The sequence below is a fragment of the Bradyrhizobium valentinum genome (genome assembly GCF_001440405.1).
GTDB lineage: Bacteria > Pseudomonadota > Alphaproteobacteria > Rhizobiales > Xanthobacteraceae > Bradyrhizobium > Bradyrhizobium valentinum.
In genome coordinates this window covers 121,965-172,043 of record NZ_LLXX01000153.1, presented here as the reverse complement: position 1 = coordinate 172,043, position 50,079 = coordinate 121,965, and the positions used below count along the sequence as shown (strand labels likewise).

At 58.9% G+C, this 50,079-nt stretch carries 40 protein-coding genes and 3 pseudogenes (1 of these 43 cut by a window edge); 13 read left to right on the top strand and 30 right to left on the bottom strand.

Annotated elements, in window-relative coordinates; genetic code table 11:
* The 3 genes and pseudogenes from CP49_RS42025 to CP49_RS27705 form a co-directional block, all read right to left on the bottom strand.
* Positions 1–776 (bottom strand): annotated as a pseudogene (locus tag CP49_RS42025) (IS701 family transposase); the annotation flags it as partial.
* 239 nt (positions 777–1,015) lie between these two features.
* On the bottom strand, positions 1,016–2,581 hold the full coding sequence (locus CP49_RS46365; RefSeq protein WP_057853313.1) for a PAS domain-containing sensor histidine kinase: 1,566 nt from the start codon (positions 2,579–2,581) through the stop codon (positions 1,016–1,018).
* A 563-nt stretch (positions 2,582–3,144) separates the two neighbouring features.
* Positions 3,145–4,404 (bottom strand): Glu/Leu/Phe/Val family dehydrogenase, encoded by a 1,260-nt coding sequence (locus CP49_RS27705; protein ID WP_057853312.1) that lies wholly within the window; start codon positions 4,402–4,404, stop codon positions 3,145–3,147.
* Positions 4,405–4,436: 32 nt separating this feature from the next.
* Here CP49_RS27705 and CP49_RS45255 point away from each other — a divergent pair, with 32 nt between their 5' ends.
* A complete protein-coding gene (locus CP49_RS45255) occupies positions 4,437–4,757 on the top strand; it encodes a hypothetical protein (protein WP_156438690.1) in 321 nt (106 codons plus the stop codon).
* Between the two features lie 454 nt (positions 4,758–5,211).
* On the opposite strand, the gene CP49_RS27700 is transcribed toward CP49_RS45255, so the two are convergent.
* The 26 genes from CP49_RS27700 to CP49_RS27575 all read right to left on the bottom strand — a co-directional run bounded on the left by CP49_RS27700 (position 5,212) and on the right by CP49_RS27575 (position 33,248).
* Positions 5,212–5,994: an SDR family NAD(P)-dependent oxidoreductase gene (locus tag CP49_RS27700; RefSeq protein ID WP_057853311.1), complete on the bottom strand. Its 783-nt coding sequence runs from the start codon at positions 5,992–5,994 to the stop codon at positions 5,212–5,214.
* A 266-nt stretch (positions 5,995–6,260) separates the two neighbouring features.
* Positions 6,261–7,316, bottom strand: a complete 1,056-nt coding sequence (locus CP49_RS27695) for an LLM class flavin-dependent oxidoreductase (protein ID WP_057853310.1) — start codon at positions 7,314–7,316, stop codon at positions 6,261–6,263.
* Between the two features lie 457 nt (positions 7,317–7,773).
* Positions 7,774–9,342 carry an ABC transporter substrate-binding protein gene (locus CP49_RS27690; RefSeq protein WP_197423253.1) on the bottom strand — a complete coding sequence of 523 codons (1,569 nt, stop codon included), beginning with the start codon at positions 9,340–9,342 and terminating at the stop codon, positions 7,774–7,776.
* A 258-nt stretch (positions 9,343–9,600) separates the two neighbouring features.
* A complete protein-coding gene (locus CP49_RS27685; RefSeq protein ID WP_057853308.1) occupies positions 9,601–10,284 on the bottom strand; it encodes a GntR family transcriptional regulator in 684 nt (227 codons plus the stop codon).
* Between the two features lie 797 nt (positions 10,285–11,081).
* Entirely contained in the window at positions 11,082–12,014 is a 933-nt protein-coding gene (gene kce / locus CP49_RS27680) for a 3,5-dioxohexanoate:acetyl-CoA acetone transferase (RefSeq protein WP_057853307.1), read from the bottom strand.
* 173 nt (positions 12,015–12,187) lie between these two features.
* Positions 12,188–13,066: an SMP-30/gluconolactonase/LRE family protein gene (locus tag CP49_RS27675; RefSeq protein WP_057853306.1), complete on the bottom strand. Its 879-nt coding sequence runs from the start codon at positions 13,064–13,066 to the stop codon at positions 12,188–12,190.
* A gap of 22 nt (positions 13,067–13,088) precedes the next feature.
* The gene (locus CP49_RS27670; RefSeq protein ID WP_057846021.1) at positions 13,089–13,877 is read right to left on the bottom strand and encodes an SDR family oxidoreductase; all 789 of its coding nucleotides are present in this window, start codon (positions 13,875–13,877) and stop codon (positions 13,089–13,091) included.
* Complete coding sequence (locus tag CP49_RS27665; RefSeq protein WP_197423252.1) at positions 13,874–14,614, bottom strand: GntR family transcriptional regulator; 741 nt, start codon at positions 14,612–14,614, stop codon at positions 13,874–13,876. Before CP49_RS27665 ends, CP49_RS27670 begins: the two co-directional genes overlap by 4 nt.
* A gap of 205 nt (positions 14,615–14,819) precedes the next feature.
* Complete coding sequence (locus CP49_RS27660) at positions 14,820–15,734, bottom strand: DUF1028 domain-containing protein (protein ID WP_057853304.1); 915 nt, start codon at positions 15,732–15,734, stop codon at positions 14,820–14,822.
* A gap of 2 nt (positions 15,735–15,736) precedes the next feature.
* Positions 15,737–16,432 carry an alpha/beta fold hydrolase gene (locus CP49_RS27655; RefSeq protein ID WP_245310903.1) on the bottom strand — a complete coding sequence of 232 codons (696 nt, stop codon included), beginning with the start codon at positions 16,430–16,432 and terminating at the stop codon, positions 15,737–15,739.
* Between the two features lie 321 nt (positions 16,433–16,753).
* Positions 16,754–17,263, bottom strand: a complete 510-nt coding sequence (locus CP49_RS27650; RefSeq protein ID WP_063791789.1) for a YybH family protein — start codon at positions 17,261–17,263, stop codon at positions 16,754–16,756.
* 581 nt (positions 17,264–17,844) lie between these two features.
* The gene (gene cofH / locus CP49_RS27645) at positions 17,845–20,307 is read right to left on the bottom strand and encodes a 5-amino-6-(D-ribitylamino)uracil--L-tyrosine 4-hydroxyphenyl transferase CofH (RefSeq protein WP_156438689.1); all 2,463 of its coding nucleotides are present in this window, start codon (positions 20,305–20,307) and stop codon (positions 17,845–17,847) included.
* Between the two features lie 12 nt (positions 20,308–20,319).
* The gene (cofC, locus tag CP49_RS27640; protein WP_156438688.1) at positions 20,320–21,084 is read right to left on the bottom strand and encodes a 2-phospho-L-lactate guanylyltransferase; all 765 of its coding nucleotides are present in this window, start codon (positions 21,082–21,084) and stop codon (positions 20,320–20,322) included.
* Positions 21,081–22,088, bottom strand: coding sequence for a 2-phospho-L-lactate transferase (gene cofD / locus CP49_RS27635; protein ID WP_057853301.1), 1,008 nt, complete (start codon positions 22,086–22,088; stop codon positions 21,081–21,083). The genes cofC and cofD overlap by 4 nt, the downstream gene beginning before the upstream one ends.
* Positions 22,085–22,849, bottom strand: coding sequence for a coenzyme F420-0:L-glutamate ligase (gene cofE, locus CP49_RS27630; protein ID WP_057853300.1), 765 nt, complete (start codon positions 22,847–22,849; stop codon positions 22,085–22,087). Before cofE ends, cofD begins: the two co-directional genes overlap by 4 nt.
* Positions 22,850–23,100: 251 nt before the next feature.
* Positions 23,101–23,610 carry an Lrp/AsnC family transcriptional regulator gene (locus CP49_RS27625; protein ID WP_057853299.1) on the bottom strand — a complete coding sequence of 170 codons (510 nt, stop codon included), beginning with the start codon at positions 23,608–23,610 and terminating at the stop codon, positions 23,101–23,103.
* A gap of 24 nt (positions 23,611–23,634) precedes the next feature.
* The gene (gene npdG / locus CP49_RS27620; protein WP_057853298.1) at positions 23,635–24,297 is read right to left on the bottom strand and encodes an NADPH-dependent F420 reductase; all 663 of its coding nucleotides are present in this window, start codon (positions 24,295–24,297) and stop codon (positions 23,635–23,637) included.
* A 198-nt stretch (positions 24,298–24,495) separates the two neighbouring features.
* Positions 24,496–24,729, bottom strand: a complete 234-nt coding sequence (locus tag CP49_RS27615; RefSeq protein ID WP_057853297.1) for a MoaD/ThiS family protein — start codon at positions 24,727–24,729, stop codon at positions 24,496–24,498.
* Positions 24,726–26,999 (bottom strand): xanthine dehydrogenase family protein molybdopterin-binding subunit, encoded by a 2,274-nt coding sequence (locus CP49_RS27610; protein ID WP_057853296.1) that lies wholly within the window; start codon positions 26,997–26,999, stop codon positions 24,726–24,728. Before CP49_RS27610 ends, CP49_RS27615 begins: the two co-directional genes overlap by 4 nt.
* The gene (locus CP49_RS27605) at positions 26,996–27,490 is read right to left on the bottom strand and encodes a (2Fe-2S)-binding protein (RefSeq protein ID WP_057846011.1); all 495 of its coding nucleotides are present in this window, start codon (positions 27,488–27,490) and stop codon (positions 26,996–26,998) included. Before CP49_RS27605 ends, CP49_RS27610 begins: the two co-directional genes overlap by 4 nt.
* Complete coding sequence (locus CP49_RS27600; RefSeq protein WP_057853295.1) at positions 27,487–28,362, bottom strand: FAD binding domain-containing protein; 876 nt, start codon at positions 28,360–28,362, stop codon at positions 27,487–27,489. Before CP49_RS27600 ends, CP49_RS27605 begins: the two co-directional genes overlap by 4 nt.
* The gene (locus tag CP49_RS27595) at positions 28,359–29,399 is read right to left on the bottom strand and encodes an LLM class flavin-dependent oxidoreductase (RefSeq protein WP_057853294.1); all 1,041 of its coding nucleotides are present in this window, start codon (positions 29,397–29,399) and stop codon (positions 28,359–28,361) included. Before CP49_RS27595 ends, CP49_RS27600 begins: the two co-directional genes overlap by 4 nt.
* Before the next feature lie 55 nt (positions 29,400–29,454).
* Positions 29,455–29,775: a hypothetical protein gene (locus tag CP49_RS27590; RefSeq protein WP_057853293.1), complete on the bottom strand. Its 321-nt coding sequence runs from the start codon at positions 29,773–29,775 to the stop codon at positions 29,455–29,457.
* Positions 29,757–31,340 carry a hydantoinase/oxoprolinase N-terminal domain-containing protein gene (locus tag CP49_RS27585; protein WP_057853292.1) on the bottom strand — a complete coding sequence of 528 codons (1,584 nt, stop codon included), beginning with the start codon at positions 31,338–31,340 and terminating at the stop codon, positions 29,757–29,759. Before CP49_RS27585 ends, CP49_RS27590 begins: the two co-directional genes overlap by 19 nt.
* Complete coding sequence (locus CP49_RS27580) at positions 31,337–32,410, bottom strand: DUF917 domain-containing protein (protein ID WP_057853291.1); 1,074 nt, start codon at positions 32,408–32,410, stop codon at positions 31,337–31,339. Before CP49_RS27580 ends, CP49_RS27585 begins: the two co-directional genes overlap by 4 nt.
* A 43-nt stretch (positions 32,411–32,453) precedes the next feature.
* The gene (locus CP49_RS27575; RefSeq protein WP_063791787.1) at positions 32,454–33,248 is read right to left on the bottom strand and encodes an IclR family transcriptional regulator; all 795 of its coding nucleotides are present in this window, start codon (positions 33,246–33,248) and stop codon (positions 32,454–32,456) included.
* A 135-nt stretch (positions 33,249–33,383) separates the two neighbouring features.
* On the opposite strand from CP49_RS27575, the gene CP49_RS27570 reads away from it, so the two are divergent.
* The 6 genes from CP49_RS27570 to CP49_RS27545 all read left to right on the top strand — a co-directional run bounded on the left by CP49_RS27570 (position 33,384) and on the right by CP49_RS27545 (position 39,324).
* Positions 33,384–35,009 (top strand): ABC transporter substrate-binding protein, encoded by a 1,626-nt coding sequence (locus tag CP49_RS27570; RefSeq protein ID WP_057853289.1) that lies wholly within the window; start codon positions 33,384–33,386, stop codon positions 35,007–35,009.
* Between the two features lie 37 nt (positions 35,010–35,046).
* Positions 35,047–36,063 carry an ABC transporter permease gene (locus tag CP49_RS27565; protein WP_057853288.1) on the top strand — a complete coding sequence of 339 codons (1,017 nt, stop codon included), beginning with the start codon at positions 35,047–35,049 and terminating at the stop codon, positions 36,061–36,063.
* Positions 36,063–36,950: an ABC transporter permease gene (locus tag CP49_RS27560; protein ID WP_063791786.1), complete on the top strand. Its 888-nt coding sequence runs from the start codon at positions 36,063–36,065 to the stop codon at positions 36,948–36,950. Before CP49_RS27565 ends, CP49_RS27560 begins: the two co-directional genes overlap by 1 nt.
* Complete coding sequence (locus CP49_RS27555) at positions 36,947–37,924, top strand: ABC transporter ATP-binding protein (RefSeq protein WP_057853286.1); 978 nt, start codon at positions 36,947–36,949, stop codon at positions 37,922–37,924. The genes CP49_RS27560 and CP49_RS27555 overlap by 4 nt, the downstream gene beginning before the upstream one ends.
* On the top strand, positions 37,911–38,900 hold the full coding sequence (locus tag CP49_RS27550) for an ABC transporter ATP-binding protein (protein WP_245310894.1): 990 nt from the start codon (positions 37,911–37,913) through the stop codon (positions 38,898–38,900). The genes CP49_RS27555 and CP49_RS27550 overlap by 14 nt, the downstream gene beginning before the upstream one ends.
* A 151-nt stretch (positions 38,901–39,051) precedes the next feature.
* Positions 39,052–39,324 (top strand): hypothetical protein, encoded by a 273-nt coding sequence (locus tag CP49_RS27545; protein WP_057853284.1) that lies wholly within the window; start codon positions 39,052–39,054, stop codon positions 39,322–39,324.
* A 32-nt stretch (positions 39,325–39,356) separates the two neighbouring features.
* Here the strand turns inward: CP49_RS27545 and glmS are convergent.
* Positions 39,357–41,184, bottom strand: a pseudogene (gene glmS / locus CP49_RS27540) (glutamine--fructose-6-phosphate transaminase (isomerizing)).
* 1,203 nt (positions 41,185–42,387) lie between these two features.
* On the opposite strand from glmS, the gene CP49_RS49435 reads away from it, so the two are divergent.
* The 6 genes and pseudogenes from CP49_RS49435 to CP49_RS27505 form a co-directional block, all read left to right on the top strand.
* Entirely contained in the window at positions 42,388–42,696 is a 309-nt protein-coding gene (locus tag CP49_RS49435) for an ABC transporter ATP-binding protein (RefSeq protein WP_420807657.1), read from the top strand.
* Positions 42,697–42,699: 3 nt separating this feature from the next.
* The gene (locus CP49_RS27530; RefSeq protein ID WP_057853282.1) at positions 42,700–43,023 is read left to right on the top strand and encodes a hypothetical protein; all 324 of its coding nucleotides are present in this window, start codon (positions 42,700–42,702) and stop codon (positions 43,021–43,023) included.
* Between the two features lie 1,011 nt (positions 43,024–44,034).
* A pseudogene (locus CP49_RS27520) lies at positions 44,035–44,789 on the top strand (MFS transporter); the annotation flags it as partial.
* 1,910 nt (positions 44,790–46,699) lie between these two features.
* A complete protein-coding gene (locus CP49_RS45250; protein WP_156438687.1) occupies positions 46,700–46,840 on the top strand; it encodes a hypothetical protein in 141 nt (46 codons plus the stop codon).
* A gap of 190 nt (positions 46,841–47,030) precedes the next feature.
* Positions 47,031–48,116: an HlyD family secretion protein gene (locus CP49_RS27510; RefSeq protein ID WP_057853279.1), complete on the top strand. Its 1,086-nt coding sequence runs from the start codon at positions 47,031–47,033 to the stop codon at positions 48,114–48,116.
* 32 nt (positions 48,117–48,148) lie between these two features.
* Positions 48,149–50,079 carry the 5' portion of a peptidase domain-containing ABC transporter gene (locus CP49_RS27505; protein WP_057853278.1) on the top strand. Its footprint extends 223 nt past the window's final position, so 1,931 of the gene's 2,154 nt are visible here — the first part of the coding sequence; it begins with the start codon at positions 48,149–48,151; the stop codon falls past the right edge of the window.

Here is a 50,079-nt window from a genome sequence, read left to right as displayed (position 1 = left end):
TGCGCGCTGCTGACCCCGAGGACATAGCCTTTGCCTGCGCGACGCAGTTGCTGTTCAATGTCACCGACACCGTAGACCGTATCGCCTGCAACCCACTTGAATGGGACAGGCGCGGCCATGGCGCGTGCGATCATTCTCGTCGCAAGCTTTGGTTTTTGTCAATCGGCGTTCAAATTTGACCCCTCGGGGGGTCAATATTGCAGGCCGAATGACATTGGTTTGGTCGCAAAGCCGGTATCGGCGGGCACGTATGCGGCTTTCAGGCGATCTGGATCGTCGGTCCATTCCTTCGGAAGATACAGCGCGCGGTCGATGAACGCATGACCGTGGCACGAAACGTAGGCCGCGAAGACGCCGATCTGGCAGTTCGTGATCTTGCCCGCCGAACCAGTGTATTGACGCGCTACGCCGCACGACGCCTTGCCCTGTTTGAGAAAGCCGGTCTCATCGATCACGAGGACCGCGTCATCGTCCGCCAAATGCTCGATGACATAATCGCGGACGATATCGCGCAAGGCATCCGCATCCCAATCCCTGCGACCCAGGATCGCCTGTTGCCGCCATGGGCCAGGATCGCCTGCGGCCTCAGCGCGCATCCAACCGGTCTTGCGTTGCTCGTCTCCAAGCAGACCTTCCAGGAACAGGCCTGCATTCTTCGCAACACGCTCTTGCCCGAACAATGGACGTATCCGCTTCTTGATCTCCCGAAGCGACGCCGCCCACAACGCAAGCGTCTCTTCAATCGACGCTGCCTGCGTCCACGATGTTCGAATCATGGTTGCCCATGGATTCAGAAGCCGAGAGAAAAGGCAACTGTAGTGCTAGAATCTTTGGATCTATTTACCCGAAATGCGAAGCCCATAGATCGATCGGAAGTGCAAGTGTTCTAAACCTGCATCAATGCCGCCCTCCTCGGTTGAGCCAGGGCAGCGCTAGTATTTTCGGTGCCTGAGAAGTTTGGCAATGCGCCTGTGATACCCTTCCGCCAGATCCAGCAGACTACTTGCATCGAGACTCATGCTGCCAAGACTTGGCGCGGTCCATCACCAGAAACGCCGTTTTGTTTTGCAGGCAGGCTAAACTGGAACACAGCCCCCCGAGGTTCATTCGCGGTGACCCATAACCGTCCCCCATGCGCCTCGATGATCGAACTAGAGATGACCAAGCCCATTCCCATCCCCTCAGGCTTGGTGGTGTAAAAGGCCTCGAAGAGGCGGTCCACGATATTCGGATCCACGCCCGGTCCGGTATCCCGCACAGACACGAGTACGCGGTCAGAGGCATCGCTCGAAGTGCTAATCCTGAGCTCCTCCGCGTCCGCGATACAAATCATCGCGTCCACGGCGTTCATGACAAGATTAAGAATCACCTGTTGCAGCTGGACGCGATCGCCTTGCACGAGCGGTAAACCGGTCGCGAGGTCTGTCCGCAGCGAAAGGCCGTGCTTTAGCACTTCGCTTCGGGTCAGAGCGACGACATCAAGGACAGCGTTGTTGATGTCGATGCTATCCTTCCGAGGCGGTGCCTTCTTCAGAAGTCCGCGAATCCCGCTCACGACTTGCCCGGCCCGTATCCCATCTTTAACGATCAGGTCTAGAGACTGACGGACCTGCTCAAGATTGGGCGGATCAACGCCGAGCCAGCGCAAAGCTGCCTGTGCGTTCATTACCACCGCACTAATTGGCTGGTTTACCTCGTGAGCAATTGAGGCCGTGAGTTGCCCCATGGTTGCGACGCGATTGGCGTGCGCGAGCTCAGCCTGCGCCGATCGCAAGGCGTCGGACGCCAATGAATGGTCTGTGAGGTCGTGAAAGATCGAAAGGATGGCTTCAACCCGCTCCGACTTGGAGTGCAAGGGCGAATGGCTTATCGAGATATAGCGTCGAGTGTCAGGGTAAGTAAACCAGTCCGCATATCTGACTTCTTCTCCCTCGAAACATCGGTCGTGCTTGGGTTTGACCGTCTGCTCAAAAACTGTAGTCCCTAAGACATCAGCCACGTGCATCCCGACGAGATCCTTCGCTGATCTTCCCGAAATGAGTTCGAAGACCGGATTAACACGTTGGTACCGATAGTCGCGCCCAATGATGCAGATTGCATCCGGTGAACGCTCAAAAACCAGCTGCGTCAGATGCTCCGCCCGTTTGAGATCGGTGACATCTTGGACCGCTCCGAACAGGCTGAGAGGTCGGCCAGACGCGTCCCTCGTCAGATCACCCTGACTGTGGACAAACCGCACCTCGCCGTCCGGCCTCACTATCCGATAATTAAAGTCGCAGCGAGAGCCGCCGCGTAGCGTGTGCGCTAGTGCTGAGCTCCAGATTGCACGATCCTCCGGATGTAACCGCTCGGTCACTTCCTCAGTCGTAATGGTGCCCTCACACGGCGCGAGCCCGAAGATGCGACATGCTTCGTCCGAAAAGGTGATCCGTTCTGTTCTGAGATCGCGTTCCCAGTAGCCGACGTGGGCGATGCGTTGCGCTTGTTCGAGCAGCTCCTCTCTCCGGCGCACTTCGTACGGCACCTCGCGCGGAGCAGCGGGACGGATTAATCGTTGCCACAACATGATTGTCCCCTCCATACCATCGCCGATTAAGAAGAGGATTTCTTATGGGTAGCCGATCATACGGCTCATCCCGTTACAGGATTTGTGATGCCCGGCTCAATCGCAGTCGAGTCGATCGCCAACCCTCAGGTACAATCACGCCTTCGAAGGTCGGCTAAATGCCGTCAATCTTGCACGTACTCCTGAACAGAACAGGGCCACAACATAGCTCACTAATTCAATAGGATCAACCGCGCGCCCATACCCGATGGACACGCTAGGATTTCGATGGAAGCGGTCGCTACGAGGCAGTTCTTCCTGAATCGGATCACAGGATCTTCGCAAATTTTAGTCTACGCCCAACGCCCTGCTTTCGATGGCCTGCCCAAAATTTATCTTTGCCGTCGGCTGCCAAGGCGAGAGAGAATTAGGAGGCAGTCCGATTTGCCAGCGGATCCTAAGTAGCTTCGAGCACACCAGGAAGACCTTCAAGGCGATCCGAACACAGAGTTGCTCAGACTTCGCAATTCAGAGTGGGCCGGCTCGTCCTAGCTGCGACACAGGACGTCGAACCAGACGCAAATATGGAAACGAACATGCTATGGGAACAGCCCACGTGTTTCCTTTGCACTTCGAACGCGATCCACACCTATGGCCATTGCCGCGGTGCGATTGAATATGTTCTCCCGCCTACTTCGTGCCAGTACGCGATCGAAGGCACGATCCAGAAGTTGATACTCCTGACGCATTACCTCCTCCTCCTCCCAGAATAACCGCTGCAGATCCTGCACCCATTCGAAGTAGCTGACCACCACACCTCCCGAATTGCACAGAATGTCGGGGATGAGGAAGATTTCCTCCTGACGGCCTTCCAAGATCCGATCGGCTTCCGGTGTTGTCGGGCCGTTGGCGCCCTCAGCAAGAATACGGCAGCGCAGCTTACCCGCTATTTCGGCGTCGATGACCCGTTCCACTGCGGCCGGAACAAGCACGTCACAGGGCATCGTCAGCATCTCTGCTGGGTCTAGAGCGAGCTCGTTGGAGTAGCCATCCAGGTTACCTTGCAAGGCCGCATGTCTGACCAGCTGTGGTATGTCGAGCCCCGTAGGCCGATAGAGCGCGCCCGTGTGATCGCTGACCGCGATCACCTTCACCCCCATATTATGCAGCTCGAGCGCGGCGACCGAACCGACATTTCCAAAGCCCTGAACGACGGCTGTTGCGCCATTGAGTCGGATCTTGAGCTCGTCCGCGGAGCGGCGAACCAAATGAGCCACACCCCGGCCTGTCGCTTCACGGCGACCGAGCGTTCCGCCGGCGCTGACAGGTTTGCCTGTCACGATCTCGGTGACGGTTTGGCCCTGATACATCGAGTATGTATCCATGAACCACGCCATGATCTGCTCGTTTGTCCCAAGGTCGGGAGCCATGACATCTGTGTGCGGCCCAACAAAGGGGATCATTTCCTGCATATACCGGCGCGACAGGGCTTCAAGCTCACGCTTTGACAAGCTGGAAGGGTCGACGTTAATTCCGCCCTTGGCGCCACCATATGGCAATCCGACCAGCGCACACTTCCAGCTCATCCAGATAGCAAGCGCTGCGACTTCGCCGAGGTCAACTGTTGGCGCGAACCTGGTACCCCCTTTTGTCGGGCCAAGCGTCAGGTGGTGCTGCACCCGGTAGCCCTCGAACACCGCCGTTGTGCCGTCATCACGATGAATTGGACACGACACCGTGACAGATCGCTTCGGCAGCAATAGGCGGGGTCTTGCGTCATCCGGTATGCCCAGATAATTCGCGATCACCTCGAATTGCTTTACGGCCATCTCAAACACTGGCCCACGGTATGCAGTCACGCTAGCTCCTGAGGCTGACTTTGAAACATCGGATGCTCATGCTACAGCGCACCAAGCTCCCTAGTTGCGGGTTGCGCGTTTCCGATGTTGATGAGACAATTTATTCAATCAGCAAGATCGCGCCTCGCGGTCACGCCAACAATACAACCAATGCGACGAAAGCGAGATTGACCAAGGCCGCCACGAATGCCCAACAGCGAATCGCCGCGGGCGAAAATTCAAGACTGTCCTGCGAAGTGTCGACCCAAAGTGGCGGCTTTCAAGTTAGCTCCAAGGAGCGGGTTAAGAGACAAACCTGCATAAGAGCAGAACCGCCCACGCCGCCAAAAACCGACCGCTTCGAGCGCGCTTAGAGCCCTTGCCGTTACGCCGACCGAACTTGCAAATGAGGAGCCCTCCTCCCGGCTCCGTCGCAGCTGACAACAGGTGCGTAGGCCGCATCAACATCACTTCTCGATCCGGCAAGTGGATCCGGCGGGTCGGCCGCTGTTGTACCCCTCACGTTCGATCTCCCATCCAGTGATGACAGAATAACATTCCTAACGCACGATACTCGGCGTTACGCGCGCCATTCCTCCACTATTTCGGTGAAATTCATCGCAGAAGCGGCGGCTTGCGAGGCTTTTCTCTAGGTCCGCCGAAAGGCCGATCGAATCGAGTTATGGCCGACAAATCTAGCAACTTTGGTTAAACGGCCGAGGGATCGTCCTCGAGCCGGCAAGAGGTAACGTCCCTTTGACGTATGCTGCAGCTGGTAGAGGCGAGGCCTTTTGCAAGGGAAAGCATCGGTCTTTCTCCTGCGTACAATTAGCCGGTCGTTGTGAGATTGAGTTTCAGCGTGCGCGGCAGCGATCGGCCACCGTCCATGATGATTGATTGTCCCGTCACAGCAGAAAACTCTGGAGTACAGAGAAGGGCTGACATTCGGGCAACCTCCTGTTCCGTCACGAGCCTTGCCAAGGGCGTTTCCGCGATCACGGAGCTCTTGTAGTCGACCATCGTGTCGGTGCGTTCGCTGGCGATCTGGCCGGGCACAATTGCATTTACGGTGACGAGTGGCGCAAATTCGAGCGCGAGGCATTCCGTCAAATGGATGAGAGCCTGTTTGGCAAGGCCATATACCGAATGCGACCGCGCGTAAGCCGAGGTTGCGCTCACATTGATGATCCGTCCCCAACCGGTTCGCTCCATGCCTGCGATCGCGCTTTGAGCGAGCTGGTACGGCGCCCTTACGTTGATCGCCATCACCGTCTCCCACTGCGAGATGGACAACGACCGAAACGGCGCATCCGCATAGGGACCTGCATTGTTGACTAGGATGTTGACGTCTCCGAGACGCTCCGCGATGCGCGAAACGAGTGCATACGGCGCCTCGGGATCGCTGAGGTGACCCAGAAAGACCGCTGCCTTTCCACCGATTGCAGCGATGCGAGCGCAAACGCTTTCGCCGTCACTTAATGCACGCCGGCAGTGCACTGCGACACGCGCCCCTCGCCTAGCGAGTTCGATGGCGATTGCAGCGCCCGCGCCGGACGAAGAACCTGTGACAAGGGCGACCTTGCCCTCAAGATCTTTTTCGCCCGCACTCATGGATCGATCCTCGTAGATCAGATGAACTTCAGTTTCGACTCGTCCAGATATTTATTGTGTATTAGTTCGATCAGATCCTTGGCGGATGTGGCCAGCTCCGCCTCCTAGGCGGCGCGATCGGTTACTTCGATCCGTTCTACTGTCGCGCTTGCCTTTTTTATTGAACAAGCTCATCATCTTGGATCTCCCGCTCGTGGCTGCACTACACTCTCAATGAAATACGCGTGCCCCGTCGAGCGGATTCCAATAAAACGAGTCCGTGAGACCTAAGCCGTCCCATTATCGGACTCTTTCGCAAAAGCCGTCTCGACAGCGGGCCAGACTTGCGTTCCGAAGCGCATAATAACGTCCTCATAGGTGGTGCCAGGAGCCGGAACAGGAAAAATGTTGAAGCCCGTGATGCCGGCGCGGCGAAGGTCAACCATGTGTTGGGTTATTTCCTGCACAGTCCCGCAGAGAGTGAGAGCGTCGACATGCATGTCGGTGACGAGAGGAAAAAGAGGCGCGAACGGGGCCACCCCGGCAGCATAGGCAACGGGACCAATGGTTTCGACGACATTCTTCGGCAGAGTCAATCCTTGTGCTTCCAGCGTGTAGAACCTCGAATTGGCTTGCGCGATGATCCGTGTCACCGAAGGCCGCAATATATCCCGCGCTTGCTTACCGTCGTTAGTGATACAACAATCGAGTCGCGCGACGAGCTTGACCTCGTTCGGAGAACGGCCGGCCTTCCGCGCACCTTCGGCGACCGTCGATGCGAAGGCCTTTGCTTCCTCGACGGAGCCACAGCCCTCCATCATCACGCCGTCGGCGATTGCACCGCCCATTTTCTGGCCCAGCGGTCCGTTGCTAGCGACACGAACAGGAACACGCGATCGCAGCGGCGCGAAATTCAACCGGCCGCGGTGACACTGAATGATCTCGCCCTGGTAGTCGACCTCCTGCCCGGCCATGAGCTGACGGATCAGATCAACGGCTTCGCGAATAGCGAGCGGGGGCTTGCGCGATTGGATCCCGAGCTCCGCAAAGCCGGAGACGCCGGCGCCGATGCCGAGGATGGCGCGCCCTTCCGAAACTTCATCGAGGGTGCCCAAAGCCATGGCGGTTAGAGCTGGATGGCGCGCGAATGGATCGGTGACGCAGGGACCGAGATTGACGCGCGCAGTTTGCCCCGCCAGAAGCGAGAGACACGAGTAGGTTTCCCGGAAAAAGCGCTCATCAGCGAGCCAGACGGTCTCGAATCCGCTCTCTTCGGCAAGCCTGGTGCGAGCCGCAAGGCCAGCCACGGGTTGGTCGCCAAGCATCAACAGTTCTATGGACATCAACTTCTCCGATTATTGTCTTCGGCGGCGCGGGGCAGCTGATCCGGCCGATAGGTGATGGTGGTCTTCAACTTTCGGCAAAGGGCATTACGACGTTAGAACATCTCGTCTGAAGGTCACGCCGATTTGAAGAAGATCTTTGAACTTAAGGACCAAGAACGGGGCTGCGCCGCTTGCATGGTGAGCAGGCGGCCGTGCGCGCAGTGGACGGTGGCTCGTTCTCGATCGGCGAGGGTGAGCCGCTGGGCCTTGTCGGCGAAACTGGCTGCGGCAACTCCATGCCGCACGATGACTGATACGCGTTGGAGGCCACGGGAGGTTGGGATTGCCGGGCAAGAGCTCGATCAGGGAAAAACAGATCACCCTGACGCCGAACAAGGTCGGCGCCAGCAGAGTTACTCTACGAGGCATGGAAGCTAAGCACGACATGACTTATTCAGCGCATCCGGGCTACGCTTCAAGCCAGCTTCATTTTGTTGAAGCGCTCAAAGGAATCCCAATATTTCGCAACGCCCGCGAGCTCGGAACGCGTCACTCTGGCCCAATTGTCGTACCAAAGCAGACCCCAGGCCGCATCATCCAAAAGGATCTTCTGCGCCTCCTTGACCCCGGCCATACGCTTGCCAGGATCAGCCTCGCGCATATTGTCGTCGATGATCTTATCGAGGACCTGATTGGCGTAGGCTCCCTTGTTGGTCGCCGTCGCCTTACTATGGAAGTTCCAATAGAGGTGATAAACTGGATCGTTGATCCAGGATTGCCAAGATTCAATCGACAGCTCGTGCCCGCCGCTCGATGACAGCTGGCGGAAGGTTGCGTCGGTCTCCTTCTCGATGCTGACTTGAAAGCCGATTTTCTCCAGCTCGCGCTGGATCCAAATCGCTGCCTGCTCGTGGGGCGCATAGCCCACACGAACCGCAAGCTTTACTGGAATTGGTCCTGAGCCGTGCCCGGCTTCGGCCATCAATGACTTGGCCTTGCCGACATCATATTTATACGGCGAGAGTGAACCGTCATAGCCGGGGGTCTGAGCTGCGATCGGGCTTTTCATCTGCTCGCCATAGCCGTAAAGGACGTTTGGGATGATCGCGTGGATCGGCATCGCGTAGTTGATCGCTTGACGAACCTTCACGTTGTCGAACGGCTTCTTTTTCAGATTCATGCATAGGAAATTGCAGTTGGTGTCGGGCAGAGACACCACAGTGAGGCCCGGCGCGCCCTCGAGATTCTTGAGATTCTTGGGCGACATCGAGTTAGGCCCGACCACCATATCGATGGCCTTGCGCTTGAGCAGCAGAATCCGGTCTGCCTCATTGGATGCATATTTGATGACGATGCGCCTGAAATACGGTGCCGGTCCCCAATAACCGGGGGTCGCTTCCAAGATCACCTCGACGCCCGGATTGTTGCTCACGGGTTTGTAGGGCCCAAGCCCGGCCGTGTTGCGCTTGAGCCATTGAGCGGCCCAGGGGTCGTCGGCAGTCGCGTGTAGCTTGATCTCGTCGGGATCAAGAAGTGCGTTGTTGGACAGGGCGAGCACATCGAGCAACATAGCGCTTGGTGCCGGCAGGTTGATGGCAAAGGTGCTGTCGTCGCGAACCTCGAACTGATCTGCTTGCGTCACCCCGATCATGGTCGGAAAGATGAGCCGCATATAGCCGGGTGATTGCAGTCCGCGGTCAAAGAGATATTTCACCGCCTGGGCATTGACCGGCCGGCCGCTCGGAAACTTCAGGCCTTGTCGGATCTTTACGACAAGGGTCTTGTCGTCATTCTCAAATTTCCAGCTTTCGCCGATGCCACCGATGAAAACACCGGGTTTGGAAATCGACAGGTTAGGCGATCCGGTGACTGGCTCCGCCCCCCAGCCCAGCACCGTGTCGTAGATGTTTGCCTGAACAATGTAGGCGCCATCGGACTTGAACTGCGCCGGATCGAAGGAATCGATATCGGCGCCCCAGGCGACGGTGAGGGTCGGAACATCCTGCGCATGTGCAGGTCCGGTAAAAAGGTCCGGCGTGAACATCGCACTTCCGCTCGCCGCCAGCTTGAGGAAGTTGCGGCGCGACTGATTTCCAAACATTCAAGTCCCCCTGCCTAGATTGTCGATTTGAGTGAAAAGCTCGAAGTAGATGGTTTGGCTGGATCAGCCTCAGGCAGCCTCCTGCAAAGGAGCAGCGACGTAGTTCGCCTGCCTCAGTACAGACCTACCGAAGGTGACGCCGACAACACCCAGCGATCAGGTCCGCGCAATCGGGATCAATTACCAGACGCTGCACGACACTCATGCCGACACATCTCGGCGCCTGCGCTTTGGAGCAGCGACCGATCGCGCCTTTTCCGGTTTGTCGATAACGCGCGACAGGCAGTTGGCCGCCTGCATGATGTCATCAGTCACAGCCGCGCGGGCGGCGGGACCGTCTCGATGCATCAGCGCATCGAGGATGCGGCGGTGCGCGTCCATGGAGCGTCGCAGGTGCGTGGCGTCGGGTGCAACGAGCACGAAGCAAGGACCGATCAGGACCCAGAAATTCTCGACCGCACCAAGGATGATGGGCGCTTGAGCGATCTCATAAATCCGCCGGTGAAAGGCGAAATTCGCTGATAGATAACCGGGCACATCGAGCGCGTCGGCGGCTGCCTGGAGGCGATCATAGAGCTGCGTGATTTCGGCATCATCAACGCCCGTCATGCGGGAGGCTGCGCGCTCGGCCAGAAGCCCCTCAAGCGCCACCCGTGCATCGCGCACATCGCGCAGTTGCGCCCCCGACAGCTGAACCACGCTCAGCCGCGCCGTGTCGCTGAACTCGAATGCGCCTTCAGCCTGTAGGCGGCGCAACGCCTCGCGCACCGGCATCGGGCTCGAGCCCAGCGCCTCAGCAAGACCACGAATTGTCAGCCGCTGGCCCGGCGCGAAGCGGCCGGCCATCACGCCGTCACGCAAATGTCGATAAACCTGATCTGCCATCGAATCCCGGGCAACCGACGGCAGTGGCGGCAGCGGTTTAGTATCCTTCACCTTCGCATTTCCCCTATCTTGATTCTAGATATGTGATCACAAATTGGTGCCACGGTCAAGCTATCCCCCTACCCGCTCCTTTGGAAGGACGGCGCTTGCGACAAGCCTGACGTGTGAGTAACTGAGTTGCTGGAGCACGAATTCGACTCCGAACGGCCGCAGTAGCGAAGGTATGTAGCGGTAAGGCTAAATCGAGATAGCGATTGTCGCGCTTTGAGGGGAGGACCTCGATTCGTTGCTATTGTCCTTGCCTGCTATTTGCGGCGAGCTCTTCGCGTAGCTCTTTCGCCGTGGAATGATATGCGCCTGGACTTTTCAATCCAGGCGCAGCTTGTCTTTCAGCCAATCGAAAATAAATTGCCGCCCAATGCTCGGATTGTCGAGCTGCCGGTGTGATGAACTTATCTCCTCGCCCTTGATAATCCTCAGCTCCATCGGCACGCCGGCTGCGCGGCAGTTCTCATGTAAGGCATGACCTCCTCCAGCCCAACAAAATCGTGTTCTCCCACTACGGCCAAAGCACGGACACTTGATTTGGCGCGCAAGCTTATAGGACGAGGATAATCTTATATCTGAACCGAAGAAGCTGGCGGTGACAACCTCTGTTCGAGATCATCCCAAAATCCACCGTCGCAAAATGGCCCTTCCGTTGCTGCCACGCGCGTGGCAAGGGCCTCCAAGACCGTCGCCTAACTCGATTGATCGCCGGCCTCATTCGTCTGCGGACCGCGGAGCAGGCCGCACGATCAGAAGCCGACTTCACCGGTCCCTTTCAGCTTCAGCATGACGCGCGCCTCGTCCGGCGTTGCCAGCTCCAATCCGAGTCCTGCGAGGATCGAGCGGGCTAGTCTCACCTGCTCCGCGCTGGAGCTGGCGAGCTTCCCGGGGCCTGCCCAAAGGCTGTCCTCGAGGCCCACACGGATATTGCCGCCCATCGCAGCCGCCATGGCGCCTACGCGCATCTGCGCGGCGCCAGCGCCGAGCACCGACCAGACATAGTCGTTACCGAACAGCCGCTCGGCAGTGCGGCGCATCGTGGCGACGTCCTCGTAATGCGCGCCGATCCCGCCGAGCAGGCCGAAGACGGATTGGATGAAGAATGGCGGCCGGACCAGACCGCGGTCAACAAAGTGCTTGAGGTTGTAGAGATGGCCAACATCGTAGCACTCGAATTCAAATCGCGTGTCGCCGGGCGCACATAGTGAGAGGACCTCCTCGATCTCGGCGAAGGTGTTGCGGAAAACGAGGTTGCGCGAAGACTCCAGGTGCTGGCGCTCCCATTGATGGGTGAAATCGCGATAGCGCTCGAGCATCGGAAACAGGCCGAAGTTGAAGGAGCCCATGTTGAGCGAGGCGAGTTCGGGCCGAAAATGACGGGCAGGCTCCACGCGTTCGGCAACCGTCATGAACGGGCTGCCGCCGGTGGTGATGTTGATCACGGCTCGGGAACGGCGGCTCAGCTCCGGCAAAATCCTCTGAAATCCTTCGACCGATTGGTCCGGCTGACCCGTCTTAGGGTTACGCGCGTGCACATGCAGGATCGCAGCACCAGCTTCCGCGGCACGTACCCCCTCTTCAATAATCTGGTCCGGCGTCACGGGAAGATGCGCTGACATTGAGGGCGTGTGGATCGCGCCAGTCAGCGCGCAAGTGAGGAGGACCTTGCCGGTCTTGGCCATCGAAAATCTCCAGAGTGAATCGGTGATAGTAAGGGGCCGGCTAGGTGTTCCGGCTTTGCAAGTCTCTCGCCCGGAACTGGCAGGAAGCCGCCGGGATTAGGAGTGCCACCCGCGGTGGCGGGGACAGCATGGAGCGCCCTTGCCTGCCGCTTGATGAAGCTGTCTTGGCCGGCTCAGCTCCCGAAGCGCGGCTCCGGGATGCCCTTGATGCCGAGCCCCGTGATTGCAAATAGCGCGCCGCGCTGCTGTCCGTCGTCGGGAAAGCGCGGCAAGGGCGGCTTCGCCATGGACGTCACGTACAGAATGTCCAGATTGGAACCACCGAACATCACGCTCGTGACCTTGCGCACCGGCATCTCGATAATGCGGTCAAGGCTGCCGTCCGGCGCGTAGCGCACGAGCTTTCCATCGTAGACCAGCGCCTGCCATAGGAAGCCTTCTCCATCGACGGTGGCGCCGTCCGCGGCACCGCCATTCGAACGATCCACTGGCGCGAAACGACGCCGCTTCGTCGCAGCACCGGTCTCGATGTCATAGTCGTAGGCCCAGATCTCTCCCGTCCAGGTGTCGGCGAAATAGAAGGTCCGGTCGTCCGGGCTCCAGCACGGGCCATTGGAGACGATGATCTTCTCATCCAAGACGTGCAGTGAAAGATCGGGATCGAGCCGATAGAGACGGCCGGAGGCCTCGGCCTCCAGCGTATCCATGGAGCCAAACAGGAAACGTCCTCGGCGATCGACTTTACCGTCATTCAGCCGATTGCGCGGCAAATGTGTCTCGGGTGTTGCGATCAGCGTCAGCGCGCCGCTCTCCAGATCGAGATCATGCACTCCCGATTGGAGCGCAACGAGCGCATGCGTACCGTCGCGCCGCAGCGCCATCGAGCCGATCTTCGCCCCGACGTCCCAGGCGCGAAGCTCGCGTCCATCTGCGGTCGTGCGAAAAACGCGACCATCAATGCTGTCTATCCAGTACAGACGCTGCTGCTCGACGTCCCAAAGCGGGCCTTCGCCAAGCGTCGTCTTCAGATCCGCCACGATCTCGATCTGCAAATTCGTCCCCCGTTCTTACGGTTCATAGATATTCCACGTTCCCGTCGATGCTGATCGCCTGGCCGGTCACATTGCGTCCACCTGGCGAGCAGAGGAATAGGGCCATGGCGGCAACGTCCTCGGCCGTCACCATGCGACGCAATGAGATCTTCTTGAGGTATTCCTGGCGCATCGTGTCGTAGCTGGTATGGAGCTGCTCGGCGCGCGCGCGGATCACGCCTTCCATTCGCGGGCCCTCGACGATGCCGGGCAAGAGCGCGTTGACGCGGATGTCCTCGGGACCGAGTTCAGCGGCAAGCGATTTGACGAGCCCGACAATGGCCCATTTCGTTGCGGCGTACGGGGTACGCCATGCATAGCCGAGCCGGCCGGCAACGGAGGCCATGCAGATGATCTGTCCATAGCGCGATTGGCGAAGCATCGGCACCGCGGGACAGGCGAAGCGGTACTGCGCGTTGAGGTTGATGTCGATTGTTTGCTGCCAGTCGAACTCTGCAATAGCGTCGATTCCGCCGGTCGGTCCGGCAATGCCCGCATTGTTGATGAGTACGTCGAGACCGCTCCAACGCGCAGCTTGCGCGCGAAAGACGGTGGCGACCGCCTCGCGATCCGACACGTCGGCCTTTGTGGCAAGCACCTTTGGATGCCGTTCGCGGAAGGCTGCAAGCGCATCCTTGTTGACGTCGCAGATATGCACATGCGCACCTGCCTCAACGAAGGCTCCGGCAAGTGCGGCGCCAATACCGGACGCGCCTGCCGAGATCAGGACACGCAGCTCCGGGTAAGGCACAAGACGCTGCAACACACTCATTCCGGTATATCTCCCCGCCTGCGTCTTGGAGCAGCAACGGAGCGCTCCTTGGCCGCTTTGTCGAGAACGCGAGACAGGCAATTGGCCGCCTGCATGATGTCGTCGGTCACGGCCGCGCGGGCGGCGGGGGCGTCGCGATCCAGCAGCGCATCGAGGATCTGGCGGTGCGCCTCCATGGAGCGCTGCAGGTGGGCAGCGTCGGGCGCAACGAGCACAAAAAAGGGACCAATGAGCAGCCAGAAATTCTCGACGGCGCCGAGAATCATCGGGGCCTGCGCGATCTGATAGATCCGCCGGTGAAAGGCAAAATTCGTCCAGAGATAAGCGGTCACGTCGACTGCGTCAGCGGCTGCCTGAAGCTGACCGTAGAGCTGCCTGACCTCGTTATCATCGACCCACGTCATGCGCGCGGCTGCGTGCTCCGCCAGCAGCCCCTCGAGCGCCACGCGCGCATCGCGCACATCCCGCAGCTGCGCCTCGGACAGCTGACCAACGCTCAGCCGCGCCGTACCGCTGAATTCGAAGGCACCTTCGGCTTGCAGGCGGCGGAGCGCCTCGCGCACCGGCATTGGGCTCGAGCCCAGCGCCTCGGCAAGATCGCGGATTGTCAGCCTCTGGCCCGGCGCAAAGCGGCCCGCCATCAGGCCATCTCTCAGATGTCGGTAAACCTGATCCGTCATCGAGCCTCGGGCAACGGATGGCGATGGCGGCAAGGCAATGATGTTGCTCTTTTCCAAAGTCCCCTCCCTATATGAGATATGTGATCACATTACGAAAATTCCGTCAACAGTGGCTCGATGGGCGAAATCGATATTCCGAACTGCGCGTTGTGGCAGCGGGCGAAGCGTTGTCGATCGTCTCGGCTTGAGTGCGGCCCATCCAGACCGACGAGGGCCTGTAGCAGCAAACAGCCGCGGACCGGAGGCAAGGAGGTTGGACTTTTCACGCACCGAGCAGTTCGTTCGATGACAGCTGAAGGATTCCGACCGCGTGCAGGCCCTCCACGAAGGCCCGGTACTGCGGTCGCGCCGCGACCGTGGCGGCAACGAGTTTCTTTCCCGAGCAAATCTCGCCGGCGCGGATCAGCAGCACACCCTTCCAGAAGGTTGGCTCGAGGTCAGCGCCGATCAGTGCCTGAGCGTCCGTGAGCGTACGCAGTGCTTCCGCAAGCTGCGGACCTGTCGCTGCCGCTTCGCGCGAGAGCAGCCCAGGTGTGAAGACAGAGGCGCCGAAGATCGCGTGTGCTTGACACAGCTTGGCGAGCCTGCGCAATTCGACGAGCGGGGCCGGATGCTCGTCAACTCGTACATCGATGACCCGGTTGCTCCAAGGCGCTGGACCAGTATCGGCAGAAACCACAAGGAGCGCGGCCGACATTCGGCCGCGGGCGTCACCTCCGGCGGCCTCACCTGCATCCATGGCCGCGAGCATACGCTCGACGAGTGAGCCGGCAGTGTTCTCATATGCTGCCAGCATGGCAGGAACGACGTCGTCGCTGGCGAGCATGTTGCCCAGCACCACAACGTTATTGGTCTCTAGCTGAGCCCGGTACGGAACGCAGCGATCGCCAGTGAACATGGCTGTCCCGCCGGCGGCATCGAGGAACGCGACCTGGCGAAGTTCTCGCTCGGCGTCCTTTGCGAGCAGACTCGTTAGCGCCGACTCCGCCGACGCGCCTGAGGCCATAAGATCTAGCCCATTCGGCCCGTAAGCCGGATCGACGAAAGACTGGGTCGCAACTGCACCAACGCCGGCTCGCGCAAACGTCACAACGCGCCCAAGAGCAAAATAATGCGACTGGCTGGCCACACCCAGCTCGCCGGTGATTGCGTCTCTGGCGACAATCGAATACGTCATCTTCAGGACTCCACACGTTTGAGATGCGCCTTGATCGCGGCGATCAAAGCCGGCGGATCTTCCAGCATCGGCAAATGACCGATGCCGGGCAGGAGAACGTGTGGGGCATGCAGCATCGCTGCCATTTCCGCGCCGGCCGCGGGAGGGCAGGTAAGGTCGAACTCGCCGGTCACAATCGTCACAGGACAGCTGACACTAGCCACCAGGGCCCGAATATCGGCCGCGCAGGCGGCACGCCACACGCGACGGATGTCATCCTTGCTGTTGGGATTGCGCAATGCCATGGCCTTGGCCACCACCTCGGCGGATGCGTTCGGAGCGAGGGCGTATTTCGGCAGGACTAACTCAAACATCTCGGTGACGGTGTGATGCTCGAGGGTGGATAGCACCGCCGCATTGTCGGGATCTCGCGAGTAGAGCTGGCTGCCGACCGCAACAACCGAGATGACCCGTTTGGGCTCGGCGGCTGCGAGATAGACTGAGATTGCTCCACCAAGCGAGCCGCCGATGGCGTGGAAGCGATCGACGCCCGCCCGGTCGACGGCGTCGATGCAGTCTTTCGCCCACCTCGCAATGTCGTATTGCTCGGCCGGCGGCGAGTCACCGAATCCACGCATGTCAGGGACGATCGCGAACCGGTCGGCGAACGCCGGTACGATCTCCGCCCACGCCGAGCCCCTCAGATTGATCGGATGCACGAACAAGATTGGCAGCCTACTCGTATCCATCCCGTCATAGTAAGAGACGGCAATCGTACCGACTGGTCGCTTGATAGTGAGCCGTCTCATGAATGCTCCACGGGCACGACGTCCTGAAAGGCGGAAAGGACACTCAAGTGCGGGGCGCTCTTTGATTCCAACGAATGCTCGGCCATCGCAGTCCATCCGCTTTTCTGGGGTAGATGGGACAGGAACTTCCGCTGCAAAATCTGTTCTGAATTTCCTTGCAGCACCGGCGGGACCAACCCGTCCCGCCGGAGTGTTATGTCCTGCCGGCCCCCGACAGGCTGGTCGCTTGGGTTATGGCTTTTGGTCGTCCGTGACCGAGAAGCTCTTGCCAAAACTGGGCGGTAGATAGCCCACACCGCGGGTGGCATAGCTATCGCCGAACGGCTGCCGGATCTTATCTTTTGGCGCCATCTCCGAGCAGTGAAAGTGCCAGATCTTCCACTCCGGCGTTCCCTCTCCGTCGTTGCGCACGTAGATCTCGGTGCTGCGCAGGTACTGTTCCGGCTTCTCGAGGGTCTCGAAGTTGCCTTCGCAAAGCAGGTAAGCCATGTCGCCGCGGACATCCAGACGCCAGATGTGCATGACCGCAGGCTTCGAGCGCGGCGTGTCCTTGAACCACTCCCAGAAGGCGGTAAGTTCTTCGCGACCGAAGTACGGATCGCCGCTCAGGTTGAAATTCAAGAATGCGGTGCCACTCGGGAAGCAGGTTCGCATCAAGGGGATGTCCCACTTGTAATTGGCGGCCCACCAGTCGCGGTGTACTTTCAAAATGGCTGCTCGGTCCTCATCTACAGTCGGCATGGATGCTCCTGGGTGGTGTGATCGTGAAATAGGCCGCCGAGGATCCCCCAGATTGGCGACCTCATCGGCCTCTGGTCCAAGGACCAGGGCAGATTCTCGTACTTGCTTGGATGATTCCGAAGCCTTGGCCGTCTTCAGACTTTCTGGACAGCAGTTCTGAGCGGACCAGCTGAGCGCGCGCGGCGCGAAACGCGAAATGGCGAGACCTTAAGCGAGACGATGATGCTGTTTTTTGTGATCGCAGGATGTCGATCAGGGCAACGATGCACCGGGACACCTCGCGAGGCACCGCCACCAACTCAACGACGATGGATGCATTGATCCTATGGCCATTGCGACACAGCGCATCGAGCGCCCGCACCAAACTTGAACTGCGGGCTACTGCGAGCATCTGCGCACAGGGGTGGCCGATCGAAACGTGGGCGACCAATAGCCAGCCGAAAGCGTGCGCTGGCGCGATAATTCGGCTCACTCCGGGCTCCTCCAAATCTTAGATATGTGATCACAAATCAAAATAGGCGTCAAGCGCTGGGAGAGGCATTCCGGCGTTGCCCAAGGGGCGCGCGAACGCCCCCGCTCCGCTAGGTCATGTCAAAAGCGGTGGCACGGGGCTCTGGCACGTCTGCCCTATCGCGGCGGTCGTCTAGTCCAGTAACAATCGGCTTTAGCGCTGGCGGGTTCTGCGACGCTAGATAGCGATCATGCGTAACATCGCCATAGACCGTCGTACGTTGGCGCGGCAGGCGTGCCATTTCGCGGATAAGATCTTCCATTTGCTTCGGAGCCATCTCGTGGCCGTGCTGGGCACCGGCTGAGCGCGAGATCGTTTCATCCATCAGCGTGCCGCCGAGATCGTTCACGCCAGCTTCAAGGCAGGCACGAATGCCTTTTTGCCCGAGCTTCACCCACGACGTCTGAATGTTGGAGATCCTCGAGTGGAATACGAGCCGTCCGATCGCGTGCATGAGAACGACTTCGCGAAACGTCGGCCCTTTACGCGAGCGCCCCTTCAAATAGATCGGGGCTTCCATATGGACGAACGGCAGTGGGACGAATTCGGTGAAGCCGCCGGTCTCGGCCTGAAGATCCCGGATGCGCAAGAGATGCTTTGCCCAATGCTCGTAACGATCAACATGGCCGAACATGATGGTTGCGGTGCTGCGCAATCCCGCTCTATGGGCCGCTCCCATGATCTGCAGCCACTGCGCCGTGTTGATCTTGTCGGGACACAGAATGGCGCGGACTTCGTCGTCGAGGATTTCCGCGGCCGTCCCGGGCAATGTGCCAAGCCCGGCTTTCTTCAACTCCCGCAGAAACTCATCGACCGAAATCCCGAGCGTCCTGGCGCCCTGGAACACCTCGAGCGGGGAGAAAGCATGTATATGCATCTCAGGCGTGAACTGCTTTACGGTCCGGCAGATCTCAAGATACTTCGCGCCGGTGTAGGAGGGATGGATGCCGCCCTGCATGCAAACCTCGGTCGCGCCGCGCTCCCAAGCTTCGCGGGCGCGCCGCCCGATCTCATCCATCGCGATATCGTAAGGCCGCCCGCGCAAATTCTCGGCGAGCTTTCCTTTCGAGAACGCGCAGAACTGGCACCTGAAGTAACAGATGTTGGTGTAGTTGATGTTCCGGTTGACGACATAGCTGACGGTGTCGCCATTGACGGAGCGGCGCAGCTCATCTGCGGCGCGGCAGACGGCTGTGAAATCGCGCTCCTCGGCCTCGAACAGCGACACGATCTCTGCTTCTTCGAGCCGTATCCCAGATTGAGCCTTTGCGACAATTCTACCTACGCTGCCGCTCAAGAGCGGGGGCAAGTTGGCCTCTTCACGCAGCATCACAAGGTCATCGGCAGGCGGATCGCCCCTCGTTCCAGGGCACCATTCGTCCGAACGCGGCCACCCTCTTCCGTCGACAAGACCTAGCAGGGTTTTCTGCAGCGATGTGTCGGTCCAGCGTGCATACTGACGCGCATAGGCTGGATAAACCGCGAGACGTTCGACGAGCTTCTTGCCGCATTCGGCGGTGGCCTCGGCAAGACGCGCGAGATGCGGCCAAGGCGCCTCGGGATTGACATGGTCCGGCGTGACCGGGGACACGCCGCCCCAGTCATTGATTCCAGCGGCCAAGATCATGTCCAGTACGCCAGGGCTGAGATTGGGCGGCGCCTGGATGTTCATATCGGGCCGGAACAGCAAGCGCGCCAATGCAATGGTCCACAGATGCTCTTCCAGTGTCGGCGCCGACGCATGTCTCATCCGCGTATTCGGCTTCGGCTTGAAGTTCTGGATAATGATTTCCTGAATGTGTCCGTGGCGTTCGTCCAGATTGCGCAATGCTAGCAGCGACGAGATGCGCTCAAGCGGCGTCTCGCCGATACCGACCAGCAGTCCGGACGTGAAGGGGACAGAGAGCTGGCCGGCGAGGTCAATCGTCTGCAGCCGCCTTGCTGGATCCTTGTCAGGTGAACCGAAATGCGGTCCCCCGGGCTCGCACAGCCGTGCGGAGGCGCTCTCGAGCATAATCCCTTGCGAGATGGAGACCTTGCGCAAGTTTGCGATATCATCGGCCTCCATCAAGCCTGGATTGAGATGCGGCAATAGGCCTGTCTCGCAGAAAACCGCGCGCGCGGCCTCTTGGAGGTAAGCGAGGGTCGATGCAAACCCCATTTCGTGCAGCTCACGCTCGGCTTGGCCGTAGCGCAGCTCAGGCTTATCACCCAGCGTAAATAGCGCCTCTTTGCATCCGGCCTCACGACCGGCACGCGCGATCGCGAGCACCTCACCGATAGTGAGGTAGGCGCGCTGCCCTCTTTGGGGGGCATGGGCAAATGTGCAGTAGTGGCAGACATCCCGGCATAGCTGCGTAAGCGGAATGAAGACCTTTCGCGAGTAGGAGATCTTTCTGCCGTGGGCCTCATCCCGCCTCGATGCCGCCATCGCCATGAGATCGGAAAGAGATACGTCGCTGACCAGAGATAGGACCTCGGAAGCGGAAATTTCGCTTCGCCTTAGCGTGTCCAGAAGCATCCGATCCACCATTTTCAGAACTCCTCACGCTCCGCGAATTACAACGGAGCTTCCCTCATTTGCGCAACCAACGGCGAACTCATTTCCGCCGCCCGCATCAACGATCGGGCGGCTGTGTCCAGCACCTCCGCCACGTCGCCGTTCCCCCAGATTGATCGAACGCAAATAGCGATCGGTCGCGGTCAACGTGCTCAGGTCAAGAAAATCAAAGAGATCGGCGGGACTGTCGAGATCAAGCCCAATTCTTGCATTGCGGCACACGAGGGGCTCGATGCCGAGGCGATCGGCTGCGGCGATGTGGCGGGCAAAACTGTCGGGGCCGAAACACGGCTGCAATGGCCGCGCCAAGGTGAACGCAACGGCGTTCGTGCCGCCATCGCGTGGCGCCGGCACGATCACTACACGGTTGCGCTCCGCGGCCTGAAGCAGCGTTGAAATATCTTCGCTCATGATCGCGGGCACATCGCTCGGCAGAGCGACGACAAGCCGGCCTCCCCTCTTTTCGACCCCTGCGAGACCTGCCGCGATTGCCTCGTTCGTTCCGTTCGCGCCGCCGTCATCAATGACAACAGCACCTAAGCGAGCTGCTTCTCGCGCGACATCGTCTGCACTGGTGACAACAGCGACTTTCTTCGACGTCGGCGCGCTGCATGCTACCTCAAGAACATCGGTCAGCATGGTACGCGCCAATGTGGCGCGCTCGGATGCAGTCAAAAATGATGAGAGCCGCTGCTTTGCGCGCAAGAACATCTTAGCCGGGACAATTACCCATGCATCAGGGCTGGTCACGATACACCTCCGCTCAAGGGTTCTTTTTCCTGTCCCTTGCGCTTTGTTCGAAGGCTATTGCCGAACATAAGCGCGTGCTCCGCGAGGGCGATTTTTGATTGCAATTCAGTCATCAATGTTGGTGCCAGATGCACGTCGATGCCCAGGTCGGCAGCCCCTTCGGCATCCGTCGTGTCTATGATCAAGCCATCGATCAGCCCGGCGTAATGTCTTGCAATCTCTCGGTTTGTGGCCTCAAGGCCGAGCTCGTCCATGATCTTTCGTGTCGGCCCTTTGATGGCTTGGCCGCCTATGATCGGGGAAATGGCGACGACAGGAACACGGGCCGCTCGCAGTTTTTCCGTCGTTCCTGGAACAGCCAGCATCGGATCGATGCTCAGATAAGGGTTGGACGGACATAGGATGATGAGGCGGAGATCATCAGCGTCAAGAGCCTGAAGCACCTCCTGTGTGAGGCGGGCGCTTTCCGCCCCTCTGAATCGGATCTGCTTGACCGCCGGCTCGCAGCGCCGCCCAACAAAATAGCGTTGGAATTCGAGTTCACCTTCCGTACTTACAACGATGGTGGAAAGCTTGTTGTTGGTAATGGGCAGCACGTTTGAACGAATGCCGAAGCGACGTGCAATATCGATCGAAATGGCTGTGAGAGTTTCACCGCTTAGCCGCCGGCGGGTTCGCTCCACATGCATGGCCATGTCGCGATCGCCAAGGGAGAACCAGGTCTGCCCGCCGATTTCCTTCAAAGCCTCCATGAAGTTCCAGGTCTCATCGGATCGACCCCAACCACGTTGCTGGTCGCTCAAACCACCGAGCGTATAAAGCACTGTATCCAGGTCCGGGGAGATATGTAGCCCGAGATGCTCGAAATCGTCCGCGACATTTACGACAACGGTCAGACGTTCTCCGAGGAGGTGCTGCAAGCCGAGAGCAAGTTTTGCTCCTCCGACTCCCCCGCAGAGGGCCACCACACGGCCCTCATCAGACAGATGAGAAGGTCCCTTCATCTGAAAAGATCCTGCTCCTTCGGACGGACAAGAACCGAGGCAGGCTTTGCCGGCGCCTGACATGACAGTCCGCGGACGTGGACGATCGGTTGTCCCTCGGCTGCCTGTCCCATCACCAACGACGCGGCCGCTGCCAGTCCATCAGCCACGGCGATCTCCGTCACCTGCATGGGCCGTCCGAACAAATCGGGCTCCCCAATCATATTCTGAAGCGCAGGCAGCCCTGCACATCCGATTGCCACCCCAACAACACCGTTGCGCCAAGGGCGACCGAAGCTGTCGTTCATGACCACTGCGACATTAACGCCGAAACGTTGATCGAGCCCGGACTTCAAGCGCTCGCAACTGTCATCCGGATCTTTTGGCAGCAGCAGCACGCGATGACTGTGACCTTGATCGATATTGGATTGATCGATCCCGGCATTCGCCATCACGAACCCAAGGCGGTGAGCAACGATGATCACGTTCTGCCTGGAGCGGATGACCTCGCTTGACTCCGAGAGCACCACCTCGATGTGCCGCGGGTCCTTTCCAACCGTTTTTGCGAGTTCCAATGCCCGTGCGGAAGGGCTCACGTCATCGAGATCAACGTACCTATTTTCTGCCTTCGAGACGATTTTTTGAGCAACTACGAAAATGTCACCCGAGGCGACCTCGATGCCAGCACTAGTAAGGCCATCCGCAATGATAGACACCAGATCGTCGTCCGGCCTCACCATAGGGATCCCACGAAGGCCGGTATAAGTGATGCTCCTAGTCATCGCGAGGCCTTTCTCCCTTCGCGGCTGCTCACTTCCCGATTATTAATTCTTGCACATGTGCATCTCGCCTTGAAAATGGTGCCCGCCGAGGTGCCGCCAGTCAATGCGAATCCGCTATATTCCATCTTCTTCTCCGTGGGCAGCTTGTAAGTGCTCAACTGTCAGATACGCTCTTTCGATGCGATCGTCCTGCAGGAGTGCCGATGAACCTCTTCGCGCTTGCCTCATACACAGCCGCTAACCCAAGTTGGTCACTTGCCTCTACGCTGCGTCCCAGCCGGTCTAATCATTATGAGCGCAGCAGGAGAGATGGATCGCTTCACTATGGTGCGCATTGCAAAGCTGGATTGCAGTCTCGCGACGCCTGGCAACCGCGATAGGTGCTGCTTATGGATACGTTCGTAGTCCTCCATGCCACATGCCAGCACTTGAACCTGATAGTCGTCCGCACCGGACATAAGGTGGCACGAGATTACGTCGGGGCACTTGTGGATTTCAGTCTCAAAGCGTGCGAGTGCATCCTCGTTTTGGCGATCAAGTGTGATGTGAACGATCACTGTCAGCGGGAAGCCAAGCGCATTGACATCGATGTTTGCCGCGTAACCCTTGATGATGCCGGCTTTCTCCATTTGCAGTACGCGCCTCGCACAGGCGGTCGCTGACAGTCCGACCCGTTCGGAGAGAGCCAAGTGGCTTATTCGGGCATCTTGAATGAGTTCGCGCAGAATTTTACGGTCGAGAGAATCGAGGGCTGAGAGCATCGAGAGCCCCTATCGTTGTTCCATTCACGTCAAGCCGGAGATCGAGATGCCGGCGCCTTTCACTTTGTATTTGCGGTTGATCGCGATCAGGACGAAGGTTAGAGCCTCGGCCGCGGTCGAATTCGCGAGGACACCGCCATCGACGCCACGATTGCTCACAGCGTCCGCGAGCGTGATCACTTGGTTGCGGGCATCGGCGTCATCGCTGAACACCAGGACATCGCAGTCTGCCTTGCCGCCAGCATGAAGCTTCTGCGAGCCGACATTGTGGAAGGCGCCGACCACGCGCGAGCTTGGATCAAGCAGCGACTGCGCTATCAGGGCTGCTGAACCAGCACTCGGGAGATGAACGACGGATACCTTTGGCGGCACGAAGGGCACTACCGCGGTGACGACAATCTTGCTCTTGGCAGGATCTTTGATCTCGGCCAGACTTGCCTCATAGTTGGAGAAAGGAACCGCAACGACGACGATGTCGCTCTTCGCAGCTGCGGCAGCGTTGGTGTCGCCGCTGACATTGGCGAACCCTTCCGACTTCAGGAGCGAGACTGCCTCCTGAGCGCGCTCAATTGAGCGGGATCCGAGAATGACGGAGTATCCGGCGCGACTCCAGCTGCGGGCAAGGCCAGACCCGAGATCGCCGGTGCCGCCGACGATTGACAAAATAGGAAGGTTAGCGTTCGACATGTGGATTGCACCTTCTTTGCTTGCGGCATGACTCTTCCGCGAAACTTTGCTTTGCTTGAGTGTGCCGGACGGTATTCACACCAGACCGAACACTCAACAGGTGAGTGGCTGCCGCATCATCACGTGCACAGGCTCTTCAACTCCAGCGCGCCGGCAGGTCAACAGTTTTGAGCCCCTCCCGGATGAAAGGATTTCATGCTAGCCACCCTCAAGATAGGGAAAGAAATTGAGTTCGGCACCGTCTTCGACTTCGGCGGACAACGGCACCACCACGTCACCAATCGACGCCAGCCAGACCTCATGCTCGGCGCTCAAGGAGTCGATCACGTTGAGAACCGTCGTTCCGTCGGGCAGGTCAAGCTGAATGGATCCAATTCCGTCGGGCAAGAGCCGACGGAGGTTTCCATGCATATTGATCTCGACGCGGATCATGAGTGTTGCACCTGCATTGCGGCGGCAATCTTTTCAGCTGTCATAGGCAGCGAATTCGGCCAACAGCCGGTCGCCGCTGCGATCGCATTTCCGATGGCAGCCGGTGGCTCGATACAGGGTGGCTCGCCGACGCCCTTGGCCCCGTAAGGACCGGCAGCGGAGCGGCATTCCACAATGATGCTCTCGATCTCCGGGACATCCATCGCTGTCGGCATCTTGTAATCGGTCAGGTTCGCATTCATGACGCGACCGTCCTGATAAACGATCTCTTCCGACAGCGCCTGGCCGATACCTTGCGCCACGCCGCCCTCGATCTGGCCCTCGATATAGGTCGGATTGATCGCATATCCGACGTCCTGGGCCACGACATAGCGATTGATGGTCACTTTGCCGGTTGCTTGATCGACCGACAGGTCGACGGCATGGGCATGGTAACTCGGTGTATTCCATACGGGTAGCGGATGGTTCTGAACACGCGTTGGATCATAAGCGGGCGCGGGCGAAATGGCCGTGCCATGCGCGATGAGCCCGCCGCCGGCAAGACGCGAGATGCGCGCCAATTCCGCAATCGAAATCGACTTGTTGCCGGCCACCACATGCTTGTCTTGCAGTTTCATATCCTCGATCGGGGCTTCGAGCTGCTCGGCTGCGAGTTCGAACATCTGGCGCCGCAGCTCGGCGGCAGCAGCAAGACAAGCGTTGCCAACCGAGAAAGTGGTGCGGCTCCCTTGAGCGCCGTAGTCAAACGGGGCGGCCTGGGTGTCGACTCCCGTCACGTTGACGTCGGTTAGATCGAGGGACAACTCCTCGGCCAGGATTTGAGCAGCTCCCGTGATGGCGCCGGTGCCAATTTCGACGGCGCCGCTCACAAGCGTCGCACTTCCATCAGGGTTGATCTTGACATAGACGCCGGACGAGCCACCGGTTGTCATCCACCAGCTGCAGGCAATCCCCTTGCCGCGTCCTGGCTCCGGATTGCGATCGTGCCAGCCGATCGCATCGGCTGCCTTGCGCAGGCATTCCTCGATGCTCACAGACCTATGAATCTCGCCGGAAGGACCTGGGTCTCCCTCCTTGACGACGTTCCGCAGGCGCATTTCGAGAGGATCCAATCCGAGATCCTTCGCGATCATGTCGATCTGGCATTCCATCGCGAAATTTGCCATCGGCCCCGCAGGAGCGCGGAACGAGCCCGAATGGACCTTGTTGGTGTAGACAGCGACGCTTTCGAACGCGAGTGCTCCGGGCTTGTAAGGGCCTGCCATGACCTGCAGCGCGATTGCAGCCGTTCCCGGACCTGAGCCTGCATAAGCGCCACAATCCACGATGATCCTGCCGCTTCGAGCGAGAAGATGTCCTTCTTTGTCGACAGCGGTCTTGAGCAGAACGATGGAGGCCTGACGGGGAAGCGCGGCTGTGAGCTCTTCTTCGCTCGTCGACATCACCTTCACCGGGCGCGCGGTCTTGCGCGCCAGGAGAGCTGCGAAGTGCTCCACGCCGATCCTTAGCTTCCCGCCGAAGCCGCCACCAATGCCTGGCACAGTCACCCGCACGCGCGCGGCCGGCAGATCAAGGATCTCGGCCAAAGTGGTTTGCGTATCGAAAGGCAATTGCGTGTTACACCAGACGGTGACGATTCCATTCGCATCCCAGTCGGCGGTCGCAACCCGTGGCTCTGTGTATCCGGGATGCTGCAACGCGGTTGAGAAACGATGCTCGTAGACCTTATGGGCTTTTGCGAATGCCGCTTCGGCGTCGCCGACGCGAATGCGCGCTTGACCTGCGATATTGCGGTTTCTCGAAATGATCGGGAGCGCCTTGTAAGTTTCCCAATCCGGATGGATCCGGATATCGCTCTTGAGCGCCTCCTCCGGATCAAACAGCGGTGGTAAATCCTCGTATTCGACCTCAATGGCTGCAAGCGCGCGCTCGGCGATCTCGAGAGAGGTGGCAGCAACGGCGGCTATTGCATGTCCAATGAACAGCGCGCGATCAGTTGCGAACACAGTTGTATCGCGCACTGCCGTTCCGTAACGGATCTGTGGAATGTCAGCCGAGGTGATGATTCCCCGTACGCCCGCAATTGCAGCCGCTCGCGAGGCATCGATCTTTTTGATCAGCGCGTGCGCTCGCGTACTGCGCAGAACCCTGCCGTAGAGCATGCCGGGGAGCTTGAAATCTGCGGCATAGACGTGCTTTCCGGTAACCTTGCCGACGCCATCCCGTCGGGGTAAGCGGTGACCGGCAACGCGATGGGTATGTGCGCTCATTGCTTTGCTCCCGAGAGTGCGATGCGGTCTGCCGCGGTTGCCACGGCATCAATGATCTTGCGATAGCCGGTACAGCGGCACAGGGTCCCTGCGATCGCTTCCCTGATTTCGTCGCGCGAGGGCCGGCAGCCCGGATTTTCATCAAGGAATGACTTTGCCGTCAGGATCATTCCCGGGATGCAGTAGCCGCACTGAACAGCACCGCATTCGATGAATGCTTCCTGGAGGGGATGCAGATGCTCGGGATCGCCGATCCCCTCGATTGTTGTGATAGAGCATCCCTCGACCTGACCTGCGAGCAGGATGCATGAATTAATGGCCTTTCCATCAAGCAGCACCGTACAGACGCCGCACTCTGCTTCCAGGCAGTTCTCTTTCGTGCCCATCATGCCGATCTCGTTGCGCAGGACCTGCAGCAGCGTCCAATGGGGCTCAATGAGCACTTGATGGCTCTCGCCATTGACAACGATATTGAGAATTTTCCGATTCATTGATTTTGTTCCCGAATTCGTTGCAAACACGTCGTCAGCGCGCGCTCTACCATCACGGCGACAAGATCGCGGCGATAACCGGCCGACGCGCGGACATCAGAGATCGGACTGGAAGCCTCTGCCGCGAGCCTGCCCGCCTCCGCAAAGCTTTCGTTCCCGGCAGGTTTGCCGATGAGGTAGCCTTCCGCCTGTTCGGGCCGGAACGCCTTGGGGCTTGCGGCGCCGATGGCCAGGCGCACGCAAGCGCAACGCGAGGCCGAAACCTCTAGCGTCAAGCAAGCAGCAACACAAACGACCGAAATCTCCATCGCACGCCGACGCCCTTCCTTCAGGAAGGCGGTTGCTGATCTGGCTGGAAGCTTGGCAAATCGGATGCTGGTCACGATCTCTACCGGTGAGAGATTGGTTCGTCCCGGGCCAACGATGAAGTCGCGCAAGGCGACAGAGCGCCGTCCCTTCGGGCCGGTAATGTCGAGACTCGCATCGAGCGCGAGCAGCGGCGGCACAAAATCGGCGGCTGGCGAAGCATTGACGATATTGCCGCCGATCGTGGCGATGTTTCGGACCTGATGCCCACCGACGACACTGGCAGCTTCCAGCAGCACCCGCAAATTACCCCGAAACGCAGGATGGGTTTCGATGCTGCGATACTTGATCAGCGCGCCAAGGGCGAATGCGTCAGCGGTCTCAGTGATCTCGCTCATGCCGGGCAGGCAGGCGACATCGATCAGATGCGCAGGATCAATCTTCTTCCGATTGATCTGGATGACCGTATCGGTCCCGCCGGCGACATAGCGCGCGGTCGGCGCAAAACGTTGAGCGAGGTCAACGGCCTCGGTGACTGTCGCCGGCCGATGAAGATCAAAGCTCATGGCTTCACCTCTTCGTTAGCCTGTACAGCAGGCCAGACCTCGGAGCCCATCTTGGCGATCGTGTCCTCGATTGTACCTCCTTCGGCGGCGAAGGGCATGGTGATGATGCCATCGACCCCGGCATGGCGCAGTTCGATCACACGCGCGGTCACTTCCTCGACATTGCCGGCCAGAGTGAAGGCGTTGATGTGGCGGTCGGTCACGTATGGCAGCAGAGGAAGATAGGGCGTCACGCCGGCGGCGTAGTGGGCACCCTGAACGGTGGCGAGTATATCCTCCGGCAATGTGAGCCCCTGCTCTTCAGCTGTTTCAAACTTAAGACGTCCTGCACCGAGCAAGCGTGCAACCGTCGGCCGCAGAGCGTCACGGGCGGCCTGACCATCTGACGCAATACAGGCATTGAGCCGAACGATCAGTTTGACGGATTTGGGATCGCGGCCGGCCTTGCTGGCCCCCTCATCCAGTCTCGCACGGAACGCCTTGACTTCCGCGGCGTTGCCGCCTGCCTCCATGAACGCGGCGTCGGCGCAAGCGCCCGCGGTCCGTTGGCCGAGCGGCCCGTTACTAGCCACATAGATTGGGATATCGGCCCGTATCGGGGCGAAGTTCAGCTTGCCTTCCCTGAACTGAATGACCTCACCCTCATAGGCGACAGTCTCGCCTCGCAGAAGCATGCGAATGACCTCGATCGCTTCGCTTATGGCGCGCGCGGGCTTCTTCCGCTCGATGCCAAGCTCAGCAAAGCCCGAAATCCCGGCGCCGATACCCAGAATTGCGCGCTTGTTAGAAATCTCGTCAAGCGTCGCAATCGCCATAGCCGTCAACGCGGGGTGCCTTGCATAGGGGTCCGTTACACAAGGTCCGAGCCTGACCCGCGACGTGTTTTGAGCAAAATAGCTCAGGCAGGAATAGACCTCCCGATAAAATCGTTCATCGGCAAGCCAGACCGTATCGTAGCCGCTCGCTTCGGCGAGCTTGACGCGATCAAGCATCTTGGTCATGGGCGCGTTGCCGAGAATTAGCAGATCGAGGGTCATCTTATTGTCCTGTTTTGCGGCTTACGTCTTGGGTCAGGCAGAACTCAATGCGACGTCATTCTATCTCATCGCTGACGAAATAGATGTTCTTCGAGCGATCGAGAAACTTGCCATAAAGCTCCTCTCGCAGAGCAACGCCGGCCGGCGAGGCCAGATCCTTGTCATGTTGCTCGAGGCTCTTGACTTCGATCCGCTCGATGTACTGCCACGTTGAATTTTCGGCACCCTGGATGGGGCGGCGAATGCGGTGCACCTTGTAGCTCATATAATTGTCGAGGCTGCGCACAAGAGCGTAGTCGCGCTCGCGCACCCATGCCTCGTATTCGGCTGGATCGACCCCAGGCTTTAGCGTGCTGATCAGGAAACGGACTGGCATGCGACTTTCTCCTTGGCTGTTTTCTCAATACGGGTTGACCGAATATCTCCGACGACTTTGACGCGGACGCGCATCGCATTTCCTGGCAGATAGGCGATCGGGGTGTCCTCTGCCTCGACCAAAGCGAGCGAGGCCGGCTCCGCACCGGCCTCCACCGCCCGGGTATCGGCAAGCTTGCGCGCTGAAGCGACGGCCTCATCTCGCGTCAGACCCTGGAAGACCTGGTCGACTTCACCACTGACCTGGGCGATGGCCGCGCCAACTGCATTTGCGCAACCTCCGTGCTGAACGCGGACAACACGCCCGACGCCCTGCAATTCTTCGGGAACAAGAAACGCGCCGCCACCGACCGCGATGAGGGTGACGTCTTCGGCGCTTGTCTTCATCCGATCAACGTTCTCTTCCAGTATCTCCTTGCAGCGGCGCAAAATGCCGCTCACCTCATCGGCAGTTATGTGCGCCACACGCTTACGATCGCCGAGGTCGATCAATCCGGCGGCGACGCCAATGTCAGTTGCCGTCACGCTGTTCCCTCCAAAGACAAGCGCCTCCTTGGACAGGCGATACCCAACACTAAGTGGTCCGATCGTGCCCGCATCAAGATCGACATGGCTGCCGCCCCCAAGTCCGATGGACACGAGGTCCGGCATACGAAACAGCGTCCTGACACCCCCAATATGCACGACCGCGTTGGCCTCACGCGGAAAACCGTTCCGCAGATGGCCAAAATCAGCCGTCGTGCCGCCGACGTCGACCACCACCGCTTCTTTAAGGCCAGAGAGATAGGCCGCCCCGCGCATGGAGTTGGTCGCGCCGGAAGCGAAGCTGAACACCGGGTATGCGGCGGCACGCGAGGCTTCTGCGACGGTGCCATCGTTCTGCGTGACAAAAAGGGGAGCGTTAAGTCCGACCTTTGACTTGGCGTGCTCGAAGGCCGTGATGGTCTCCTCGGCAAGCGCAATGAGAGAGGCGTTAAGAATTGCCGCATTCTCGCGTTCGAGCAAGCCGATCCCGCCGAGCAGATGTGCGCAGGTCACCGACACATCCGGGATTTCCTCGCGCAGGATCGCGGCAACCACTTTTTCGTCAGAAGGGTCGAGTGGAGAGAATAGTGCGTTGACGACGACGTATTTTTGAGCGCGATTGCGGATCTCGCGCGCAATTTGTCTGGCTGCAGCGATATCGAGAGTAGCGAACCTGCGCCCATCGTAATCGTGACCACCTTCGATTTGCCAGACGCCGCCATTGGCAAGCTCAGCAAGGCCAGCCGGCCAATCTGTGAAGGGCGGCAAGGAGCTGGTGGCGGGGAGTGCGATGCGGATCACCGCAACTTTCGTGAGATGGCGACGCTGAACGACCGCATTGATGAAGTGGGTCGTACCGATCATCAGAGCGTCAATGCCGGCCGCAAGGTTGGCACTCAGATGGAGCGCCTCGATGGCCGTTGCCACGCCGCTGGTGACGTCGGCCGTGGTGGCGACCTTCACGCCTTGGACGACCTTTGCGTCGTCGATCAGCACGGCATCCGTGTTGGTGCCACCTACGTCAATACCGATGCGTCTCATGAGCAAAATACCGACTTGAAATCGATGTCATAGCCGAAGGCACGGGGGCCGACATGGTCAAGCCCGCGCGGCGAAAGGAAAACCGGAGCAGCCGGAAGTGCGATCACCGTCGTCCGCTGCCCGTAGCGAATGGTTTCTGTTCCGATTGCTTCGCCAGATTCGCTGTCGAGAACGCAAATGAGGTCGGGCGTCGACACGACCGCCTGCCCATCCCGCCACACGACGATCCACTCGTTCTGGAAATCGACCCGAATCTGACTGCCGTGATTCTCAAGCCCCTCGATGACGGTGCGGCCGCGCAGGAAGCCCTCTGTTGTCCGCCGCTCCACCTCAACGACTTTGCCGGAGAACAGGAGCTTGCCCGATTCCGCTTTCAGAATGGCCGCAATCGGATCGGCATGCTGGCGGTTGGCTTCGACGACAGCCCTTCCAAGATTGATGGCCTTGGATGTGGTGCGCGGGATCGCCCATTTCTTCACTTCCGCACCAGTGCGCGGCGCCTTGCAAGTCGCGACAATGGATCCGAATTCTGTGCAAAGCTTGCGGCTCACACGCTCCATCCATTTCCAAGAAGAGGTCTTGCCGACGATGGCCTCATTGCCGCGCGGGTCGATCGATGTCAGCGGATAAGGCGCGAGATTGCCAACCGCAAAGCTCGTCATCTGCGCTTCAGGGTAAGCTCGGCCCATCGCATCGGCATCGACAACCGGAATCTTGAGATGGACAGCCGCAAGCAAAGACTGCATGCCATTGCCCCCACCGATCTCGACCGGCATCACCGCCCTGAACTTGCGGCCAAGATGCTCTTCCATGGCCGAGACGGCGCGAGCGATCAGCCGGCTGTCGACCAGCCGCTCCTGGAAAACGAGCGGAGCGCCCATAATCGAGACGACCGCAACCGCATCGTCATCGTCCAACTCGTCGGGGTCAATGAGATTGATGCGAACGCCGTCATTGTAGAAGCGCCGCAAGTTCAGCAGCGCGTGATACGGACTTCCGCCACCACCCGTTCCGAGAATCCAGGCGCCGACCGAGAGCGCCTCGATATCCTCTGGACTCAATTGCCTCATCTATTGCCTCCAAGCCGCAACCAGTTGCGGCGATAGAAAAAAATCAAGCAGCAGTCGAGCCGCCGCCCAGCACACGGTGCGCACGCTGCGAAAGGAACGGATCCCCGAAGCGACTCGCGATCCGCTGGGCCGCGGTGGTAAGCAGCGTGATCATGCGACTCCTCTCTTCATCGCTCAAATGCGAGGCGGGATAAGAGATACAGAAACCCACCGTTTCGCCGATCTCCGGATCGGCTACGCTTACCGAGATCGAGCCGACGCCAGGGATAGCCTCGTCGGCGGCCTCGGCCCAACCGAACCGACGTGGCTGGTCGAGTGCAGTCAGCAACTGATCGACGCTTTGCGGCGCGCGCGGAGAAGGCGGAATGACACCTTCATCGTGAAGTGAGCGCACAACATCATCCGAAAGCCGCGCCAACAGACTGCGACCGAGTGCAGTCGCAAACGCCGGCGCACGCTGGCCAAGCGGCGTAAACACCCGCAAGGCGTGAGAGCCTTGATGCATCCGGATGACCAAAACGTCAGCACCATCAAGGATCGAGACGTAACCCGTGTGTCCCGTCTCTCGACTGATTTCCCTCACAGCCTCATCGACCGCGTCAATCAACGATGAGTTCAGCTTGTAGAGGCGCGAAATCTCAAAAAGCAGATTTCCGACCTTGTAGCGCGGCGGATTCTCCGAACGCGACAACAACCCCTCCTGCAGCATCGTTTTCAGCAGTCGAGATGCTGAACTTTTAGGCATCCTTAGCAGCTGCGAGACATCTGTCACCGACATTTCGAGCCTTCCAGGCCCAAAAAGTCTAAGTACTTCCGCAGCATTTTCGATTGCGCCCACTTTTTAATCACCATGTTTCGTATATTGAAACTGAGTTGACAATAACAGGACGATGACAATAATGCAAGTTATCAATGCAAGCCATCGCGCACCGGATGACCCGCAAGCTGCGCGCAACGTCGGGAGAGGAATGAGATGAGAAGCGACACGCGCCGTCGGGATTTCTTGAAGTTTGCCGCAACCAGCATCGCGGCCCTCACATTCGCCGGCAAAGCTCGTTTGGCTGCCGCGCAGGAAAAGCGAACGCTGACGGTCGCCTGGGATGCCGACATCGACACGCTCGATCCGGCCTCGTTCAAGACGTCGGCAGGCTACACTGTGCAAGCCAATGTTTACGACAGTCCGCTGATGTGGAAGGTGCAGCCGGTCGCGGGAAAGCCGGGAGTGTCGCAAGCAAAGCCGGGCGAAATCGAGGGCGGCATCGCCCAGTCCTGGTCTTTCGAAAATGGCGGCGCCACGCTAGTGCTGAACATCCGCAAAGGCGTGAAATTACCGAGCGGTCGCGATGTCAACGCAACGACTATGAAGTATCTCCTTGACCGCGGGCTGCAGTCGCCGGGCTATATGCGCATCCTGTTTCCGCGGCTTCTGGGCGTAACGAACCCCGAGCACTTCAAGGTGCGTGACGAGTTTACGATCGAGATCAACATGCCCTCGCCAAGTCCGATGGCGCTGGACACGATGGCGCTCATGAACAACGCGCTGCTTGATCCGGATGAGGTCAAGACGAATGGGACCGCGGAAGATCCCTGGGCTGCCAATTGGTTGAAGCGAAACACCGCCGGGCTCGGACCCTATCAGCTGGTGAAGAACCAGCCGGGGGTCGAGGTCGTCCTAGAAGCGCAGGCCGATCACTGGCGTGGTCGGCCCTATTTCGATCGGGTGGTCTTCAAATATGTGCCGAACGAAGCCGATCGCGTGCTGCTGCTCAAACGCAAGGCCATCGATATGGTGGTCGGCAGATCAACCCTGTCTCCGCGCAATGTGAAGGGTCTCGCAGCCGAGCCAGGTTTGAAGACCATCTCCGTGCCGGACACCCTGTGTCACTGGCTTTGCATGAACACGCAGAAGGCGCCGCTTAACAACGTCAAAGTGCGTCAGGCCATCAATTACGCGATCCCGGTCCAGGCCATCATCCCGAGCGTGCTGTATGGTTATGGCACCGAGATGAAGAGCCCTGTGCCGAGTTTGACGCCCGGTTACGATAGCACGATTAGCCCCTACAAGTACGACATCACAAAGGCCAAGGAGTTGATGCGCGAGGCGGGCTTTGGCAAGGAGCCGGTTGCGATTGACCTTGCGGTACGCGCCGGATGGCAGCCGCACGAGCAGGCTTCGATCTGGCTCCAGACCGAGCTGGAGAAGATCGGCTTCAAAGTGAGCATCGTCAAGGAAACCGAGGCCACCTTCCGCCAGATCGCGACCAAAGGCGATCACCAGCTTTCGATCGAGTCGTGGCAGTCTTGGATCAACGATCCCTTCTATCACCTGTTCTTCAACTTCCACAGCACAGCAAAAGGCACCAACACCTCTTTCTATTCCAATCCGGAAGTCGACAAGCTGATCGATGAGAACATGCACGAAACCGACGTTGACAAGCGTCTGGCAGCAGCAAAACGCCTGCAGGAGATTATCATCGGCGACGCCGTCTGGGGGCACCTCTGGTACGAGAACTGGACCCGCGTCATGCGATCCGACCTCGTTGGCATTGAGAAGCGCTGGGATAGTTATGAGCGCTTTTTCAGCATGAAGCTCGCCTGAGCACCTCAATTTTCGTCTCAATCGGGAGAGCGCTCCAATGTTTTTTTTCAACTATGTGACGCGGCGGTTTGCGCTGGCTCTGCCGACATTGTTCGGCGTCAGCGTGATCTGCTTCACGCTCACGTACTTGCTTCCTGGCAATCCAGCCATGGTGAAGGCGGGCCCCTTTGCCACGCCAGAACATCTCGCCGAGATGGAACACCAAATGGGATTGGATCGTCCGTTTCCCGAGCAGTACTACCGGTACGTCTCCGGCATCTTCAAAGGCGATCTTGGCGAGAGCGCATCGACGGGACGGCCGGTCTCGCAGGACTTTCTGCAGCGCCTGCCCGCCACTCTCGAGCTCAACCTGGCGAGCCTTCTCATCGCGATCGTGATCGGATTGCCTCTCGGCGTCTTATCTGCGGTGCATCGCGACACGTTGGTAGACCATATCGGACGAGTCGTCGGCATCATGGGGGTCGCGATGCCGAGCTTCTTGACCGGGCTGTTGTTCGTTTACCTCTTCTTTTACATCCTCGATTTGGCCCCCTCACCTCTTGGACGGCTGGGATCCGGCATAGAACCTCCCGCACACCTCACAGGGCTCTATGTGATCGACTCCCTGATGACCGGAAACTGGACCACCCTGCGATCAAGCCTGCATCAGCTCATGCTCCCTGCAGCGACCCTCGGGCTCAGCGCGATCGCGCCAGTCGCTCGCATGGTGCGCTCCACCATGCTTGAGATCCTCGAGTCCGATTACATCAAGGCGGCGTGGGCGGCCGGATTGCCGCGGCGCACGGTCATCTACAGGGATGCCCTGCGAAATGCGCTGATACCGGTCATCACGATTTCCGGAATCGTTTTTGGATTTCTGATGGCCGGAAATGCGGTGGTGGAGAGCGTGTTCTCATGGCCGGGTATCGGCAACTACGCAGTGACCGCACTGCTCACCAAGGATTCGGCTCCGATCCAGTCATTCATCCTCTTTGTCGCCCTAACGTGTGTCATGGTCAATCTGGCGGTTGATATTGCGTACGGCCTCATCGATCCCCGGATAAGGTTCAGCTGATGCCTTCATCATTGTCTGTGTCCTCCTCGATTTCCAAACCAGTGGCTTCGTCTTTGGTGTGGCAGCGGCTTCAGCGAAATCCAGTTTCGTTTGCGGCACTCTGCGTGATCGTTCTGATCGCAGCGGCTGCGATACTCGCGCCAATCGTGGCGCCCTACGCGCCCGATGCCACCGATCCCGCAGCCTCCCTGCAGCCGCCCTCCTGGCAGCATCCGCTTGGCACTGACGAGTTCGGCCGGGATCAACTCTCGCGGATCATTTTTGCCGCACGCGTCGACCTGCTGGTGGCCTTTGCGGCAACATTGATTGCTGTCACAATCGGAGGCTTGCTTGGAGCGGTCGTAGGATACAGCCGAGGTTGGGCTGATACTCTCGCGATGCGCGTAGTCGACGCTCTCATGGCCTTTCCGGCGTTCGTATTGGCCATGGGCATCACAGCTGGCCTTGGCAATTCCATCACCAATGTCGCAATTGCCATCTCGATCACCCAAGTCCCGGCATACTTGCGGCTCACGCGTGGAGAGATGCTTCGGCTTCGCGAAATGGAGTATGCCGATGCAGCACGCACTCTCGGTAATCCAACCTGGAGGATTGTGTTGATTCACTTGCTGCCCAACTGCCTTCCGCCGCTGATCGTACAGGCCACCCTCTCGACGGGTTTCGCGCTTCTGACAATGGCGTCGCTATCGTTTATCGGGCTCGGAATTCAGCCTCCGCAAAGCGAATGGGGCGTTATGACAGCTGAAGGCGCCTCACAGATCGTCACAGGAGAATGGTGGCTCTTCCTGTTTCCTGGTCTGGCGATCATGGTTTCCGTTCTCGCATTCAACCTTATCGGTGATGGACTGCGTGATTTGCTGGACCCGCGCATGAGGGGGCTGAGATGACCGAAATGCTTGAGATCTCGGATCTGACTGTTCATTTTCAGATCAATCAAGGCGCGATTGAAGCCGTCGATCACATTAACCTGACGATTCGCCGAGGCGAGATTCTTGGACTAGTCGGTGAGTCCGGGTCGGGGAAGTCGGTGACGTCTTTCGCCGTCCTGCGCCTGATCCGCCCGCCAGGGCGTGTGGTGTCAGGAAGCGTCCACTTCGACGGCATTGATCTTGGCTCGCTTCCTGAGGAGCAGATGCGCCGAATGCGCGGCGCGAAGATCGCGATGGTCTCGCAAACGCCGCGAACCGCGCTTAACCCGCTCCTGACCGTTGGAAGGCAGATTTCGCGCTTGCTGATGGTGCACGCAGGTTTGTCGACGCGAGAGGCCGAGAAGAGGATGCTGGAGATGCTGCGCCTTGTTCGCATTCCAGCACCAGAGAAGCGGGCCAACCAATACCCGCATCAGCTCTCGGGGGGAATGTGTCAACGCGTCATGATCGCGATGGCGCTTGCAACCTCACCTCAGCTTCTGCTTGCGGACGAGCCCACCACCGGGCTTGACGTGTCGATCGCAGCCAAGATTCTCGATCTTTTACGCGAATTGAGCACCAAGACGGGAGCCGCGATCATGCTCATTACGCACGATCTGGGCGTCGTTGCCGAAATCTGCGACCGCGTTGCCGTTATGCATGCGGGCCAGCTGGTTGAATGCGCGCCCGTGCGGGACCTGTTCCATAATCCCGCTCATCCATATACGAAGGCGCTCGTCCGATCGATCCCGAGAGTAGATCGGGATGTCGTGCTTGAGCCGATATCGGGCTCGGTTCCTTCATTGATCAACCCGCCCAGCGGCTGCCGTTACGCAGGACGTTGTGAGTGGACGATGGATCGCTGTCGCGTTTCGCGGCCCCCGATGGTCGAGGCCGCTCCCGGCCATGTTGTAGCATGTTATGGATTTGAGGAACGTCGTGGCACTTGTTGAGATTCGTGATCTGCAAATGCACTTTCCGCTGGGCGGGATTGGCGGCACACTCGCGCGCCTACGTGGTCAAGCCGAGCCTGTCTTGCGAGCGGTCGATTCCGTCTCCTTCGACGTAGAGGCCGGCGAAACCCTCGGACTGGTTGGTGAGTCAGGCTGTGGCAAATCGACCGTCGCGCGTTGCCTGGTTCGGTTACTGAAACCGACGGCGGGATCTGTCCGCTATGCCGGCAAGGAGATCGCGACGCTTGACGCGCAAGCAATGAGGCCATTCCGCCGGGACATCCAAATGGTGTTCCAGGATCCCACCGCGTCCCTCAATCCCAGGCTTTCGGTGAGAAGCATGGTCGAGGAGGCGCTCACGCTTCATACCAAATTTGATGCAAAGGAACGCCGCGCACGGGTCGAAGAGCTCATGCACGAGGTGGGTCTTGGCCGCGATCTTTTGGACAGCTATCCCCACGAGCTTTCGGGTGGCCAACGCCAGCGCGTGAATATTGCCCGGGCGATCGCGACAAATCCTCGCTTTGTTGTTCTCGACGAACCGACGTCCGCACTCGACGTCTCGTTGCGGTCGCGAGCGATTCTCCTGCTGGAGAAGCTGCGCGAACATCTCGGGCTATCCTACCTTTTCATTTCGCACGATCTGGCCACGGTGAAGTACCTCGCGAGCCGCGTTGCAGTGATGTATCTCGGCAGCATCGTGGAATTATCGGACACACGCGATCTGTTCGCGAAGCCCTTGCACCCCTACACGCGCGCGTTATTGGCGGCCGTTCCGGTGCCCGATCCCGACGCAAGGCGGGACGATTTCACATTGGCAGGCGAAATTCCAAGCCCCATTGATGTCGAGACCGGATGCAGGCTGCGCGGGCGTTGTCCATTGGCCAAACCTATCTGCGCAGAAAAACCGCCGTTGAAGGAGATCGCGCCGGGCCGATTCGTCGCCTGTCATCTCGCCTCAGAGCTGTGCCCTTGATTTCAGGTCCGCCATAACAAAGGATGACGATCCATCATGAGGATTGTCCGATTTGTGTTTGCCGCATTGAAGCCGGGTGTCAGTGCGGCAGACTATGAACGCTTCGAGCACGACCTGGACTATGTCCCATCGCCTCCAATCAAAGACTATCGTGAGCTATCGAACGCACCGCATCACCGAAACCGGTGCTAGCCTATCGGGCGGACCGCGGCACTACGTCGAGCGCATTGAGGTGACCGACCGTGCAGCCTATGAAGCTGAACTTGCCGTTGCCGGCAAGGAACTGATCGACGAACTTTACGAGAAATATCTCGATAAATCCAAGACAGTATCGGTCTGGTCAGAGCGCATCGAAGGCGGATCAGGTCCGCATGCGGTCATTTGCGGCGCTGAAACACCATCCCCACTGTACCAAACAAAATAAAACCTGTTCCAGTGACATCTATCTAAGCCCGCCTATTCTACGGTCACCGCTTTAGCAAGATTGCGCGGCTGATCCACGTTGGTGCCCATCACCACCGCGGTATGATAGGCTAAAAGCTGCATCGGAATGTCATAGACCATCGGCGTAAAGGTTGCTGGCATGTCTGGCAGCACGATGGTCACGAGCGGGTCTACGATCGCCTCCCTCGCGCCTTTTGCGTCGGTCATCAGGATGATATTGCCGCCTCTTGCTGCAACTTCCTGCATATTTGAGACGGTCTTTTCGAACACCCCGTCATAGGGCGCGATGACGACCACAGGCATGGTCTCGTCGATCAACGCAATCGGGCCGTGCTTGAGCTCGCCGGCGGCATAGCCTTCGGCGTGGACACAAGAGATTTCCTTGAGCTTCAGCGCGCCTTCCAGCGCCAGCGGGAACGAGGTGCCGCGGCCGAGATAGACGACGTTGCGACATTTCGCCATGTCGCGCGCGAGCTTTTCGATTTGGGGCTCGGTGGCGAGCGCGGTTGCCATCAGCCTCGGAATCTCGATCAACCTCTGCACGAGCCTGGTCTCGTCGGCGTCGGACAATTCGCCGCGCGACTTGCCGGCGGCGACCGCGAGCGCGGCGAGCACCATCAGCTGGCAGGTGAACGCTCTGGTCGAGGCGACGCCGATTTGGGGCCCGGCCAGCGTCTGCAGCATGGTCTCGCTCTCACGCGCAATGGCCGAGGTAGGCACGTTAACGACTGAGAGCGTATGGAGCCCTTGCGCCTTGACGTAGCGGAGCGCGGCCAGCGTGTCGGCCGTCTCGCCCGATTGCGAGATGAAGATGGCAAGATCGCCTTTGCGCAGCGGCGCCTCGCGGTAGCGGAATTCGGAGGCAACATCGAGCTCGACTGGGACGCGGGCCAGACGCTCGAACCAATATTTGGCGACATAGCCGGCATAGCTCGAGCTGCCGCAACCCGTGATCGATATGCGGCCAATGTCGTTGAAGTCGAATGGCAGTCTCTGCGGCAACGCGATGCGCTCGGCGGCCATGTCGACATAGCGCCGGAGTGTATGGCCCACCACTTCCGGCTGCTCGTGAATTTCCTTGGCCATGAAGTGACGATAATTCGCCTTGTCGATCAGGAACGACGAGCCCCCTGATTTCACCACCTCGCGATGGGCAACGGCGCCTTGCGCGTTAAAGATCACGCTGGTCTTGCGGGTGAGCACGGCCCAATCGTCGTCCTCGAGATAGGTGATGGTGTCGGGGAACGGCGCAAGCGCAATCGCATCCGAGTCCAGATACATCTTGCCATCCCCCTGACCGATCGCAAGCGGCGAGCCCTTGCTGGCGCCGATCATGAGATCGTCATGGCCCTTGAACAGGATGGCCAGCGCGAACGGGCCACGCAATTTCGGCAGCGACGCTTTCACCGCTTCCGAGGGTGAGTAGCCTTTCGTCAGATAGGATTCGACGAGATGAGCGACCATCTCGGTGTCGGTTTCGGAGGCGAATTGGGTGCCCTGCTGTTCCAATTCGGCACGCAGCTCGCGGAGATTCTCAATAATGCCGTTGTGGACCACGGCTACGTTATCGGTCATATGCGGATGAGCGTTACTCTCGGTCGGCTTGCCGCGGGTGGCCCAGCGGCTGTGGCCGATCCCGATATGGCCCCACAGCGGCTTGGCGCGCAGCCGGTTCTCCGAGGTTTTTCAGCTTGCCCTCGGAGCACCGCCGATCGAAGTGATCGCCTTCTAGCGTCGCAACACCCGCAGACTCAGAGCCGCGATAATCCAGCCGCTTCAGCGAAGCGACGAGTTGGTCCGCGACCGGAGCGCGTCCCAAAATGCCGACAATCCCGCACACGTAGATCAATCTCCCCCATTAGCTGCACTTGAACGATATCGTCGTCCCGCTTGAAAATGTGGGCGGCAAGCTAACGTCGCGCTGTCCGTCAGATTGATCATGCCTTACCATTTATGTGTTGAGCCACAGGCAGGCAATTAGCATGCCAGCACGCAGTGAATGATGATGTTCTGCTTTTCGAGACGCGGCCGTTGACCTTACAACGCGTATCGGATCCGCGATACGCCGTTGGAAGGATCGCGGCGATTGATCGGCTGCCTGGTTCGGATCGCGCTAAGCGTGACGCCCGCAGCAATTGCATCGCGCTTCGCGCCGGCCGATACGCCCGGAGCTTGGCTTAGATCGAGCGCAATTTTAAAAGACTGCAATTGAGAACACCGTGCTCCGGCCGGCTGGACAAGGAGGAACGCCTCTCACCGTGATCAAGAACGGACCGAGGAAGGCCGGCCGGCTCAGGCTTCACGACGTCATCGCGCTGAAGTTCAAACGCAGATGGCGGAAGAAAAGCGCGCAGCACTATTCGTCCAGTACGTGTTGATCATTGCCCGGAAGGCGAAGCCGCGATTGAGCCTCTCGCCGGACATCTCCATCTTTCGCCTATCTCGCCGCCCCGTTAAGCTCAATTACCTGCTCGACGCTAGCAAGATGTCGGCTCCGTATGACGAGATCTCGTAGAGGGACTCTAGGCCGATGGAGCTGGTCAGGAACAGCTGCCAGAAGTGGCCGGTGAGCTGAGGGACCGCTCTCCCCGACGCGGCGCCTCGGGGTTCTCCGATAAGTCCCTGCTTGTACTGCATCAAGTCGCCCCCATCCTGCCTGCGTGTTGTCGTGTTCAGCCGTGTCCGGCTGAAGACGGCTATGTGCGGAACCCGACAGGAAGGCGCAAGTATTTCCACCGGCGCGTCGCCAAGAACATGGTTTTCCCCCTCTGCAACCAAGCTCGCACAACCTCTTTTGTGGCACGCCGATTGCTGGGACACGGTGGGATACACTACGACCACGGCCGTCTCGCAGAGACGGCCTCGGAGTTCAGATGAAACTCGCTCGATCGATCCAAATCAATGCCATAGACGCTGCACTGTTGAATGCGGTCCCGCCGATTGAAGCTTGGCAGCATGCTTCGCGGGTGCCGCTGTCGTTCGTCCAGCACGGGATTTGGCACGATGTCGCGCGGTGAAGTACCTCGCGAGCGGCGTTGCAGTGATGTATCTCGGCAGCGTCGTGGAGATGTCTGACACACGCGATTTGTTCGCGACGCGCTTGCACCCTTACGCGAGCCTGACCGGTCGCCGTTCTGTGCCCGATGCCGACGCAAAGCGAGACGACTTCACGTTAGCCGGCGAAATCCCAAGCTCTATCGATTTCGCGCCCGGATGCAGGCTGCGCGGGCGTTCTCCCCATCTGAGCAGAAAGACCCTTGAAGGAGCTCGCGCCCGGCCGATTCGTCACCTGTCATCTTGGCTCAGAGCTGGTCGCTTGATTTCTGGTCCGTCACAACAAGAAGAAGGATGAATTATGGCTGTTGTCCGATTTGTATTTGCCGCATTAAAACCGGGTGTCAGCGCGGCAGACTATGAACGCTTCGAACGCGAGGTGGACTATGTCACCGCCGCCAAAATGAAAACTATCGTCAACTATTGTACGCACCGCATCACCGAAACCGGAGCTGGCTTATCGGGCGGCCCGTGGGATTATGTCGAGCGCATTGAGGTGACGGATCGCTCGGCCTATCAAGCTGAATTGGCTGTGGTCGGCAAGGAAATGCTCAACGAACTCTACGAGAAGTATCTCGACAGATCCAAGACAGTGTCGGTCTGGACGGAACGCATCAAACCCTGAGTTTGGCTGGCCCGGCTTCATCGGAAAGGTTTCCCTCGTCATCGGCTCGTCCTCAGACGCCCGGGAGGAGCTCGCGCGTGAATTCGCGCGGCTCGGAGCGCATGTGGCCGTCGACTGTCGGTCCAATTTCAAAGCTGCGGAGTAAGTCTTCAGGGCCATTCGGCGGGAGGGACATGCGGCGAGCGCCTTTTGCTGCCGCTGAAATCCAACAGGTTGCCACCGATGCGGCCGAGCAGCTCGGGATGGTTTGCGACCCTCGTCAACAATGCGCGACCATTTACCGACACTCCATTTCTTTGAATGGAGAGCGCAGTGGATTGCGGTAGCGGCTCTAAACCTCAAGGCACGATTCCTGGTCGCTTTAGCGCTTGCGCCGGCAATGATACCGCAAGGCTTGGGCGGGACGCTCGACATTGGCGCCAAGGATCAGTCCGATCGCATTAGAATCTACGATCCAACATAGTATCCTGGTCGGAACGTAGTGAACCATGAATTTCGCCCGCCTGCACGCGCGTCAATGTCGTCAGGTCGTCGGAGGCGAGCGCGGAGATCGCGGTATGCGAGCACTCCAGGCCGCCGGTCGGGATCACTAGCTTGTCTTTGGCCTTACAAGAATCTCGGCGCGACCTATCTCCGCGACTTCCTTTCGGAGGCTAGCATCGCATCCCGCGGTATGGATGCGGATGTTGCGATTCGACTCACGGTCGTTCTCGTTCAATACCGGTGCAGCCCTGAAGATGGAGCTGCCAGTAGATGGGTGTTGTTGCCGAAGATCGGCCAAAGCTCCGATTACTCCGCAATTGCTCCTCGCTGAACATGCAAACAGATCTTGACATCTGTGCAACCGTGCGGCAGTCGCCGAAATATGCTGAAAAGATGAGGCGCTTTCGGTTTGGTGGGTAGTGTCCAAGATGGCAAATTCCTGGCCCGAATTGCAGTTGGGCTGGCGTGAGGTCTTTCGTAACTGGCTATTTTATTTCAGACGGGGAGGAAACTCACAGTGTCGCAAACATCCACCCCGCACGCACCAACGGTCAAACGCGCATCGGCGCGATTTTGCGTGCGACGAGCGCAATTTCCTCGAGCAGTTCGATTTTTCTGATCGGCCTTTACGTCAGCGCCATTGGGAAGGCGTTCTTTCCGTCTGAGAGCGAAACCGCTTCGCTGCTCAACACTTTCGGCGTGTTCCGGCTGGGCGCCTTGATGCGTCCGGTCGGCGCGATGGTGCTCGGAGCCTTTATCGACAAAATAGGCCGTCGGCAAGGGCTGATCGTCACGCTCGCAATCATGGCAATCGGTACCGTGGTCATCGCCTTCTGTCCCAGCTACGAGACAATCGGCATTGCCGCACCCGTTATCGTGCTGCTCGGACGGCTGCCGCAGGGCTTTTCCGCCGCGTCGAGTCGGCGGCGTTTCGGTCTAACTGTCGGAGATCGCAACCCCCGGGCAAGCGCGGTTTTTACAGCTCGTTCCAGTCCTCCAGCCAGCAGGTCGCGATCTTTGTCGCGGCGCTCGTGGGCTACGTGCTGAACGAATCGATGCCGGACGAGTAGTAGCCGCCGGGAGCTGGCGCATCCCGTTCTTTCTCGGTTGCCTGATCATTCCACTTATCTTCTGCCTGGGCCGCACGCTGGAGGAAACGTCCGGAATTTCTGGCGATGAAGAAGCAAGCGAGGTCTTTGCCCTAGGCACTCGCCAACTGGCGGATCGTCATCCTCGGCATGATGATCGCGATCCTGACCACAACGACCTTCCATTTCGTCAGTAAGCACCCGTCTCCAAACACGATCTCGCAGTCGTGCAGCTCTCAACGGAGAAGCGACCATGGAAAGCTCCAGCCCATTGTTGAATGATTCGAGCTATCGAACTTGCCGAAGTGCGTTCAAGAGATGGGAGCAATCGTGCCAAGAACTGATCCAAGCCTTTCCGAAGAATACGTTGAGTGGAGTTGGCGGCTTGATGCTTACTGTCCGACTTGAGACAACAAGCGTCTTTAAGCCGACAGGTCCTGCTGCAGGTATTGGGAAGCAAATTTGGGATACCTTGCTGACGGCCCGTTGCACGCGAACTGACGGCTGTCGTGGAACCACACTGTGAGCCAGGAATCATCGCGCTCGGCGCCGGCTCTTCCGGCGCAACCTTCGATAGGAGCTTGCCGCGGGGCGGGCCGCCCGTCACCTCCGGGCGCGAACATAGGGTCTAGTGGGCGTTTCTCAGCCTGGCACGCCCCTTTCTCTTTCAACACAGCATCAACACGACGCTCCCTGATTTAGGTTCGGACCCCGCGTCGCTGGCGTGCGTGGGATCTGGGACAATACACGCGCGAACGGCTGGGCGGCCTCGATCGACTGCCTGACCCACCAATGGGCGAAGTGCGCGAGCTGAAATCCAGCGTTGCGATCATAGGGAGAAGAGTTGGAATGCATCTTGTTCTTGTTATCAATGGCGGGCGCCGATCCACCTCTTCGACGCCTTGCCTTCGATAAAGATATCTAAAGCGTTCGTCCTGACAGGTGTTTCCACCAGTTGGCGAGAAGGGACGAAATCCAAGGCAATTGCTGCATTTGCGTGGCTGTTGGTGCAGGTGATGGTGATACCGAGCGCCCCTGGACCTGCACAAGCTAGCATTCCGCCTAACGGAGGTGCCGTTAATCCCGCCGATTCTGAGGACCTCGATGCGGATTACAGGTTCGTGAACGCTCGCTCATTGCCAGCCGGGCATTGTCGCGTCACGCAGTCGGGCCTCAGCAGTGTTGGGATTGGCTCAGAATACGCCGAGGTTGTTAACGTATTCGGCTGCGCAGGCGCCCTCAGTTCGAGAGAGATTCTCGGAGGCATCACGTTTCACGTCTTTGCTTGGAACGCAGGGCAGGTTCTGGCACTGTTCGCTAACCGGAGGCTTTTGGTTGCGTCGCGGTCCGACAAATGACTCAGTATGGGGCCCGACTGAGGCGCCGGGCCGCTTGTGAACTCGCGCTCACAGTTATCCTAAGACGCCAGACAGTCTACAAATCTGGATTCTATTGTCAGGGGCAGAGAGATTAATGAAACGCCTCTTGACCCATGTCGTGTTCGCGCCTGTTCGATTTGTCGCGTTCGCAACAGTGATGTTCGAGCGGTCTGCCGCACACGCCCACTTAAGTACTTGAAAGAGCGTGCAGATTTTTTTGCCGTTCCTGCGCGGTTGGCACGAGACTTGAACTTCCCACGCCGCCTGTCAGCATTTGCTGACCGGCCACACTGACTGATCTTGAAAAGGAGAACACATTGAGAAGCGATATGTCAGCTTATGCCGTGACCGAGTTGACCCCTGAAGAAGCATCTGCGGCTTCGGGAGGCGAAGCCTGCCGCTGCGACGTCGTTATCGTGGACTTCCCCGATGGCAGCTATGACATTATCTTCGGGTGCCCGGCACCGGTAGCGTAAGAGTGCCTACGAGCCTGTCTACGACGCGGATAACCTATCCGCGGCGCTAGGCAGGCTCTCTTATGCATTCCGTCGTGCGGCACGAACGATTTTCGCGCGCTAGCAGACGTTTAGAATTTCCGTTCAACGTCTCTGTCGCGGCCGCAGCCGGGCGCAATCACACAATTCTTTGACCTCTCTCTTTCCGGGCTGCCGAACAATCGGCAGACCGGCACCACCTAGTATTCCACATCTGGACGAGGAGACAATAATGAAGGCCGATATGTCAGCGCATGATGTAACCGAAGCTGAAGAAGCAGCCGCAGCTCCGGGAGGGTGGGTTCTCGAATTACTTGCAGCAGTTGTTGCAACTACGTTCGCAGCTGTAACTGCATGGGAGATAATGCGTTAGTGGCGGCTTTCGGGTCTGAGAACAATGGGTGGCGCACACTCCCCGTGCGTCGCTCAATCCAGATTAGTCGTTTGGAAGCGCTAATCATCATAAAAACCGTGACACAACTATTATGACTGATGTCTTACTGCCTCCGGAAATGGTCAGCTACACTGCAGAGAGCATCTTGTCGCGAGAGTCAGGACGATCTTTGGCGATCTACAAGATCGTTGTGTTGTCTGTCGTTGCGGCGTTGGTGTCGCTGCCAGTCATCACCGTGACGCTGTCTGTTCAAAGTGCCGGCACCATTCGTCCCGTCATCGAGAAGACTCCTCTGATCGCGCCCGTGTCCGGACGCATCTCTCGTGTTCTTGCCTTTGAGAACGATCTCGTTGCACAAGGCCGAGAAATCCTCGCTCTCGATGATAAGGTCCTTGAGGAAAAGATCGGTGCGCTTTCAGGCGAAATCCGTGTGAGGAGCGATCGTGCCACTGACCTCCAGACCCTTATCTCTTCCGGCGCGCAGGCGGATGCCCCCATCCGCCTCCGGACCGAGTCCGCCACGGCCGAGCGGCTGCATTTTCTCAACTTGTTGCGGGAGAACCAATATGCCCGCAGCAATGCCGCGGTAGAACTCAAACGTGCTCAGCGTCTCGTCTCGGTTTCTGCAGCACCCGCAAAGACGGTCGATGAAACGGCTTACGCTCTCCAGAGCCTCGAGGTGAAAGGCGAGACCCTCGCCTCGAGCAAATCCGCCGAATGGAATCAGCAGCTTTTCGATACTAACCTCCGCCTCCAGGAACTCACAGCCAGCTTGCATCAACTCGAGAACGAACGCGATCTGACCCGCATTCGCGCTCCCGTATCAGGCGCTCTCGAGCAATTCACCGGCCTCACCCCCGGCAGCTACGTCCAGGCGGGGCAAACTGTCGGTTGGGTCTCGCCCGACCGCGAACTGGTGGCGGAAATCTACGTTTCGCCCAAAGACATCGGCTTCGTGCAACCGGGCCAGGCGGTGCGGCTCCAGGTCGAAGCATTCAACTACAATCAATGGGGTGTGATCGACGCGACAGTACTAGACGTGGCGCATGATTTCACCCTGCAGGACAAGAACCCGGTCTTCAAGGTCCGCTGCGCGCTCTCTCGCAGTTACCTCGAACTCACAAACGGGATCATTGGTCATCTGAGGAAAGGCATGACCGTGCGAGCCCGCTTCCTCGTGGCGGAGCGCACTCTCCTGCAGCTCCTCTACAGCGAGATCGACGAATGGCTCAACCCGCTCCTGGCGGCTCGCTAATTATCTATTTTCCAAAGAGCGAGTGAGCCGCCATGTCGGGTCAGATCATCAAATTCAAGCAGCGCGACATCACCGATTGCGGGGCTGCCAGCCTTGCTTCCGTTGCAGCCTTCTATGGTTACAAGTTGCCATTGTCTCGCATCCGCCAGTATGCTTCGACCGACCGATCGGGCACCACGGTGTCGGGTCTCCTGCAAGCGGCTCAAAAGCTGGGCTTCATTGCCAAGGGCGTCAAGGGTGGCTTCGACAGCTTGTACAAGATCCCCAAGCCCGCCGTCGCGCATGTGATCGTCAAGGAAGTCCTGCACCACTTCGTAGTCGTCCAGGCGATCGATGCGAGGTGGGTCACCGTCATGGACCCGGCGTATGGCGAAATCCGCAAGCTGTCGCATGAAGAATTCAAGAGGCAATGGACTGGCGTCCTGGTGCTCCTGGTTCCGGCAGACACCTTCAAGCGCCGCGACGAGACCACCTCACCTCTTCTCCGCTTCGCCCGACTGCTTGCGTCACACAAAGCGGCGCTGACGCAGGCTCTCGTCGGCGCACTGGTAACCACCCTTCTTGGCCTCTCGACGGCCATTTATGTCCAGAAGATCGTCGATCACGTGATCACAGCGGGCAACCGCAATTTGCTAAATCTAATGAGCGTCGCGATGCTGCTGATCCTGGTGCCACAGATCTTAATCAATCTCCTCAGAAACCGGCTAGTCCTGCAGACAGGGCAGAAGATCGATGTCTGCTTGATCCTCGGCTACTACAATCACATCCTAAGCTTACCACAAAAGTTCTTCGATAGCATGCGCATGGGAGAAATCGTCTCCCGGATGAACGACGCGGTGAAAATCAGGAGCTTCCTGAACGACGTCTCCATCACCATTTTCGTCAATGTGCTAGTGATACTGTTCTCCTTCGGGCTGATGTTCATCTACTCGTGGAAGATCGCTGTGGTCGTGGCTATCTCCATCCCACTATACGTCTTAATCTATTGGACCATTAACCGGCTGAATAGGAAGCGCCAGCGCGCGATCATGGAGAATGCCGCCGATCTGGAAGCGCAATTGGTTGAATCGCTCGGAGCTGTTTCCACGATCAAGACATTCGGTGTGGAGAGCTTCGCTTGCCTTAGGATGGAAACTCGCTTCGTCAAGACCCTGCACTCGGTCTACAGCTCCGGCCTCATCTCGATCGTCGGAGACAATGCCTCAAGTTTCCTCTCAACTCTGTTCACAATCGTGCTAATGTGGTTTGGTACGACGCTTGTTCTGGATCAGGCCGTCACTCCGGGTGAATTACTCTCCTGCTACGCGCTGCTCGGCTATATCACCCGGCCTGTCGCCAACCTGATCCAAACCAACAGAATCGTTCAGGACGCCTTTATCGCCGCGGATCGCCTGTTCGAGATCTTCGACCTTGAGCCCGCACACGGCGGCGGCATTGATGCCACCAAATCAGAGCTTGGTGATATCCGCTTGGAGAACGTCACGTTCCGCCATGGCGCACAGCCGAAGCTCTTTCAAGATCTCAGCGTCACCTTTCGTCGAGGCGAAATGACGGCCGTGGTGGGAGAAAGCGGCTCGGGCAAGAGCTCCCTTGCAGCGCTGCTGCAGAACGTCTACCCCCTCGAGAGTGGGCGCATTCGGATCGGGCCGTATGACCTCAAAGACCTCTCGACCGTATCCCTGCGTAAGATTATTGCTGCAGTACCGCAAACGACGGACGTGTTCTCAGGCTCGGTGATCGAGAACATCGCGCTTGGCGAGTTCGAGCCGGAGATCGACAGGATCATGAAAATCTGCGATCAAACTGGGCTGCGGGAGGTGATCGAGCATTGGTCCGGAGGCTTGCAGGCCTATCTGGGCGAAAACGGCGTACGGCTCTCTGGCGGCGAGAAGCAGCGTCTTTCGCTGGCCCGAGCTCTGTACCGGGATCCGGAGATCCTGATCCTTGACGAGCCGACCTCCTC

Coding starts and splice junctions, on each gene's coding strand:
- CP49_RS27570 (WP_057853289.1), top strand. CDS start 33,384: ATGAGAAGCGACACGCGCCGTCGGGATTTCTTGAAGTTTGCCGCAACC.
- CP49_RS27595 (WP_057853294.1), bottom strand. CDS start 29,399: ATGACCCTCGATCTGCTAATTCTCGGCAACGCGCCCATGACCAAGATG.
- CP49_RS27590 (WP_057853293.1), bottom strand. CDS start 29,775: ATGCCAGTCCGTTTCCTGATCAGCACGCTAAAGCCTGGGGTCGATCCA.
- kce (WP_057853307.1), bottom strand. CDS start 12,014: ATGGCCAAGACCGGCAAGGTCCTCCTCACTTGCGCGCTGACTGGCGCG.
- CP49_RS27610 (WP_057853296.1), bottom strand. CDS start 26,999: ATGAGCGCACATACCCATCGCGTTGCCGGTCACCGCTTACCCCGACGG.
- CP49_RS27700 (WP_057853311.1), bottom strand. CDS start 5,994: ATGAGTGCGGGCGAAAAAGATCTTGAGGGCAAGGTCGCCCTTGTCACA.
- CP49_RS27660 (WP_057853304.1), bottom strand. CDS start 15,734: ATGACGTATTCGATTGTCGCCAGAGACGCAATCACCGGCGAGCTGGGT.
- CP49_RS27695 (WP_057853310.1), bottom strand. CDS start 7,316: ATGTCCATAGAACTGTTGATGCTTGGCGACCAACCCGTGGCTGGCCTT.
- cofE (WP_057853300.1), bottom strand. CDS start 22,849: ATGACTAGGAGCATCACTTATACCGGCCTTCGTGGGATCCCTATGGTG.
- CP49_RS27615 (WP_057853297.1), bottom strand. CDS start 24,729: ATGATCCGCGTCGAGATCAATATGCATGGAAACCTCCGTCGGCTCTTG.
- CP49_RS27670 (WP_057846021.1), bottom strand. CDS start 13,877: ATGAGTGTGTTGCAGCGTCTTGTGCCTTACCCGGAGCTGCGTGTCCTG.
- CP49_RS27625 (WP_057853299.1), bottom strand. CDS start 23,610: ATGCTCTCAGCCCTCGATTCTCTCGACCGTAAAATTCTGCGCGAACTC.
- cofH (WP_156438689.1), bottom strand. CDS start 20,307: ATGGTGGATCGGATGCTTCTGGACACGCTAAGGCGAAGCGAAATTTCC.
- CP49_RS46365 (WP_057853313.1), bottom strand. CDS start 2,581: ATGGAGGGGACAATCATGTTGTGGCAACGATTAATCCGTCCCGCTGCT.
- CP49_RS45250 (WP_156438687.1), top strand. CDS start 46,700: ATGAAGGCCGATATGTCAGCGCATGATGTAACCGAAGCTGAAGAAGCA.
- CP49_RS27585 (WP_057853292.1), bottom strand. CDS start 31,340: ATGAGACGCATCGGTATTGACGTAGGTGGCACCAACACGGATGCCGTG.
- CP49_RS27685 (WP_057853308.1), bottom strand. CDS start 10,284: ATGGCAGATCAGGTTTATCGACATTTGCGTGACGGCGTGATGGCCGGC.
- CP49_RS45255 (WP_156438690.1), top strand. CDS start 4,437: ATGCTCATGCTACAGCGCACCAAGCTCCCTAGTTGCGGGTTGCGCGTT.
- CP49_RS49435 (WP_420807657.1), top strand. CDS start 42,388: ATGTATCTCGGCAGCGTCGTGGAGATGTCTGACACACGCGATTTGTTC.
- CP49_RS27600 (WP_057853295.1), bottom strand. CDS start 28,362: ATGAGCTTTGATCTTCATCGGCCGGCGACAGTCACCGAGGCCGTTGAC.
- CP49_RS27565 (WP_057853288.1), top strand. CDS start 35,047: ATGTTTTTTTTCAACTATGTGACGCGGCGGTTTGCGCTGGCTCTGCCG.
- CP49_RS27605 (WP_057846011.1), bottom strand. CDS start 27,490: ATGAATCGGAAAATTCTCAATATCGTTGTCAATGGCGAGAGCCATCAA.
- cofD (WP_057853301.1), bottom strand. CDS start 22,088: ATGAAGGGACCTTCTCATCTGTCTGATGAGGGCCGTGTGGTGGCCCTC.
- npdG (WP_057853298.1), bottom strand. CDS start 24,297: ATGTCGAACGCTAACCTTCCTATTTTGTCAATCGTCGGCGGCACCGGC.
- CP49_RS27580 (WP_057853291.1), bottom strand. CDS start 32,410: ATGAGGCAATTGAGTCCAGAGGATATCGAGGCGCTCTCGGTCGGCGCC.
- CP49_RS27650 (WP_063791789.1), bottom strand. CDS start 17,263: ATGCCGACTGTAGATGAGGACCGAGCAGCCATTTTGAAAGTACACCGC.
- CP49_RS27690 (WP_197423253.1), bottom strand. CDS start 9,342: ATGTTCACGCCGGACCTTTTTACCGGACCTGCACATGCGCAGGATGTT.
- CP49_RS27560 (WP_063791786.1), top strand. CDS start 36,063: ATGCCTTCATCATTGTCTGTGTCCTCCTCGATTTCCAAACCAGTGGCT.
- CP49_RS27555 (WP_057853286.1), top strand. CDS start 36,947: ATGACCGAAATGCTTGAGATCTCGGATCTGACTGTTCATTTTCAGATC.
- CP49_RS27530 (WP_057853282.1), top strand. CDS start 42,700: ATGGCTGTTGTCCGATTTGTATTTGCCGCATTAAAACCGGGTGTCAGC.